The sequence below is a fragment of the Rhizorhabdus antheiae genome, from assembly GCF_049889055.1.
GTDB lineage: Bacteria > Pseudomonadota > Alphaproteobacteria > Sphingomonadales > Sphingomonadaceae > Rhizorhabdus.
Map to the genome: position 1 here is coordinate 1 of NZ_JBLTWO010000001.1, position 57,671 is coordinate 57,671.

The window sequence follows — 57,671 nt, forward strand, 5'->3', positions numbered from 1 at the left end:
CCCTTTTTAGCCAAACGGCCCATTGGGGCGCTTTACCCTTTCCCCCCCCCCCCCCCCCCCGTCAGGCGCTCTCTTCCAGCCCCTTGGCGTTGCGGTGCAGCGCCGCGAGCACCGTCGCGACGATCGAATCCGCGTCCAGCCCCGCCTCGGCATATTGCCGCTCCGGCTTGTCATGGTCCTGGAAGAGGTCGGGCAGGCGCATCGTGCGCAGTTTCAGCCCGGAATCGATCAGCCCCATGTCGGACGCCAGCGTCAGGACATGCGCGCCGAAGCCGCCGACGGCGCCTTCCTCGATCGTGATCGCCACCTCATGGGTGGTCAGCAGCCGCTGGACGAGCGCTTCGTCGAGCGGTTTCGCGAAGCGCAGGTCGGCGACCGTCGTCGACAGGCCCAGCGCTTCGAGCTGGTCGGCGGCGGTGATCGCATCCGCCAGACGCGTGCCGAGCGACAGGATCGCGACCTTCTTGCCCTCGCGGACGATCCGGCCCTTGCCGATCTCCAGCCGCTCGGGAACGGCGGGCATATCGACGCCGGTACCATTGCCGCGCGGATAGCGCAGAGCGATCGGACCGCTGTCGTGCAGCGCCGCCGTGTGGACCATGTGGACCAGTTCGGCTTCGTCGGCCGCCGCCATCACCACCATGTTCGGCAGGGTGGCCAGATAGGTGATGTCGAAGCTGCCCGCATGGGTCGCGCCATCGGCACCGACGAGGCCCGCCCGGTCGATCGCGAAGCGCACCGGCAGATTCTGGATCGCCACGTCGTGGACGATCTGATCATAGGCGCGCTGCAGGAAGGTCGAATAGATGGCGCAGAAGGGACGGAAGCCCTGCGCGGCGAGACCGGCTGCGAAGGTAACGGCATGCTGTTCGGCGATGCCTACGTCGAAGAGACGCTCGGGGAAGGCCTTGGCGAATTTGTCGAGGCCGGTGCCCGACGGCATCGCCGCCGTGATCGCGCAGATCTTGTCGTCGCGCTCGGCCGCAGCGACCAGCGCGTCGGCAAAGACGCCGGTATAGCTGGGCGGCCCCGGAGGCGCCTTGTCCTGCACGCCCGACACCACGTCGAACTTCTGCACGCCATGATATTTGTCGGCAGCCGCCTCGGCCGGGCCATAGCCCTTGCCCTTCTTGGTCACGACATGGATCAGGATCGGGCCGTGATCGCTGTCGCGGACATTCTCCAGGATCGGCAGCAGATGGTCGAGATTATGGCCGTCGACCGGCCCCACATAATAAAAGCCCAGTTCCTCGAACAGCGTGCCGCCGGTCGCCATGCCGCGGGCATATTCCTCGGACCGTTTCGCCAGCTCATGGATCGGGCGCGGCAGGCGCTGCGCCAGCCGCTTGGCGAACTCGCGCATCGACAGGAAGGGACGCGACGAGACGATCTTGGCGAGATAGGCCGACAGCGCGCCGACGGGGGGCGCGATCGACATGTCATTGTCGTTGAGGATGACGATCAGGCGGTTACCGGCCTGCCGCGCATTGTTCATCGCCTCATAGGCCATGCCGGCCGACATGGCGCCGTCGCCGATCACCGCGATCGCGCGGCCCGGCTTGCCCGCCAGCTTGTTCGCGACGGCGAAGCCCAGCGCGGCGGAGATCGAGGTCGAACTGTGCGCCGCCCCGAACGGATCATATTCGCTTTCGCTGCGCTTGGTGAAGCCGGACAGGCCCCCGCCCTGGCGCAGGGTGCGAATCCGGTCGCGACGACCGGTCAGGATCTTGTGCGGATAGGCCTGGTGGCCAACGTCCCAGATCAGGACATCCCTGGGCGTCTCGAACACATAATGGAGCGCCACGGTGAGTTCGACCACGCCGAGCCCGGCGCCGAGATGGCCGCCGGTCACCGAAACGGTGGAGATCATTTCCTCGCGCAGTTCGTCGGCCACTTGCCGCAGATCGGCATGTTTGAGCCGGCGAAGGTCGGAAGGCGACGAGACGGTGTCGAGAAGCGGTGTTACGGGCCGATCGTTCATCCGCTTTGCTTTAGACCGAATATCCGGAGGTGCCTAGCCATAGTGTCCAAAGGAACGGACAGTTGGGAAGCAACGTCTCAGGCGACGTCACCCTCGGAACAGGCCGCGCAGCTGCCTCGCACCTCGATGACCGGACGAAGCCGCGTGAAACCCGCCTTCTCGGCCGCCTGCCGCACTGCGCCGGTCAAGCCGTCGTCGTCGACATGGCTGGCCTGCCCGCAACTGTCGCAGACGAGGAAGATGCAGTCATGCGCGCAGTCGGGATGGGTGTTGGCGATATAGGCGTTGGCGCTCTCGACTCGCCGGGCGAGGTTGGCGGCTACGAAGACGTCGAGGATGCGATAGACGCTGTTGGCCGCGACGCGGCGGCCCGTCACCTTGGAGACGGATTCGGCGAGGTCATAGGCAGATGCCGGCTTGGCCGAACCGCTCAGCGCCGCGAATATCTGCGCACGCATCGGCGTCCACTGTTCGCCAGCCCGCTCGAACGCCCGCTGGGCAGCTTCCGCCAGCGATTCGCCTTCGTGATGCTCATGATGATGCGCTGCGCTCATGGGCGAGCATGTAAGCCGCCCCGCCCGCCGCTACAAGCCTCGGGCAGCGGCCCTGCGGTTGAGGAGGTGAGCGATGGCGACGCAACTGACGCCGGCCATGGTGAAACCCGCTTCCCAGAGTCCGTGCGGGACGCTCAGGGCCGCCGCCATCTGCGCGATGCCGAGCGTGCCGAGCAACATGGGTCCCCGACGACGATGCTGGAGGAAACCCCGGCCAAGGCCGATGATCGCGAGGACCAGAGCAATGACGAGGCCAGCTTCGTGGATGGCGGGATGAAGCAGCGCGCCGCCGGCTGCAGCAAGCATCGTCACGAAGATCACGCTGGCCGCGCAATGGACGAAACAGATAGCCGACAGGCCGATGGCCAGGCGGTCGAACAGGTCACGTCGGGGATTGGCGCGATTCAACAACATGTCTCCGTGGAGGCCATGCCATGTATGACCGCTCGTTACAACATATCATGTCCCAAAGGGCGGCTTTCAATCCCCCGCATCGAGCTTTCCTTCGGCGAACAGGCGCCGCAGCGCGACCTTGTCGAGCTTGCCCGTCGCGGTGTGGGGCAGCGATTCGACGAAGATGATCCGTTCGGGGAGCCACCACTTCGCGACGCGGCTCTCCAGAAAGGCGCGCAGCCCTGCCGCGTCCACCGTGCTGCCGGGCTTCCGCACCGCCACCACCAAAGGCCGTTCACCCCATTTTGCGTCGGCGACGCCGATCGCCGCAGCCTCGACGACATCCTCATGGCCGGACGCCTGATTTTCGAGTTCGACCGACGAGATCCACTCGCCGCCGGACTTGATCACGTCCTTGGTGCGGTCGGTGATCTGCATATAGCCATAGCCGTCGATCGTCGCGAGATCGCCCGTATCGAACCACCCCTCGGCGTCGAGCACATCGCCGCCCGCCCGCTTGAAATAATCGCGGACGACCGCGCAGCCACGCACCATCAGCCGGCCGGCGGTCCTGCCGTCGCGGGGAAGCTCGCGGCCATCCTCGTCGATGGTGCGCATCGCAACACCATAGAAGCCGGCGCCCTGCTTGAGCTTCATCGCCCGCCGTTCCTCGACGCTCAGCCCCTCCATGCCGGGCTTGGTCGTGCCGAAGGACCCGATCGGACTCATCTCGGTCATGCCCCAGGCATGGAACACCTCGATTCCCAACTCCGCCTCGAACGCCTCGATCATCCAGGCCGGGCAGGCCGCGCCGCCGACCACGACCCGCTCCAGCGCGGACGGCTTCCTTCCCCGACGACGCAATTCGTCGATCAGCCCGATCCACACCGTCGGCACGCCTGCGGTGCAGGTCACCCCCTCCTCCTCCAGCAAGTCGCACAGGCTGGCCCCATCGAGCCTCGGGCCCGGCATGACCAGCTTGGCGCCCGTCATCGGCGCGGAGAAGGCGATCGACCAGGCATTGGCGTGGAACATCGGCACGACCGGAAGCACGCAACTGGTCGCGCGGAAGCCGAGCACATCGGCGCCATGCGCCGTCAGCGAATGGAGGACGTTCGACCGATGGGTGTAGATCACCCCCTTGGGCGCGCCCGTCGTGCCCGACGTGTAGCAGAGACCGACCGGCGCCGTTTCCGGCACGTCGACCCAGCGAAAACCGGCATCCCCATCGGCAACAAGATCCTCGTAGCACAGCGCGTCGAGGCTGGTTTCAGGCATGTGTGTGCGATCTGTCATGAGGATCAACGTGCGGCCGCGCAGGCATCGGTCACGCAACCGTTCGAGCTGCGGCACGAAGCTCAGGTCGGCGAACAGCAGCCGGTCGTCGGCATCCTCGACGATCCAGGCGATCTGGTCGTCGGACAGGCGCGGGTTGATCGTGTGATAGATCGCCCCCACCCCGGCAATTCCATACCAGAGTTCGAGATGGCGATGCGTGTTCCAGGCCAGCGTCGCCACGCGGTCGCCGGTGCCGACACCAAGACGCTGGAGCGCGGACGCCACCTGCCGTGCGCGCCCGGCGATCGACGCATAATCGGTGCGATGGATCGATCCTTCGACCAGCCGGCTGACGACTTCGCGACTGCCATGCTCGCGCTCGGCATGATCGATGATCGACGAAACCAGCAGGGGCCAATCCTGCATGCCACCTTCCACCAAGGCTTCACATCCTCTGTCTGCCTGCGGTCTGTGCCGCTCGTCGCAGGGTTCGACAATTGCGCCGCGCCCGCAAGTAACAAAAGATGGACGGGTTCAGTCCTCGCCCGGCCGGAGCGCATCCAGATCGGACGGCCGGTTGATGTTGGCGATGCCGTCCCAGGAGATACGCTGGGCGCCGACCCGATCCGCCCAGGCCCGCACCGCATGTTTGCGATCTTCGCCGAGGAATGCGTCGAGGTCTGGCGCGAGGCGTGTCGGCCAGACGCCGATGACGGGCAGTGTCGCCAGATAGGCAGGCCCGTCCGATTGCAGCAACCGCGCGAACAGCCCGGCCGGCAGGCGCGGCGTGTCGCAACCCACGCTGATCACTCCATCGAATCCTTGGGTCCGGCCGTGATGGAGCGCGGCGCACAGGCCACCGAGCGGACCCATGTCGGCGGCGGGACGGTCCGGAATGAACAGGCTCCCCTGCCCCGCCCGGCCACAGATCGCCACCTGCTCGACCCAGGGTTGCAGCGCCTCGATCGCATGATCGATCAGCGCCACCCCGTGCAGGGGGGCGATCGCTTTGTCCGATCCGAATCGCGTCGACCGTCCTCCGGCGAGCACCGCCCCCAGCAAGCGTCTGGTCATGCGAGCAGCATCGCGTCCCCTCGCGCCAGGACGACGAGGCGCAGCCCCGCTTCCCGTGCACGGTCGACCGCAAGGGCGGTCGGAGCGGAGATCGCCACCAAAGTGGGGCAGCCTGCCAGCGCAGCCTTCTCGACCAATTCGAACGAGCAGCGCGAGGTGACGAGGGCAAAGCCGCCATCCCACCCCTGCCCTGCCCGCGCCATGGCGCCGATCAGCTTGTCGAGCGCATTGTGCCGGCCGACATCCTCGCGCACCAGACGGATCTCCCCGTCCGGTCCGCACGAGGCCGCCGCATGCATCGCCCCCGTCGCGCGGTTGAGCGGCTGCTTGTCGGCCAGCGCAGCCACCGCGCGGAACAGGGCCGCATCGGCCGGGGGCGGGCCTGCTTCGACGAGCGGCAGCGGGCGCAGCGCCTGTTCGAGATTTTCGATCCCGCACAGCCCGCAGGAGGATTCGGACAGGCGGTGGCGCACACGATCGGCCACGCGCGGCCGGCATTCGGGGGCGAGCGATGCGCGCAGGATGATGCCCCGGTCGACATCATGCGCTGAAATTTCGGCGATCTGCTCGGGCTGGTCGATCAACCGCTCGGCGAGACTGAAGCCCAGCACGAGGTCATCGAGATCGGCGGGCGTCGCCATCAGCACCGCATAGCCGAGCCCGTCATATTCAATCGCGACCGGCGTCTCTTCCGCGACGCACCGCGAAATCGGCTCGCCCGGTGCCGAGGCCGTGATCCGCGTGAAGGCGCGCTCGCCCAAGGGCGGAATGCTGGTCATGACCGGACGCCGTCTCCGCCATCGTCACTGCCAATCGGGCAGCGAAATCGTCCTGACAGGCGAAGGAAGGCTTGGGAAGAGGCGAGGGTCAGCCTCGCAGCGTCGGCCTTAGCGGCTATGGAAAGCCGTCAGCGCCACCGGCCGCACGCCGATCACCCGGTCGAGCTTGACGACCGAATAGTCGACATCCTCGTCGTCGCGCTGGCTGCCGTCGGACCAGGGCGCGTGGATATGCCGGATGCGCGCTGCGACGCGCACGCTGCCATCGGGATTGTCGAGCTGGAACAGGCAGTTCGCCGGATCGAGGCCCGCTTCTCCGGCCAGCGCGACGCTGCCCTCGGTGACCACGGTGTCCGACCCGCCGACCACCCAGCCGATGGTTTCGACCAGCACCTCGCGCGATCCGGCCGACAGGCAGACGAGGCGTCCGACGCCGGTCGCTTCGCTGTCCATCGGCCGGATCGGCTGTTCGACGCTGATCACCGGGCGATAGGCCGGGACCATGGCGTGAGCGCCACCCGAGGTCAGGCCTGCCGCAACGGTGGCGGCGGCCAGCAGACCGGTAACCGTATGAGCCAGCGGAGACGTTCGAGACATGGCGTTCGCGTCCTCGTCGTGGCGGTTGCGTCGGGGGGACGAAAGCGCCGGTGATGATGGTGACGAGCTATAGGGCAGCACCTTGGACGAGTTGCTAAAGAACATGGTTTCCCAAGGGTTAACGTCGCTTTTCCGGTTTCGGAGAGGCGATTTTGCGGCATAGACCCGATCTGGCTGTGCCGAAGATCACCGTCCGCTGCGGGAAGCCGGTCCATGGACAGGGGATCGAAAATAATCCCGCCAAACTTTTCTGGACAAGGAGCGTGCCAGAGCGGCAAACCGCAGGGGAAAGCAGGAGTGCACAGGCGAGCGGTGGGGAGGCGGACGAGCGAATGACAAACGTCGTGACCGCAGCTTTTCCGTGACCGAGATGAAGCCCGTCGAAACTGCCCGGGGTGCGGCGGCGGGACAGCCTTCTGCGCGGACGCTGTTCTGGCGGCTGGTCTGGCTCTACCAGGGCGGCTGCGCGGCAGCGATCGTGATCACGCTGGCGCTGGTGCTGTTCGGCCTCGAATTCAGCCTCGATCAATGGCTGATCATGATCGCGATGATGCCGATCGTCGTCGCCATCTACAATCTGTCGGACGTCTATCTGATCGTCCGCCATTACCGACCGATCGGGGCAGCGCTCGAATATCTCGATCAGGGCCGGGCGCCGCCACGCGACGTGGCGTCGGCAGCGGTCGTGCGCGCGCTCAACCTCCCCTTCTATTCCTTCATGCGGGTTACCTTCCTCCACGGCCCACTTGTCACGGTCATGGTCTGCATCGTCCTGCCCGCCGCCAATCTGATCGTCGATGCCGGCTATGAGATATGGCAGGTCACCGTATTCGCGGCGACCACCCTGTTTTTCGCTTCGCCGACCCACGCCATTTTCGAATATTTCGGCGTCAGCCGGGCGGTCGTACCGACCATCGTGCGCCTGTCCGAGGTGCTGGAAGGCGGCCTGCCCCCGGAATATCAGGCCCGCCTGATCTCGATCCGCCTGAAGAGCAAGCTGCTCTACCTGACGATCTTCGTCGCTGCCTTGCCGCTGGTCTTCTTCGCCGCATCGATCATCTTCAAGGTCCAGCGGATGTTCGTGCTGGAGGGCATCGACCCGACCGCCGAAATGATGATGCCGCTCTACATCTGGATCGTCGGCGTGGTGTGCATCTGCATGCTCGGCGGCGTGATGATGGCGCTGCTCACCGCCCGCGAAGTCTCCCGATCGGCCAGCCGGCTGATCGACGAAATGCGCATGGTCGAGCGCGGCGATCTGGAGCGGGTCCGGCTGCAGGTGGTTTCGACCGACGAATATGCCGACATCTTCCGCGGCTTCCAGCACATGGTAGAGGCGCTGCGCGAGGAGCAGCTGATCCTGGAGGTCAGCAACGACCTCGCGGGCGAACTGAAGCTCGAAATATTGATCGCGCGGATCATGCGGACAACCGCCGAACTGCTCAACGCCGAGCGCTCCACCCTGTTCGTCTATGACAAGAAGACCGACGAGCTCTTCTCGCTGTTCGCCGAGGGCGACCATATCCGCGAGATCCGCATACCCGCGAACCGGGGGATCGCGGGCGCGGTGTTCAGCAGCGGCATCGCCGAGAACATCGCCGATCCCTATGCCGATTCGCGCTTCAACCCCGATGTCGACAAGGCGACCGGTTTCGTTACCCGCTCGATCCTGTGCCAGCCGATCTTCGACAAACATGGTGGGCGGATCGGCGTCACGCAGATATTGAACAAGCGCGATGCGGCCGCTTTCACCGCGAAAGACGAGGCGCGGCTGCGCGCCTTCTCCGCCCAGATCGCGGTCTGTCTGGAGAATGCCCGGCTGTTCGACGACGTGCTCTACATGAAAAATTACAATGAGAGCATTCTCAAGAGCACCTCGAACGCGGTGATAACCTTCGACGACGAGGGTCGGATCGTCACCAGCAACGAAGCGGCGCAGCAGTTGATGGACGCCCCCGACGGACTGATCGGCGTTCCCGCCCGCACCGCCTTCTCCGGCGCCAATGAATGGATCGCCGAGCGACTGGAGCGTACCGATCGCGACCGCGAAACCTATCTGGCGGTCGATGCCGAATTGGTCGGCGCCGATGGGCGCGCCTCGTCGATCAACCTTACCGCTGCCCCGCTGGTCGACGCCAATGATGCGGTGATCGGATCGATGCTGGTGATGGAGGACATCACCACCGAGAAGCGCGTCCGCTCGACCATGGCGCGCTACATGTCGAAGGAGGTCGCCGACCAGCTGCTCGAGGCCGGCGAGAGCGAATTGTCGGGTAAGGACCAGACGGTCTCGATCCTCTTCTCCGACGTGCGCGGCTTTACGACAATCGCCGAGCGGATAGGCGCGCGCGACACGGTGACGATGCTCAACAGCTATTTCACCGAGATGGTAGACGTCATCTTCGCCAATAAGGGCATTCTCGACAAATATATCGGCGACGCGATCATGGCGCTGTTCGGAGCCCCCTTCGCCGGTGCCAATGATGCCGACAACGCTCTGGCCACGGCCAACCAGATGCTGGTGGCGCTCGCCGCGCTCAACCGGAAGCGCGTCAATGCTGGCGAACCGCCGATCGACATCGGCCTGGGCATCAGCACCGGCGACGTGATCGTCGGCAATATCGGTTCGATCAAGCGGATGGAATATACCGTCATAGGCGACAGCGTGAACCTCGCCTCGCGGCTGGAGGGCGCGAACAAGGCCTATGGCTCGAAGATCCTCTTCTCCGAATTCACCCATGCGCGGCTCGCCGATCCGCAGCTGGTCCGCGAGATCGATCTGATCCGGGTCAAGGGCAAGGACTTCCCCGTGGGCGTGTATGAATCGCTGGGCTATCGCGCCGGTGAGATCGATCGCGGTCTGGGCCGGATGCTCGAATATTATGCACAGGGGCTCGCAGCCTATCGCGCGATGGAATGGGCGGACGCCGAGCAGGCTTTCCTGAAAGCGCTGGTGGCGATGCCTGAGGACGGCCCCTCCACCATGTATGTCGAGCGCTGCCGTGCTTTTCTCAAGACGCCGCCCCAGCCTGACTGGGACGGGATCTGGACGCTGACCTCGAAATAGCAGGCGTGCCGCATATGGTTGCGAGCCGGTCGATATAGCCCCGCACTTCCCCCGCCGGCTGTCCTCGCTTAACAGAGCGTCATGCTGATCTACCGCTTCCTCACCGGCGTCGACGACTCCGCCTTTTGCCACAAGGTCACGAAAGCGCTGTCCGAGGGCTGGGCCCTGCACGGATCACCCAGCTATGCCTATGACGCGGGGCAACAGCGCATGATGTGCGGGCAGGCGGTCGTGCGCGAGGCGCCCGACCAGCCTTATGACCCGGACAAGAAGCTGGTCGATTACTGATCGCCGCGCTCAGTCGATCTGGGCGCGCGCGATCCTCGCCAGTTCGGGGAACATGCGGGCCCGATCGGCCGCCTTGGCCGATGCCGCCGTGCCCCGGATCACCCGTCCCTTGATGCCGTGAAAGATTGCGGCGAGGCGGAAGAAGTTGAACGCGGTATAGAAGCGATAGTCTTCAATCCCGTCGCGCCCGGTGCGGGCGCAATAGGCGGCCACATAATCCTCCTCGCTGGGAATGTTGAGCGCCGCGAGGTCGGCGCCCGCCAGCCCGGCCACGATATGCGGCGGCATGTGGTACATCATCGCATGGTAGGAGAAATCCGCCAGCGGATGCCCCAGCGTCGACAATTCCCAGTCGAGCACCGCCAGGACGCGCGGCTCGGTGGGGTGGAAGATCATATTGTCGATGCGGAAGTCGCCATGGACGATCGCGGTGTCGTCGCCCGCCGGGATGTGCGCCGGCAGCCATTCGATCAGCCGATCCATGTCGGGATCGCGGCCCGCGTCGACATCCTCGACATATTGCTTCGACCAGCGCCCGATCTGCCGCTCGAAATAATTGCCGGGCTTGCCGTAATCGGCCAGCCCGACCGCCGCATAATCGACATTGTGGAGCGCGGCCATGGTCGCGTTCATCGCGTCGAAATAGGCAGGCCGCTCCTCGCGCGAAACCTCGGGGATCGTGGCGTCCCAGAAGATGCGGCCCTCGACCAGGTCCATGATGTAGAACCAGGTGCCGATGACGCTGTCGTCGGTGCAGAGCGCGTGGACATGCGCGACGGGGAAGCCGGCCTTCTCCAGCCCTGTCAGCACCTTGGCCTCGCGCTCGACGGCATGCGCGCCCTTGAGCAGCTGCCCCGGCGGCTTGCGACGGAGCACATAGGACTTGCCCGGCGTCGCCAGCTTGTAGGTCGGGTTGGACTGCCCGCCCTTGAACTGCTCGACCGTCAGCGGCCCGGCAAAGCCGGGCACATGCTCCGCCATCCAGCGCGCCAGCGCCGCCTCGTCGAAGCGGAAGCCCTCGCGGACCGGCGTGGTGCCGCTGTTCTCGTCCTGCCCCGTCGCGCCCGTCATGCCTGGTTCGCCTTCGCATGGTCGCGCTTCAGCTTCTTCGCGAGCGACCATTTGTGGACTTCGGTCGGGCCGTCATAGATGCGGAAGGCGCGAAGCTCGCGGAAGATCTGTTCGACCACCGTGTCGCCCGAAACCCCGGTGCCGCCCATCACCTGAACGCAGCGGTCGGCGATACGGTAAAGCGCCTCGGACACGGCAACCTTCGCCATTGAGCTTTCGGCCGTGCCGAGCGAGCCACTATCGAGCACGCCGGCGCACCAGTCGATGATCAGCTCGCACTGGCGCAGCTCGATCATGTTCTCGGCCAGCATGAAACCGACGCCCTCATGGTCGATCAGTTTCTTGCCGAAGGCCTCGCGGCGACAGGCATAGTCGACCGCGATTTCCTGCGCACGGATCGTACCGCCCAGCCAGCGCATGCAGTGCGACAGCCGCGCGGGGCTCAGGCGGATCTGGGCATATTTGAAGCCCTCGCCGCTCGCCCCCAGCATCTGGTCGGCGGGCACGCGCAGATTGTCGATCGTCACGACGGCGTGGCCGCCCGGCATCGAATTGTCGATCGTGTCGAGGATGCGATCGAGCTTGATCGCCGGGTCGGGCAGATCGACGAGGAACATGCAGGCGCCATCCTCGGACTTCGCCATGACGATGCCGACCTTGGCGCCCTCGGCGCCGGTGATGAACGCCTTTCGGCCATTGATCACCCAATGATTGCCGTCGAGGTGGCAGGTCGTCCGCATCATCGACGGGTCCGATCCGGCGCCGCCCTCGGAAGCCGGCTCGGTCATGAAGAAGGCCGAGCGCCCTTCACCGGCAACGAGTTGTTCGAGGAAGCGCTTCTTGAGCTCCGGCGACCCGATCTTGCCGATCAGATACATATTGCCCTCGTCGGGGGCCATCGTATTGACCGCGACGGGGCCGAGCGGAGACAGGCCCGACTTGATCAGCACGATGGCCGTCTCGCGCTGCGTCAGATGCGAACCGTCGGGCAGGATGTGCGGCGTCATCAGCCCGGCCGCGCGCGCCTTTTCGCGCATTTCGAGGACGAGGTCCTCGGTGGGCCCATGGGCGGTCGAGCGCGGATCCTTCTCATAGGGAATGATCTGCTCCCGAACGAAGGTCTCGACCTTCGCCGCTATTGCCTGCGCGCGTTCCGTCATTTCCTGATCTCCTTCAAAGGCCGCTGACGGTGTGACCGCCATCGGCGACGATGACCGAACCGGTCATGTAAGATGAGGCGTCCGATGCGAGCAGCAGCAGCGGCCCGTCGAGATCGGAGGCAAGCCCCAGCCGGCGCTGGGGAATCCGCCGGAGCATCGCCTGCCCGGCTTCGGTCGACCAGAGCGACCGGTTGATGTCGGTTTCGATATAGCCGGGGCAGATGCAGTTCACCCGGATGCCGAAGCGGGCAAGTTCGAGCGCGGCGGATTTGGTCATCTGGACCACCGCTGCCTTCGAGGCCGCATAGGCCGACAGGTGCATGCCCTGGCGCAGCCCGAGAATCGAGGCGATGTTGATGATCGACCCGCCGCTGCCGCGGGCACGCATCGCGCGCGCCGCTGCCTGAGTTAGCAGGAACATGCCCTTGCTGTTGGTGTCGAGCGTGCGGTCCCAATCTTCCTCGCTCTGGTCGAGAAAGGGCTTGTCGATCGCGATGCCGGCGTTGTTCACAAAAATGTCGACCTGAGCCAGCAGCGGATCGATGGCCGCGATGCTCGCGGCGTCGGCGACATCCAGTGCCACCGTGTCGCATTCGCCGCCCGCACCTCGAATCCGCGCGGCGACGTCGGCCAGAGCGGCTTCACGCCGCGCACCGACGATCACCCTGGCGCCGGCCTCGGCCAGCGTCTGGGCGAAATGCGCGCCCAGGCCGCCAGACGCGCCGGTGACGAAGGCCGTCTTGCCGTTCAGCTGCAACAACTCGCTCGCGCCCATCGCCCGAATCCTCTCGATTTCGATCGACTATGGAACAGGATTGTGGAACAATCAATGGCGATGGCTGATCTCTCATCCAAATCGCCGGCGCGGCACTGGTCCGGACCCGAGCCCTCGGGTGCCGCCCGCAAGGTCTATCTCGGCATCATGCAGGAGCTGGAGCGTGGGCGGATGGTGCCGGGCCAGCGCCTCGTCGAAACCGAGCTGGCGCAGCGCTATGAGGTCGGCCGCAACGCGGTGCGCGAAGCGATGCAGCATCTCGCGGTGCGCGGTATCGTCGATCTCAGCCCGAACCGCTCCCCCGCGATCCGCCTGCTCGATCTCACCGAATGCCTGGAGGTGCTCGAAGTCGCGTCGGCGATGACGCGTCTCGCGGCGCGTTCGGCCGCCCAGGCCTATGACGCCGATGCCGCCGCCGCACTGGAAGCAGCGGTCGAGGACGTCGCCGAAGCCGCTGCGTCGGGCGAAGCCGCCGCATTCAGCCGCGCACGGCGCGGCTTCTACCGCTGTCTCCTCGCGATCGGCGGCAACCGAGAACTGCAGCGGCTGTTTCCCGCCATCGCGATGCACATCATCCACGCCCAATATCCGTCGCCCCGGCTCCAGGGCATCCGCCTTGCCGACTATCGCGCGATCGCGGCGGCGGTGGCAGGCGGCGATATGGAAGCGGCCGACCGCGCAGCGCTCGACCATGTCGAGACGGTGCGCGCGATCATCCTGGAACTCGCCCGTCAGGGTTGAGTGGCTCGGGCGCGCTGGGCTCGGCCGTTCCGTTGAAGTCGTAGCGCGTCGTGGCGCCCCAATAGCCGAACTCGATCCAGTCGACGGCGACCGGCAGCCGATAGGCATCGGGCTCTCCGAAGGCGCCGATCCACGCCGGACGACCATAGCCCGGCGGCGCGTCGGCGTCGCTATGACCCGCCGCCAGCCCGTCGACCGCCAGGTCGATTCCCGCCGCGCCCGCACTCAGCCGCGCGACATGCCATTGCCCGTCGGCCACCTTGCGCGATGTGGCGAGCGCCGGGAGTTCACCGCCGCTGCGCAGCCTGCCATCCGCCTCGACATAAAGATAGCCGCGCCCTGGGGCCCCCACCAGCACGCCCCGTTCCGCTACAGCCCCCTTCCTGATCAGGAAGCGCGCGCTCCAAGACCATTCCCCGCCCGGCGGCTGGACGTCCGGCGAGACGAAGGCGGGACCACCTGCAAGAGCCCGGGCACCGGCCACATCTGCGAAAGTTGCCCCTGCCCCCAGCCCCACGGCGGCCTCGCCCGCCGCGCTGCCGGCCATGCCGAGGCGCGCGGCATCCGCACTCTCGTCCACTCCGGCAAAGGCGCGCGAGAAATGCAGCGCCAATGTCCGCGCGCCGGCGTTGGATGGGTGGACGCCGTCGACCAGTTCCAGGTCATAGGGCTGGACATAGCGCGCGCCCATCGCCCGCGCCGCTTCGAAGCCGGCATGGCGTATCCTCTGCCAGTCGTCGGGCTTGCCCCAGATCATCGCCGTGACGTTCGGAATGGTGGCGATAGCCAGCTCGAACCGGTCGCCTAACGCCGGGTTGTGGCGCGCCATGATCGATCGTGCCGCGCGTAGCGAGAGAGCGAAGCGCGCGCCCGACATATGCGTCGCGGCGTCGGTATGGCCGATGATGCCGACCGCCCCCTCGAAGCCGCCCGCCTGGTCGAGCGCCGCGATCCAGCGAGAATATTCGCTCGCGTCCGGCGCGAGGAAGGCGGCGATCGATGTTGCCCCGGTCGCATGGCCGACGAGCGCCGTCGACACGCCAAGGCGCTTCGCCTGCTCTTCGAGAAAGACGGCGGCAAAGGCCGACCCATAGGGGCCATCGTCCGACGGGCGTGCCCAGCGCCCCGGCTGCGGCGCGAGCGCCCGGTCGTTGCTCGTCGCCCAGACGAAGAGATCGGGCGCGGGACGGATACCGAGATCGGCCAACGTCCTGTCACCCGGCGCGCGCCGCGTCATGAGCACGCCCAGCGACTGGGACGGCGCCTGGACGAAGACCGCGCCCATGTAGAGGGGGGTCTTGCCCTCGACCCACGGTCCCTCCGGCGCGCTCGCCAGATCGAGATAGAAACCGCCGCGCCGCGCCGCGACCCCGGTAATGCGGACCGTCGAGTGCCCGGCATCGACAACGGGCACTGCCTGCCAGCCGGGTTGCGAGATCGAACGGCCATCCAGCGCCCGCGTCCGGGCATAGAGCGGTCCGGCCGTGGACAGGTCAACCTCGACCGGGATCGCGCCCTCCCCCTTGCCGAACGCCCCACCAGCCATCGAAAGGCGCTGGAAGACGCGACTTTCGGCCAGCGGCGTCACCGCCAGCGAAGCACCGGCCGCTTGCGCACAGAGAGACGGGACGGCCGATGCCACCAGGAGCGCAAGTCCATGTCTCCAGCGCATCGTTGCCATTCCTCGCATCGATCCCATACACCGCCTAGTTGACCGCTCCCGATGCCCGGTGCAAGTCCGGGGCATGGGGCGATTGCAGACGATCGACGCGCTTCGTGGGGTCGCCGCGCTGTTCGTCCTGCTCGGCCATGCGGCCACCTTCTTCGACCTCCAGCACTTCCCGCGCTTCTGGCTCGCGGTCGACCTGTTCTTCCTGATCAGCGGCTATGTCCTGGCGGCCGTCTATGAACCGCGTTTTCGCGAGGGACTGACGGCGACGGCCTTCCTGAAGGCTCGCCTCCTGCGGCTCTACCCGCTCTACCTTGTCGGGCTGGTTGTGGGCATTATCAGCGCGATAGCGGCGCTGGCACTGAAGCGCGGCGATCTGTCGGCGGGGCAGTTCGTCGTCGCGGTGCTGTCCGGGCTGCTGATGCTCCCCTCGCCGACCTGGGCCGGCGACGACAGTCTCTTTCCACTGAACTTCCCCGCCTGGTCGCTCTTTTTCGAACTGGTCGCCAATCTGGCGCTGGCGCTGCTCTGGCGTCGCCTCACCACGCCCATGTTGCTTCTGATCGTCGCGACAAGCGCGGCGGGGATGCTCGCATATGGCGATCCTGGTGCCGGCGAGTCCTGGTCGAGCATCCTCGGCGGCATTCCCCGCGTCGGCTTTTCCTTCTTCCTGGGAGTCCTGATCCAGCGCTATCGACGCCCAAGCCGCAGCCCCGGATGGTCACCCTGGTTCGCGGTAGCAGGTCTGGCGACGGTGCTCTGGCTGAGAAACCTGCCAGGCGGCGCGCTGGCCGATTTCGCGACCGTCGTCCTGGTGTTCCCGGCAATCCTGTGGCTGGTGGCGGAGCGGGAGCCGAAGCTGAGCGACATGGCGCAAGCCCTGGGTGCGATGTCCTACCCGCTCTACGTTATTCACGCACCGCTGATCTCGATCATCACGCGCGGGATCGTGTTCTTTGGGCACAAGCCCGAGCCCATGGCCCCATGGCTGGGTATCGCAACCGTCCTGTCGCTCTGCGGGCTCGCGCTGCTTCTGGACCGCTTTTACGATCGATGGGCGCGGATGAAGATAGGGCGATGGATCACGCGGCGCTGAGTATCGCGCTCAGCTGCGCACGCGCAGTGCGTCCTCGATCGCCAGCGCCTCGCGCTCAAGCATCGACGCTATGTCGAGCAGCCGCGCAGCCTCGTCCCGCTCGTCCGCATTATGGGCTAGCAAGCGGGCCTTCGCAGCCTCGCGCCGCAACCGTGCAGCCGATCCCTTGTCCTTCTCGGCCATTCCCTCAGGCCACTCCGCAATCTGTCGATGAGTCCAGCGCGGGACGTCGTCGAAGCATCTGTGGGGAGGCACCGCGCGCAAAGCGCCGGGCGCAAGCGCGCGAGCGGATGACATCCTCTCTTGTGCGCTCGCCGTTCGGTCCCCTCTTGCGCATGCGTCTCCCCTGATCGCACATCCCCTGACACATCTGTTAAGCATGTCCATCGTCCGACACAATCGGTGCTTTGGCCCGTTCTGGACCAAGCTGGCTCAAATAATGACAATTGTTGTAACTTGACGCCGCCCTGCGGCTGGAGCCTGTTCACGATGGGCGAAGACGCTGCTTGTCGTTCGATGCCGCATTTTCCGAGCCGTTGACCGGATCCGGTCAACTTGAAGATGCTTCGGAATGGCTAGCGGCGCATGAAGCCCATCATGCGCAGTGCGACATAGGTCGCCCCCGCCGCACCGAAGGCGGTTACGGTGGCGAGAAGGGTACCGTGGCCCGATCCGGACCAGGGCAAGCCACCGGTGTTCATCCCGAACAATCCGGTCACGAAGGTTGCCGGCAGCAACAGAGCGGTCATGATCGACAGGATGTAAAGATTCTGGTTGGTGCGCTGATCGACCTGGGTGTCGATCTCCTCGCGCAATTGGCGCAGCTGGCGCTGGACGCCCAATGCGTCGGCGTCGAGCGATTGCAGCCGCTGCGACAGCTTCTCGACCGTCGGGCCCATAGCATCGGGCAATTCTTCGTCTTCCTCCAACCGGCGGAACACCCGGCCCATGCCTTCGACCGTGCGCTGAAGCCGCGCGAGCCGGCGGCGGATCGCGATCAGGCCGCGCGTATTGGGCGAGTTCAGATCGTCGAGAAAGGCGTCCTCGGCGCGCTGCACGTCATGGCTGAGGTCGCGCATCTCGGCGGCGACGCCTTCCATCACGGTGGCCGTCAGCAGATCGAGCGCGTCGGCCGGCTGGTCGATCCGCCGCCCCTGCGCCAGCCGGTTACGGACGATATCGGCCGAACGCATCGGATGCAGCCGCGCGGTGACGATCATCCGTCCGGTCAGCGCGAAGCGGATCGCGCCCACCTGCCCGCTGTCGCGGCCGTCAAAGTCTCGCTCCACATCATGGATGACGCAGCCGACCACGCCCTCGTCGATCAAGGCCCGCTGGTGATTGTCGCTGCCGAGCAGCAATTCCTTCACCTCGTCGGGCAGCTCGGCCTGCCGCTCGATCCACTTGGCACTGCCCTGATGTGCGAGGCTCAGATGGAACCAGCGAAACGCCTCGCTCGCCTCGTCACAGCTTTCGATCGCGCGGGCGCGGCCGGTGGTCCCGTCGAACGCATAGCCCCAGATCAATCCAGGGGTCGCGCCGAGCGGCAGCGGGGTCGGGCCTTTCGCCATGTCCGAAGTCATCCTGATTCCCGCGCTGATCTCGCACCCTTCATAATATGATTTGTTACGATTTCGACCGCTGGCTTCGGTCGATGGTTGCGATAGAAGCAGGCATGTCGCGCCCGCTTCCGCAGCTTGTTCCCAACTCCCCGCTGCCGTTCATCCTGCTGTTTCTCACCCTGTTGGGGCTGGGCGTCCGCATCGCGGCGGCGGCCGGGGATTATTGGCTGGACGAAGCCTGGTCGGCGATCTTCGCGCGCGATGCGGCGACCATCGGAGACGTGCTGTTCGCGATCAACCATGACAATAACCATCATCTGAACACGATGTGGCTGCGGACGGTCGGCTGGACCGCCTCGCCGATGCTCGGCCGCGCGCTTTCGATCCTGTGCGGGACGCTGGCGATCCCGGTCGCCGGCCTGATCGCGGCACAACGCGGGGTGGCGGCGGCGGGCTGCGCAGCGGCGCTGTTCGCCCTGTCGCCGATCCTTGTCACCTATGGGTCGGAGGCGCGCGGCTATGCACCGATGCTGCTCGCCCTGCTCGTCTCGATCCTGATCGTCGATCGCCAGATCGGCGGACGCCCCGTCCGCTATGGCGCCGAATGGTTCGGCCTGGCGGCGTTCATCGGCATGCTCGCGCATGTGTCGATGCTGTTCGGCGTCGCCGCGCTGGTCGGCTGGATGGTGATCGTCGAGGCCCGGAACATGCCACGGCGCGCGGCGCTGCGCATCACCCTGCTCTTCTCGGCCCGAGCGCTCGCGGCGGTCGCGGTCGTGCTGCTGATGATCTTCGCCGGGGCCGCCGCGAGTCCCGACGGGCTGCGCATGGGCAGCGTCACGCCCTTCTCGCTCGTCGCCTTCGTCGACGCGGTCGCACACATGCTCGCCTATACGGTCGGCTGGCCCTGGCTCGCCGGATCCTTGATGCTCGGGGTGCTGTTGCTGCCGCGCCTGGTGCGGCGCGAGCCGAGTCTGGCCGATCGCATGCCCTTCTTCCTGCTGGCGATCCTCGGCCTGCCGCTGCTGGTGCTGCTGTTCCAGCCCGACAACAGCGCCTATCCCCGCTATTATCTGCTGAGCGCGGTCGGGCTCCTGCTCCTCCTGCCCGAAATCCTCGTTCTGCGCCCGCGCTTCGGCACGATGCTGATCACGGTGGTGCTGGTCGGGTCGATCAGCGCCGACATCGTCATCGTAGAGAACCGCCGCGCCGATCCGGGCGCCGCGGTCGAGGCTATGATGCGCGAACAGCCGGGCGGCGGCTTCGTGCTGCTCGAACATGGCCGCGATGCGGCAGTGCTGCAGACTGCCGCCGGGCGCCGGGGTTACCCGCTGATCCTGAGCGAATCCTGCGTCCATGCCGACTTCTACTTCGTGCAGGAGGCTCCGCGCGGCGCGGGCTTCCCGCTTGCCGCCCTGCGCTGCGGACGCGCCTTCCAGCCGCTGGCCAGCGCGACGACCAAGGGCCTGTCGGGCATGGACTGGCAGTTATTCGCGCGGGCCCGATGACCGTGCGGGGCGACGACCGGCCATGGTGGATGCGCGGGGGACCGATGTTCGCGCTGGTCCTCCTGTCGCTCGTCCCCTTGCTTCAGCCGGGTCTGCCGCCGCTGACCGACCTGCCCGGCCATGTCGCCCGCTGGCACATCGCCACCGCCCCCGATGCGTCGCCGCTGCATCGCTATTTCTCGGTCGACTGGGTGTGGGTCGGCAATCTGGGCACCGACCTGCTGGCCTTGCCGCTGATCGGGCTTATCGGCCCGGTCGGTACCGGTCATGCCATCGCGATCCTGATCGTCGCGCTGAACGTCGGCGGGATGATCTGTCTCGCCCGCGCGGTGCACGGCCGGATGAACGAAGCATGCCTGTTCGCCCTGCCCCTCGCCTTCGCCTGGCCCTTCCAGATGGGCTTCGTCAATTTCGAGCTGGCACAGGGCCTCGCGCTGCTCTCACTCTCGGCATGGATCATCCTCGGTGAGCGGGGCCATCGCCGGATGCGGACCGCCCTGTCCGTCCCGCTCTCGCTCATCCTGTGGACCTGCCACAGTGCGGGCTGGGGTCTGTTCGGGCTGATGGCGTTCGGCACCGAGATCGCCGCCCGCCGCGAGCAGGGCCACCGCCTGTCGACTGCCCTGCAGGGGGCGATCATCGCCTGCCTGCCTCTCGCCGCGCCCCTGCTGCCGATGCTGTTGGCAGCGCCGGCCGGAACCGTCCCCAGCCCATCCGCCGACTGGTTCAACCTGCCCAACAAGCTGTTGTGGATCGCCTCGACCTTCCGTGACCGCTGGCAGTGGATCGATCTCGCCTCGCTCGGTGTCATCCTCTTCCTGCTCTATGTCGCGTGTCGCGATCCGCGCCTGCGCTTCTCGGCGCGCCTGCTGCTGCCCGCCGCGCTCGTCGCCGTTGCCTTCCTGATCCTGCCGCGCCTGATGATGGGCGGTGCCTATGTCGACATGCGGCTCGTGCCCGCGATCTGGACATTGCTGCTGCTGTCGGTTCGGCCGGCCGGCGATCCCCGCCTCGGCCGGGCGATCGCACTCGCAGGACTCGCCTTCCTCGCGGCGCGGACGCTGGCGGTGACATGGTCCTATGCCGAGCAGCTTGCCGAGCGCCGCACCGACCTCACCCTGCTCTCGCACATTCCGCGCGGATCGGCGGTGCTCGCGCTCAATTACCGCGCTTGCCTGCGCGAGTGGGCGGACGGGCGTGAGGACCACCTCCCCGCCTTCGCGATCATCGAGCGCGACGCCTTCGTCAACGAACAATGGGCGATAGCGGGGCAGCATATCCTGAAGGTGACCTATCCCGCAGCGGGGCCCTTTCAGGCGGACCCGAGCCAGCATGTCTATCCGTCCGCCTGCGCCGAGGAAGGCCGAAGCCTGACGCGCGCGCTCACGCTCTTCCCGCGCGGCGCCTTCGATCATGTCTGGCTGAGCGGAATCCGACTCAAGCAGCCAAGGCGTTTCGGCCTCGTAACCGTCTGGGGACAGGGAGGGTCGACGCTCTACGAAGTCGTTGGCAGCATGACGCTGCCGCGTGTAGAGCGCGGTCTCCCGGATACGGGGCTGAGTGGCGAGCGAGCGGGGACATGAGCGATACCGGCCTTGAGGCCGTCTTCCTGTCGAACCGGGAAAGGCTGCTCGGCTTCCTGCGCGCCCATGGCGCGGGGGATGCAGCCGAGGATCTTCTGCAGGAATTGTGGATCAAGATCACCGCAGCGCCGACCGGCCCGATCGCACAGCCCTTGTCCTATCTGTACCGCGCCGCCAACAACCTCATGCTCGACCGCTACCGCTCGCAACAGCAGGCGACCAAGCGCGACCATGACTGGACCGAAGCCGCAACCACCCTGCCCGGCATGTCCGATGAGCCGTCGACCGAGCGCAGACTGATCGCGCGTGAGCAGTTGTCGATCATGCAGCGGACGATCGACTCGCTCGGCGAACGGGCAGCGGCAATCTTCAGAAGGCACCGGATCGATGGCGTCGGGCAGCGCGACATCGCCCAGGAATTCGGCGTCAGCATCAGCACGGTCGAGAGCGACTTGCGCCGCGCCTATCGCACGGTGATCGAAACACGGAGGCGCTTCGATGAGGAATGACGGAAACGACTCCGTCCTGTCAGTCGGAGGGCCGCGAGTTCATGGCTGAGGACAGGCACGATATGGAAGATGCGGCGCTCGACTGGGTGATCCGCCTGCGCGATCCCGGCTTCGAGGACTGGGACGCGTTCGAGGCGTGGCTGTCGTCGGATCCGGCCCATGCCGAGTTGTACCAGCGGTTTGCCGTCGCCGACCAGGATCTCGATGGCGTCCTGCTGCCCGTCGAAACGCCGCTCGGCGAACAGCCGGCCGCGGGCAATGTCGTGGCTTTTCCTGCGGAGCGGTCGCGCGGCATCGGCCGTCGCACATGGATCGGCGGGGCGATCGCAGCCTCGCTGGCGGTGCTCGTCGGCGTGGGCATGGTCGATCGCCAGCCGGCTCTCTATCCGGTCGAAACAGCACCGGGCACGCGCCGGGTGGTCACGCTCGACGATGGCAGCAAAATCATTCTCAACGGCGGAACGCGCGTGATGCTCGACCGCAAGGACCAGCGCTATGCTACGCTCGAACGCGGCGAGGCGCTGTTCGACGTCGTCCACGACGACGATGCCCCCTTCAAGGTCAAGGTCGGCGATGCGACGCTGGTCGATGTCGGCACGCGCTTCAACGTGCTGCGCGAAGGCGGCACCACCGCTGTCCAGGTCGCCGAGGGCGCGGTCGTGTACAATCCCGAGACGGAAGCCGTGCGCTTGGACGCGGGTCGCGCGCTCCGCGCGGTCGATGGCGAAACGCAACTCGCGCTCACCGCCGTGACGCCCGATGCCGTCGCCGGATGGCGCGAGGGGCGGTTGATCTACGACGGGCAGACCATGGCCGAGGTCGCGGCCGATCTCGCCCGCTGGTCGGGCCAGACCGTCCGTGCCGATCCGCGCGTCGCCGAGCGGCGCTTCCGCGGCGTGCTCAGCCTGGCTGACGGGGAGGACATCGTCCGGCTGGCGCCGCTGCTCGACGTCGAGGTTCGCCGCAGCGGACAGATATGGATATTGGCACCGCGCACCCCGTGATCCGATCATTCCCCCTCGCGCTTATCGCCCTTATGATCCCGGCCCAGATCGTGGCTGCGGAGGCGAAGCCGCTCGACCTGCCTGCGGGACAGCTGGGAGAGGTCATCGCGGTTCTGGCGAAGCAGACGGGCGCGTCGGTCAGCGTCTCGGACCGCACGATCTGGACGATGCGCGTAGCGGCGCTGCGCGGCCGGATGGACGCCGAAAAGGCGCTGCGGACGCTGCTGCGCGGCAGCCGGGCGCGCCTCGTCGCAATCGGCGGCAACGCGTTTCGCATCGTCCCGGCAGAGACGGGGCGCAGCGAGAGCCGCCCTGGCGCCGCAACGCCCCCGATCATCACCGAAGACGACCGGTCGATCGTCGTCACCGCGTCGAAGCGCGACACCCGTCTGCGCGACTTTGCGGGCTCGGTCAGCCTGCTCGACGGAGCCGACCTGGCCTTCGGCGGCGAACAAGGCATGGAATCGGTCCTCGCCCGCGTCGCCAGCCTGTCCTCGACCCATCTCGGCGCCGGCCGCAACAAGCTGTTCATCCGGGGCATTGCCGATTCGAGCTTCACCGGCCCGACCCAGGCGACCGTCGGCCAATATCTGGGCGACATGCGGCTGACCTACAATGCGCCCGATCCCGACCTGCGCCTCTACGACATCCAGTCGGTCGAGATTTTGGAGGGGCCGCAGGGTACGCTCTATGGCGCAGGGTCGCTCGGCGGCGTGATCCGTGTGATCCGCAACGCGCCGCGCATGGGCGAGACGAGCGCTGCGCTTTCAGCCGGCTTCGCCGCCACCCAGCATGGCGACCCGTCGGGCGACATCGGCGGGATGGTCAACATCCCCCTCGCGGGTGACCGCATCGCGCTCCGCGCGGTCGGCTATGGGCTGACCGAGGGTGGCTATATCGACGATGTCTGGCGGCGGAAGCGCGATATCAACCGCACCCGCGTCGCTGGTGGCCGGGCCACGCTCCGCTTCGACATGGGCGATGGATGGACGGTCGATCTGGGCGGGGTCTATCAGGACAATGAAGGGCGCGACGGCCAATATGCCGACCGCGCGCTGGGCGGCCTCAATCGCGCCAGCCGCGTCGCCGGCGGGTTCGACGCCGACTATGGGCTGGGCGAGGTCGTCGTCTCCAAACATTGGGACGGGCTCTCCTTCCTGTCGTCGACCGGTTATGTCCGCCAGAACCTTCGCGAAAATTACGATGCGAGCGTGATCGGGCAGGACCGGCAGTTCCGCCAGACCAACAGCACCCGCATGTTCTCCTCCGAGAACCGGCTGTGGCGGGCGACCCGGGACGGTTTCGGCTGGGTCGTCGGCGCCAGCTATACGCATAACCGCACCGACCTCGATCGTGCGCTGGGGCCGGTCGGGCAACCTCTGCCCGTTACCGGAGTCACCAACCGTATCAGCGAATTCACCGCCTATGCCGAGGCGAGCGTCGAGCCGTTGCGCGGCATGACCGTCACCGGCGGCGCGCGCTACACGCGGTCGCGGCTCGGCGGTGGAGCCGAGCAGGCGAGCCCTGTTTTCCTGCCTTCGCTCGTAGCCCTTCGTGCCGCCATCGTAGCACGGCGCACCGAGGAGCGGATCCTGCCATCCGCCTCGATTTCCGCCGAGTTGCTCCCACGCCTGCTCCTGTTCGCGCGCTATCAGGAAGGCTTCCGCCCAGGCGGCCTCGCGGTCGAGGGCGGCTTCGTAAGGCGCTTCCTCAACGACCGGGTGTCGACGATGGAAACCGGGCTGCGCTACGGCCAGCGCGGACGCGATCCGATCGATCTGTCGCTCAGCCTGAGTTACACCCGCTGGCGCAACATCCAGGCCGATTTCATCGATGCAGGGGGCCTGCCAACCACCGACAATATTGGCGACGGGCGCATCTATTCGCTCAGCGGCGCAATCGGCTGGAGCCCGATCGACGATTTCGTGATCGACGCGGCGGCGACATATAATAACAGCCGCGTCACCGATCCCTCGACCGCGCTGCTGACCCTGCTCGCGCAATTGGCGCAGTCGGCAACCGCGCAGGTCGACACCGGCACCATAGAACTCGCCGAAGGACTGGGTCGTATCCCCAATGTCGCACGTTTCACGATGCGGGTCGGCGCCGACTACAAGGTCGCTCTGGACGATCGGCTCGACCTGCGAATCAATGGGTGGGTTCGCTATATCGGCAAGTCGCGGCTAGGAATCGGGCCAATCCTCGGCGACCTTCAGGGCGACTATGTCGACACCGCGCTGACAGCGCGCATCGGCCGCCCGGACTTCGGGGTCAGCATCGGCCTGACCAACCTGACCGACGCCATCGGCAACCGCTTTGCGCTGGGCACGCCCTTCGCCATGAACGGCGGTCGGCAGATCACCCCGCTGCGCCCGCGCACCATCCGCATCGGGCTCGACCGCAGCTTCTGATCCGTCGCGCACTGGCGTCGCGACGCAAGTTTCCGGCCTCCTTACATTTTTCTCCAAGGCTGCGCGCGCAGGTCCCCGTCTTGGGAGCATGCGGGACGAAGGACGCCGGTCGAGCGCCCCTTCCCCGATAGCCAAGAGGGATCTCACATCTGATGCGCCATTTGCTCGCCTCCACCTGCCTCGCCGCGCTCGTCGCTGTTCCGGCGCACGCCGAAACGACCGTTGCCGACAAGCGCACCGCGCCGATCCGGACCTCCACGATCAAGGCCGGTGCGCGCGACGATATCCGCATCACCTCCGCCGGATCGGTCGTTCCGACCACCGGCGGCGCAGCCGTCTTCCTCGACAGCGCGAACAAGGTCGTCAACGAGGGCACGATCCAGATCACCAATGTCGACAACACGATCGGCATTCGCGCCGAAGCAGGCCTGACGGGTTCGATCACCAACGCCGCCAACGCCAAGATCATCATCGACGAGACCTATGTCCCCGCCGATGACGACAAGGATGGCGATGTCGATGGCCCGGTCGCGGCCGGCACCGGCCGCTATGGCATCCGCACCATGGGCGCCTTCACTGGCGACATCATCAACAACGGGCAGATTTCGGTGGAGGGCAAGGATTCCGCCGCCGTCCAGACCGGGGGACGGCTCGACGGCAAGTTCGTCACCGATGGCACGATCAGCGTCGTCGGCGATCGTTCGGTCGGCGTCCGCCTGGGCGACGTGACCGGCGGGGTCCAGGCGGCCGTCGTCGGCCAGCCGACCACCGCCGTGCGCCTCGCCGGATCGATCGCGGTCGTCGGCAAGGACGCGGTCGGCGCATCGCTCGAGGGCAACATCAACGGCTCGCTGGTCGTGCAGGGCACGGTTACCGCGACCGGCTATCGCGCCACCACCCCGCCGACCGACACGTCCAAACTAGACGCCGACGATCTGCTGCAAGGCGGCCCCGCCGTCCGCATCGCGGGCGACGTCGCAGGTGGCGTCGTCTTTGCCGTCGCGCCCAAGGACAACAGCACCACCGACAATGACGAGGACAAGGACGGCATCGAGGACGCCAAGGAAGGCAATGCCGCCATCACCTCCTTCGGCTCCGCCGCCGCAGTACAGATCGGCGCGGCGAACCGCTCGGTCACGATCGGCGCGCTGCCCGGCAATGGCGACGGCCATGGCCTGGTGATCGAAGGCACCATCTCCGGCCAGGGCACTTATGCGGGCGTCGACGGCAACGGCCTGGTCATCGGGGGGCAAGGCGCTCCGGTGACGATCGCAGGCGGCGCAACGATCAGAGGTACGGTCAATGCGAGCGGCGCCAGCGCGACCGCGATGCGCATCGGCTCCGGCGCGCAGGTTCCGACCGTCAAGGTCTCGGGCATCGTCCAGGCCGCCGGTACCAATGCAGCGAACGCCCGCAGCGTCGCACTGCAGATCGACCAGGGCGGCAAGACCTTCACGATCAGCAACAGCGGCACCATCCGCGCCGCCGCCAGCGGGACCGCGTCGAACAATGGCGCGACCGCCATCGCCATCCTCGACATGTCTGGCGAGGTCGACAAGATCGACAACAGCGGCACGATCAGCGCCACCGGCGCATCCGCCGGACGCAATGTCGCGATCGACCTGTCGGCCAACAACCGCGGCGCGCGCATCGGCCAGACCGTCGTCGCGAGCGGCGTCGCGGCCCCCGCCATTACCGGCGACGTCCGCTTCGGCGCGGGCAACGACGTCTTCGACATCGCCGACGGCACGATGACGGGCAACAGCAGCTTCGGCGCGGGCGCCAACCAGCTGCTGCTGTCGGGCGACGCTGCCTATGCAGGCAAGGCGAGCTTCGGCGCGGGCAACGACATCGTCTCGCTGTCGGGCACCTCGACCTATTCCGGCGACATCGACTTCGGTGGCGGCAGCGACCGGATGACCGTCAACAGCGGCGCAAAGTTTACCGGCGGCCTGCTCAATGGCCAAGGACTCGCCCTGAACGTCAACGGTGGGTCGGTCGACATCGGCCGCACCACCGCTTCGCTGCGCACCCTGTCGGTCGGCGGGTCGGGCACGCTAGGCGTGTCGATCGACGTCGCCAGCCGGTCGAGCACACTCTACCAGGTCGCGGGCGACGCCAGCTTCGCCTCGGGGTCGAAGGTACTCGTCAAGCTGTCGGGCGTGACCGGCGCCGAAGGCCGCTACACCTTCCTCAAGGCGGGCTCGGTGACGGGCGCGGGCAATCTCTCGGCCAATGGCACGCTCCTGCCCTTCATGTTCAAGGGCAATGTCGCCGCTGTCTCGACCACCGAACTGGCGATCGACATCAAGCGCAAGACGACGACCGAGCTGGGTCTCAATCGGTCGCAGGCGACAGCCTACAACGCAATCTTCGCCGCGCTTGCCAAGGACGACAAGATCGCCGGCTCCTACCTCGCCACCACCGATGGCGACAGCTTCCGCCGCAAGGTCAAGCAGATGCTGCCGGATCATGCCGGCGGCGCGTTCGAGACGGTGACGATGGGATCGCGCGCGACGGCCAGCTTCCTCGCCGATCCGAACGCACCCTTCGCCGATATGGGCAATTGGGGCTTCTGGCTGCAGCAGGTCGGCTGGGGCACGTCGAAGAGCCTGGGCGACACCGCATCCTACGACATCAGCGGTTGGGGCGCCTCGGGCGGCGCGGAGATCAAGACCGATCTCGGCAGCTTCGGCATCGGCCTCGCCTATCTTTACGGCAAGGACGCGGACGGCGGGACCGACAACAAGGTAGATGCCGGTCAATATGAGGTCTCGGGCTATTGGCGCGGCTATTGGGGTCCGTTCCAGGGCTGGACCCGCGCTTCCTATGCCCATGTCGACTTCAAGGGCACCCGCCGTTTCCAGGCGTCGACCGGCACCGACGCGGTCGAACGCGTCGCCAAGGGCGCGTGGAACGGCCGCTTGCTTTCGGCCGCAGCCGGCGCCGCCTACACGCTGCACATGGGCTCGTTCAGCCTCCGCCCGAAAGCCGCGCTCGATTATTACAAGCTCAAGGAAAAGGCCTATTCCGAGACCGGCGGCGGCGACGGCTTCAACCTGATCGTCGACGGCCGCAGCTCGGACGAACTGGCGGCGACCGCCAGCCTCGCGGCGGGCTTCGACTTCGGCGGCCAGAATGAGGATGCCGGCTGGTTCCGGATCGAGGCCGAGGGCGGCCGCCGCGAGCTGGTCGGCGGGTCGCTTGGCAGCACCACCGCGCGCTTCAAGGGCGGCACCGCCTTCACGATGGTGCCCGAGGACCGCACCAGCGGCTGGATCGGCAAGATCCGCGCCGTCGGCGGCGGTAACGGCTTCCAGATCGGTGGCGAAGCCGGCGCCGAGGAACAGCAGGGCCGCGCCGCCCTCTCGATCCGCGCGAGCCTCGTCGTCGGTCTCTGACCCACCCCATCCCTCCTTGCAGGAGGGTATCTCCGGGACGGGTGCTTTCCCAAGGAAGCCGGTCATCGAGCCCCCTGACCGCCAGCCCGTCCCACCCTGTACCCGCGTACCCACGCCCTCTCCCGCCAGCCGGGAGGGGGCGTGATGCTGGATGACTTGCTTGAGGCCAGCGTGCCCTGCCGACTAGCCTGACGAGCTATTCTGCTCCTGACGGACCGGATCAGCGAGGTATCGTATCAACCTATGCGTTCAGGACTGCGCCGCTTGAGCCTAGCCGAAGGTCTGTATTCGTGCTCATAGCAGCCGACCTTATCCGACGAGTGGGACGACGACATCGAGCCATTCGGCAATCATCGGCGGCGCAGCCCCGTTCTGGCGAATATCGAATACCACCTGCGTGCCGATCTGCACCCGCGACACGGTGAAGGCTTCCTTTGTAGTGCGACTATTGTCGGCCAGCACTGCGGCATCTGCTACTGTAACCGCTTCGCGAATTGCATTCTGCGTCTTGGGGAACCGGCGGAGCAGGCGGTCATGCGGAACATCATGACCGTGTTCCGCAACCCGGGTCTGGACGCGCAGAATCGAGAGTTCCACATTGGAAAGTCCAACAAACAAGATCAGCACGAAGTAGCCAGCGTCCTGCATCTCGCGGATCATGTCGATCTTGGAGCTAACGGTGCCATCGGCGCTGACGTCCCAATAAGAGAACACAGTCTCCATCGCGAACGGCACGTTTTGCGCCATGGCGTGGCCGACGAAAGCGTGTACACCCTGCTGCGACACTCTCATCCAGCCCTCATTGCTATCGCGCAATCCTTGTGCCCAGTCTGGCAAGGCGCCATCCGAGTTGGGCTCGGGAAGGATAGACAACATCAGCCGATCGGCATTGATCAGGGGAATCTGTAGACGGTCGGCGAGGACCTTTCGCCACATAGTCGACTTGCCAGAGCCGTTATGGCCAGCCAGCACAATGGCAAGCGGCTTTTCAGTTTGGCGTTGCGCGACTAGGATCTGGTCGATCGCTTCGGAAAGAGCGGTCAATCGACTACCTCAAAACGGCCCTCCACAACACGCCCCCGTTCGATCCGACCGTTGAGATGACGAACAAACTGCTTGGGATTGGCCGGATCGACCGAATAACGCGGAACATCCTTGCGAGCGCGCATTGAGATACCAGGCTTGATCAACTTCTTGGCTACCCGCTCTAACGCCTCACTGCTGCGCTCGACATTGGCCGCGATGACAGCCTTTGCGGGCTTCGGTGTTTTGATGACGACGCTACCGAACTTGACCTTGCCCAATCTTCCGCCCGATCCAAGTTTCGTCGATTCGGTCGTGATGGCGCGTTTGCCACGGGAGGACGTAGGGTTAGACATGACTTTGAAGATAGTCCCAGCGAGGCGTTCGCGCCAGTCCGAAACACTCGCGGGTGGTGGGCGGCTGAACGGTTCGCAGGAACTTCAAGCACTGGTCGTTTTAAGGCAGGCCCCCTGACGCGTAGCGGCCTGGCACTACGAGGCCATGCCTCGTCAAAACCGCAACGCGAAAACTGTCTCCAAAAAATCCGCACCACATTATTTCATCCACAGATTCTTTTGTTGCGCCTTCGTTCCGCCGGCACGGGCAAATGGCTGATCCGACTCAGTATTCCATCGCGTCAAGGGGGCGGAGGTTCGGTTCGTCGAAGCGACGAAACGAGTCTCGTTAATGTCATTTTGACTCTTGCGTCCGGACTCAGATGAGGCACTATAGGTTGTGTAAGACAACAGGGGCAGCGCTAGTGGTGGTGGACGCGTCCGGGGACCATGTTCCCGGCGGGGAGAATCGCGCAGCGCTGTGAAAAGCGGGGATAAGGGGGGCGATTGCGCTGGTAACGGCGCGGGGATCCACTATCTTGAGCAGACAGCCTGAGTCGAACGCAAACGGAACAGGACTGGTACGAACCAGTCCATGGATAGTGTGGCGGAGACGGGCCGATGGACCTTTCTGGCAGCAGCGAAGCGAGCACGAACGACGTGGCGACCCTGATGGATTCGATGTTTAAGGACGCAAAGACCGGACCGGCGGAGAGCGAGGCGAAAGCCCCGGCCGCAGAGGTGAAGGCTGCGTCGAAACCGTCGAGCGGCAGCATGGAGATTCGCCCGCAGCTCTATCCGATCGAGGTCGATCACAGCCGCGACGCGCTGCTGACCGACTTCGGCAAGGAAACGCTGACCGATCGCTATCTCCTCCCCGGCGAGAGCTATCAGGACCTGTTCGTCCGCGTCGCCTCGGCCTATGCCGACGACCAGCCGCACGCCCAGCGTCTCTACGATTATATCTCCAAGCTGTGGTTCATGCCGGCGACCCCGGTCCTGTCGAACGGCGGCACCGGACGCGGCCTGCCGATCAGCTGCTATCTCAACTCGGTCGACGACAGCCTGGAGGGCATCGTCAACACCTGGAACGAGAATGTCTGGCTGGCGGCGCGCGGCGGCGGCATCGGCACCTATTGGGGCTCGGTGCGCGGCATCGGTGAGCCGGTCGGCCTCAACGGCAAGACCTCGGGCATCATTCCCTTCGTCCGCGTGATGGACTCGCTGACCCTCGCGATCAGCCAGGGTTCGCTGCGCCGTGGCTCGGCCGCCGTCTATCTCGACGTGTCGCACCCCGAAATCGAGGAGTTCCTCGAGATCCGCAAGCCGTCGGGCGATTTCAACCGCAAGGCGCTCAACCTGCACCATGGCGTACTGCTGACCGACGCCTTCATGGAAGCGGTCCGCGCCGGCGCGGAGTGGGAGCTGGTGAGCCCGAAGGACGGCTCGAAGCGCGCCTCGGTCGATGCCCGCGCGCTGTTCCAGAAACTGGTCGAGACCCGCCTTGCGACGGGCGAGCCCTACATCGTGTTCAGCGACACGGTGAACCGGAACATGCCGAAGCACCATCGCGACCTCGGCCTGAAGGTCTCGACCTCGAACCTCTGCTCGGAAATCACCCTGCCGACGGGCCGCGACCATCTCGGTCAGGACCGGACCGCAGTGTGCTGCCTCAGCTCGCTCAACCTCGAGACCTGGGACCAGTGGCACGGCGACAAGCGCTTCATCGAGGACGTCATGCGCTTCCTCGACAATGTGCTGCAGGACTATATCGACCGCGCCCCGCCCGAAATGAACCGCGCCCGCTATAGCGCGAGCCGCGAGCGGTCGGTCGGCCTCGGCGTCATGGGCTTCCACAGCTTCCTCCAGGCGCGGGGCATCCCGTTCGAAGGCGCCATGGCCAAGAGCTGGAACCTCAAGGTGTTCCGCCATATCGCCGCAGCAGCCCAGGAAGCGTCGATGCTGCTCGCCAGCGAGCGGGGCCCCTGCCCCGATGCTGCCGACCAGGGCGTGATGGAGCGGTTCAGCTGCAAGATGGCGATCGCGCCTACCGCGTCGATCTCGATCATCTGCGGCGGCACCTCGGCCTGCATCGAGCCGATCCCGGCGAACATCTACACCCACAAGACGCTGTCGGGCAGCTTCTCGATCAAGAACCCCTATCTGCAGAAGCTGCTCGCCGAGAAATCGAAGGACAGCGATGCGGTGTGGAACACGATCCTCGAAAAGGGCGGTTCGGTCCAGCATCTCGACTTCCTGACCCAGGAAGAGAAGGATGTGTACAAGACCAGCTTCGAGATCGACCAGCGCTGGCTGATCGAGCTCGCGGCCGATCGCACCCCCTATATCGACCAGGCGCAGTCGCTGAACCTGTTCATCCCGGCCGATGTCGAGAAGTGGGACCTGCTGATGCTGCACTTCCGGGCATGGGAGCTCGGCATCAAATCGCTCTATTATCTGCGCTCCAAATCGGTCCAGCGCGCCGGCTTCGCCGGTGGCGTCGAAGCCGACAATACACCCGATCTCAAGCAGATCGAGCTGGAGTCGAAGGATTATGACGAGTGCCTCGCCTGCCAGTGAGGCAGGCGGGCCGGTCTGCCTGACCCGGTCATCGACCGACGGGCAAACGGACGCGTTTGAGGAGCGTGTGGGGATGGTTGACGCTGCCGGATGGGTGGCTGGGGTCGAATGATGGCGGAACTGCCCGTGACCCTGATCATCGCCGTGGCAACGGTCCTGGTGGGACTGCTTTGCCTCTGGCTGTTCATCGCAGCGCTCGTGCGGCTGTCGAAGGTGAAGAAGGGCAATGGCGCCTTCACCGACACGCCCGCCGAGCTCAAGAGCTTCGCGATCAGGCAGGGCCTGAGCGCGGTCGTGATGTTCGCGCTCGCCGCGATCATCTTTCTGTTTAGTTGAGAAAGGTCCGCCCGATGTCGCTTCTTCAGGCCAGCCGCACCTACAAGCCGTTCGAATATCCCTGGGCCTTCGAATATTGGAAGCGCCAGCAGCAGCTCCACTGGCTTCCCGAGGAAGTGCCGCTGGGCGAGGACTGCCGCGACTGGGCGCAGAAGCTCACCGATCATGAGCGCAACCTGCTGACCCAGATCTTCCGCTTCTTCACCCAGGCGGACGTCGAGGTGCAGGATTGCTACCACGACAAATATGGCCGGGTGTTCAAGCCGACCGAGGTCAAGATGATGCTGACCGCCTTCTCCAATATGGAGACGGTCCACATCGCGGCCTACAGCCACCTGCTCGACACGATCGGCATGCCCGAGACCGAATATAGTGCCTTCCTCCAATATAAGGAGATGAAGGACAAGCACGACTATCTGTCGACCTTCGGCGTCGACAGCGACGAGGATATCGCCCGCACGCTGGCGATGTTCGGCGGCTTCACCGAGGGCCTGCAGCTGTTCGCCAGCTTCGCGATGCTGATGAACTTTCCGCGCTTCAACAAGATGAAGGGCATGGGGCAGATCGTCACCTGGTCGATCCGTGACGAAACGCTCCACTGCGAGGGCATCGTTCGTCTGTTCCACGCCTTCGTGAAGGAGCGCGACTGCCTGACCGCGTCGGTCAAGGAAGACATTCTCGACATGTGTCAGAAGACGGTGCGGATCGAAGACGCGTTCATCGATCTCGTCTTCGAGATGGGCCCGGTCAACGGCATGACGCCGAAGGACATCAAGAAATATGTCCGCTACATCGCCGACTGGCGCCTGGGCCAGCTGGGGCTGAAGCCGATCTACATGATCGACGACCATCCCCTGCCCTGGCTGGCGCCGATGCTCAACGGCGTCGAGCACGCCAATTTCTTCGAGACGCGCGCTACCGAATATTCGAAAGCGGCAACCCGGGGTCAGTGGAGCGACGTGTGGGACGCGTTCGACCGCCGGCGCGAGGCGAAGACCAGCACGGCCGCGAACGAGGACAGCAGCGAAGGCAATTTGTTTGGCCTGGCGGGCGTCGCTGCCGAATAAGATGCAGCGACTGCGCCGTCGCGCTGCGAAGTAAAAAGGCCCGCCCTGCGTCGTGCAGGGCGGGCCTCTTCATGTCAGGCTGAGATCGATCAACCGATACGATCGTCCCGATCCTCGCGGTCGGCGCGGATCTGACGGTTGAGCTGGTCCAGCCGCTGCTGGATCAGCGATTCCTCATTGGCGGTAAAGCGACCACCCGACGCCCGCAGGCGATCTTCCTCGCGGCGGATCGAGCTCAGCTGCGTCCGTGCCGCATCGGCCTCGCGCTTGCTGATCACGCCGCGGTCCCGCTGGCGATCAATCCGCTCCTCGATGCGGGCTGCACGCTCGCGCGTGTCGAAACGGCGGTCGACGCCATTGTTGCCGGGGCCGCCGGCAGGGCCGCCCAGCGAAACCCAGCGACCGCGTGCGTCATAATAGCCGCGGACATTGCCGCGAACCCAACGACCATTGGCGTCGTAGTAGCCGGGGGCCGTCGCAGGCTCCCAATAGCCGCCTGCGGTCGAGGACGGGCGACTGCCCGGCACCCACACGCCATTGGCGTCGTAGCGACCATAGGTTTCGCCTTCGATCCAGCGGCCGCGGCGATCATAATAGCCGGGCATGCTGGCGGCGACCCACTGACCATCGGCGGCATAATAGCCCTGAACGCCGATCGGGACCCAGCGGCCATCGCGATCCCAATAGCCCGAACTGCGCGCATCGCCGTCGAACGACACCCAGCGGTTGTTGCGGTCATAATAGCCGTTCGGCGGACCTTCGACCCAGCGATTGTCGCGGTCATAATAGCCGCGCGCATCGCGGTTGCTCAGTCGGTTCGCGTGCCAGCGGCCATTCTCGTCATAATAGCCATAGGCTTCGGCGCATTTGTTGTCGCTCTTGGCCAGCTGGTTGCCAGCCACGCCGCCCGCAACGCCGCCGACGATCGTGCCGACCTCCTTGTGGCGGCCGCCGTCGATCACGCGACCCAGGATCGCACCGATGCCGGCGCCCGCGATGGTGGCGATCGTCCGGCCGCTCTTGTCCTGTTTGCAAACCGTTTCGGCCTGGGCGACCGACGTCTGCCCGATGGCCAGTGCGGCGACACCCGCCGCGATCATCAACTTGCGCATAATTTCCTCCGGGAACGGGATAGATCGTTCCGCTGCTGACAAAGCGCTCCTGCCACCACTTGGTTCCCGGACACGAACCGCTGGCGAACGACAGAAGAGTTCAGGATCGGGTCGATTGACGACAAGCGACGCGCGCGCGAAGATTGGGTGCGGAGCCATTCGACCAGAACCGGAGGAAAGCCCATGCGTGCCCGTCTGTTGGCGTCGATGACCATCCTCGCCTGCCTCTGCGCTCCCGCCGCCGCAATCGAGATCGCCCCGGCTGCGGAAAAGCCGCTGACCAATCTGCCCGACGATTGGCTCGACAAGGATCTGGACGGCCAGAAAGCCGAACCCGGCCCCGCTGCGGCCACTGAGGCAAAAGCCGAAATCGCCGAAGCATCGGGATCGAGCGCCGGCGCAGCGACGGCCCCGGACTGCAAGAAACCGAGCGGCACGACGGGACTGATTCTGGGCGCCGTCGCGGGTGGCCTGCTCGGCAATGTCATCGATGGCGGCGATCGGCGCACGCTCGGCACGCTGATAGGCGCCGGAGGTGGTGCCTTGCTGGGCCGTGAGGTCGAGCAACGTTCCGCCAGATGCCCCTGAACGGGAGGCCCCTCTTCCCTGTCGCGGCGATGAACGCGATGTAGTTTTCGGTTCACGCAACCAGGCTCGTTACGGGCCGTTATGCATCCGACTCCCCAACATGGAGACGGATAATGCGCAAGTTCATTCTCGCGGCCGCGCTGACGGCCATGATCGCCCCGACCGCCGCCATGGCGGATCCGCCGCATCGTGGGTACGACCGCGATGATCGCGGCCGCCACGAACGGGATGATCGCGGTCGTCATGACCGCGACTGGCGCGAGGGCCGTCGTTACGACTGGAACCGTCCCGATCCGCGCTATGGCAATCGCTATGACGCGGCCCGCTATTATCGCGACGGGCGCGACTATCGCGAGCGTCGTCTGACCCGCAACGACCGCATCTATCGCGGCAATGACGGGCGCTATTATTGCCGCCGCTCGGACGGCACGACCGGTCTGATCATCGGCGGCGTCGCTGGCGGCCTGCTGGGCAACGCGCTCGACAATGGCCGTTCGTCGACGCTCGGCACGCTCATTGGCGCAGGTGCAGGCGCGCTGCTCGGCCGCTCGGTGGAGCGCGGCAATGTGAAGTGCCGCTGATCCCGTTAACCCCTGTTTAGTGGCTGTTGCGTAGGGTTGCTTAGCGCTTGACCAAGCCCCTCTCGCGCGCCAATCGGGCCGCGAGAGGGGAAGTCCATGCTCGATCCCGCCTATAAGCCGTCCGCCCGCCGCATATTGTTCGCGAGCCTCGTCGGCACGTCGGTCGAGTTCTACGACTTCTACATCTATGCGACCGCCGCCTCGCTGGTGTTCGGTCCGCTCTTCTTCCCGGCGGAATCCCCGTCCGCCCAGCTTCTTTCGGCCTATGCCAGCCTCGGCCTCGCCTTCCTCGCTCGCCCGCTCGGCGCGTGGCTGTTCGGCCATTATGGTGACCGGATCGGTCGCAAGTCGACGCTCGTGGCCTCGCTGCTGCTGATGGGCGGTTCGACCACGCTGATCGCCTTTCTTCCCACCTATCAGATGATCGGGTGGGTCGCCCCCTTCCTGCTCTGCATCCTGCGCTTCGGGCAGGGGATCGGCCTGGGCGGCGAATGGGGCGGTGCGGCGTTGCTCGCAGTAGAAAATGCGCCGCCGCACATGCGCGGGCGATATGGCATGTTCCCCCAGCTCGGCGCACCCGTAGGCTTCATTGCCGCGAATGGCCTTTTCCTGATCCTCGGCCTGCTACTGACCCAGGACCAGTTCATGGACTGGGGCTGGCGCCTGCCCTTCCTCGGATCGGCGGTGCTCGTGCTCATGGGCCTCTGGGTGCGCCTCAAGCTCACCGAGACTCCCGCTTTCCGTCAGGCGATGGAACAGGCCGAACCGCCCAAGGTGCCGATCGCCGAACTGTTTCGCGACCATCTCAGCCCGACCTTCGCCGGCACCTTCGCCGCCGTCGCCTGCTTCGCGACCTATTATCTCGCGACCGCCTTCGCCCTCGGTTATGCGACCAAGACACTGGGCGTGCCGAAGGAAACTTTCCTGTCGATCCAGATCGGCGCGATCCTGTTCATGGCGCTGGGCATCGCGCTGGCGGGCTGGTGGTCGGATCTGCGCACACCGCGCTTTGTCCTGATCGCGGGCTGCTTCGGCACGATCGCCACAGGCCTGCTGCTCGGCCCGATGTTCACCGGCGGCGCGCTCACCCTGATCGCTGGCTGGCTGGCCCTGTCGCTGTTCATGATGGGCTTCGTCTATGGCCCGCTGGGCGCGTTCCTGCCGTCGCTCTTCCCCCCACGCGTCCGCTACACCGGGGCGTCGATGACGTTCAACATCGCCGGCATCCTCGGCGCGGCACCGGTTCCGCTCGTCGCGCAGTGGCTGGCCGACCGGGGCGGGCTCGCCTTCGTCGGCTATTATCTGGCGCTGTCGGCAGCGGTCAGCCTGATCGCATTGTGGTGGTCGCGCCACCATGACAAGCGCGCTATGATCGCCTGATGTTCCTGAACTTCCTCGACGAGCTGCGCGCCGCCGGCATCCCCGCCAGCCTCAAGGAGCATCTGACGCTGCTCGAGGCGATGGACCGCGACGTCATCGGCTGGAGCCCCGAGGAATTCTATTATCTCGCCCGCACCACCTATGTGAAGGACGAGGGGCTGCTCGACCGGTTCGACCGGGTTTTCGGCCGGGTGTTCCGGGGCCTTCTCGACAGCGCCGGCGAGGGGCAGGAGATTCCCGAGGACTGGCTGCGCGCCGTTGCCGAGAAATTCCTGACCCCCGAACAGATGGCGGAGATCGAGGCGCTGGGCTCCTGGGACGAGATCATGGAGACGCTCAAGAAGCGGCTCGAGGAGCAGAAGGGCGAACATCACGGCGGGAACAAGTGGATCGGCACCGGGGGCACCTCCCCCTATGGCAATTCGGGCTATAATCCCGAAGGCATCCGCATCGGCGGGCAGAGCCTCCACAAACGCGCGATCAAGGTCTGGGACAAGCGCGAGTTCAAGAATCTCGACAATGACGTCGAGCTGGGCACGCGCAACATCAAGGTCGCGTTGCGCCGCCTGCGCCGCTTCGCCCGCGAGGGGGCTGCGGACGAGCTCGATCTCGACGGGACGATCGACGGCACCGCCCGGCGCGGCTTCCTCGACATCCAGATGCGCCCCGAGCGCCGCAATGCGGTCAAGCTGCTGCTGTTTCTCGACATCGGCGGCTCGATGGATCCGCACATCAAGATCTGCGAGGAGCTGTTCTCCGCCGCGACGGCGGAGTTCAAGCATCTCGAATTCTTCTACTTCCACAACTGCATCTACGAAGGCGTGTGGAAGGACAATCGCCGCCGCTTCCAGGAGCGGACGCCGACCTGGGACGTGCTCCACAAATATGGGCACGACTATAAGCTGGTGCTGGTCGGCGATGCGTCGATGAGCCCCTATGAGATTAGCCAGCCGGGCGGCTCGGTAGAGCATTTCAACGAGGAGGCCGGCGCCGTCTGGATGCAGCGGATGCTCAACGTCTATTCGTCCGCGGTGTGGCTGAATCCGGTTCCCGAGGCCTATTGGATGCACAGCCAGTCGACCCGGATGATGCGCGAGCTGATGGACAATCGCATGTTCCCGCTGACCCTGACGGGACTGGAAGACGCGATGCGGAGCCTCGCGCGGAAGAAATAGGCAGGGCTATCCCTTGGGAGCGTCGCCGCCCTCGGGCCGGGTATGCAAATGCACCTCGCGCTGGGGCAGCGGAATGCTGATCCCCTGCTCCTGCAACAGCTTCCAAAGTCGCCGGAGGATGTCCGACTGGACATTGCCGACACCCTGTTCGGGGTCGCGGATCCAAACGAGGATGTCATAGTCAAAGCCGCGCTCGCCGAAGTTGCGCAGCCAGACATTCGGTCTGGGGACGGCAAGTACGCGCGGGGATTCGGTCGCCGCCTGGATCATCAGCCGCTCGGCGAGATCGAGGTCGGTGGCATAAGGCAGCGTCAGCGCGATACGGATGCGGACGTCGCGGCTTGAGAAGGACCAGTTCTCCACCCGCTCGGTCATCAGCAGCTCATTGGGGATCAGATGCTCCTTGCCGTCGCGGGTGATGACCGAAACCGCGCGGACGCCGATCTTGTTGACCCAGCCGAAGCTGTCGCCGACGACGATCACGTCGCCCGGCTTGATCGAGCGGTCCATCAGCAGGATCAGCCCCGACAGCATATTGCCGAAGGTCTTCTGCAGGCCGAAGCCGACCGCCAGACCGAAGGCGCCCGAGAAAACCGCCAGCGCGGTGAGATCGATCCCGAGCAGGTCGATGCCCATCAGGATGGCGACGATGACGAAGGCGGCCGCAACCAGCTTCTGGATCAGCACGCGCTGATAGCGGTCGAGCCCACCCGCCTGGTCGATCGAGCGGCCGATCAGCCGGATCGCCAGCCGCGTCCCGATGAACAGCAGTGCGACGACCAGCAGGCCGTTGAGTACGCCGAGCAGGGTTACGCGCCGCGAGCCGACGCTGAAACCGGCCGCGTTCAGTCCCTCGATCAATGGCGCAAAACCACGAAGCACCCCTGCAATCGCGGCAATGAAGGCAACCAGCCCCAGCGCCGTGGCAAAGGCGCGGCCGGTCCCGGCGCTGCGCGCGAGGCGGTGGACGAGAAGGCCTAGGGCCACGCCGGTTGCGACCGCCAGGATGATCTGCGCGGAAAGCTCCTCGAAGCCGATCGCCGTCGCGATCATCAGGATGAACAGCGCGACCGAGAGCCGCAGAACGGTACAGATCGGCTTGACCGGCAATTCGCCTTTGCCCGGCCCATGGGCTTTCCACCAGCGCACCAACGCCGGCCCCAGCCTGCGCGATACCATCTGGCCGAGGCCGAAGGCGGCGACCGATACCAGCATCGCCAGCAGGGCTTGCTGGATCGCGGCGTCGGCCAGACTCGATAAGAGGAAGAAATCCATCGCTCTCCAGCGCCACGCGCGCCCTTTGGTTGCAAAGCCACCGCGTGGCTTCCAAATTTTCTCTCCGCCCCGGGACGTTTCGCGCCACCAACGAGCGCATCGCGCGTTGGATCCCCAGACAGTCGAACAGGGGCAGACAATAGGATGACATTCGCGATACCGGACATCGCCGCCTCTGCGGGCGGACCGACTGCGAGGCGCACCACATGACGATGCCGCAATGGCTGTCGATCGGCACGCTCGCCGGCATGATGATCCTCTTCATCTGGGGGCGCTTTCGCTACGACGTCACCGCAATCCTCGCCCTGCTCGCCGCGCTCGCTGTCGGCATCGTCAAACCCGAGGATGCGTTCAGCGGCTTTTCCGATGACATCGTCATCATCGTAGGTTCGGCGCTGGTGCTGTCGGCGGCGATGCAGCGATCGGGACTGATCGAGCGGGCACTCGGCTTCGTCTCGCGCTATGTGAAACGGGTCCGCTCGCAGCTGGTCGTCCTTACCGCAACGGTCGGGGTGGCCTCGGCTCTGGTCAAGAATGTCGGCGCACTTGCCATGCTGATGCCCGCCGCCTTCCAGATGGCGAAGAAGAGCGACACCAGCCCGTCGGTCTTCCTGATGCCGATGGCTTTTGCGTCGCTGCTCGGCGGGCTTATGACGCTGGTCGGCACGTCGCCCAACATCATCGTCAGCCGGGTGCGCGAAGAGTTGACCGGCAAGCCCTTCGGCATGTTCGACTATCTGCCGACAGGGCTGGGCCTGCTCGTCGTCGGGCTGATCTTTCTCCGCTTCGGCTATGGCCTCCTGCCCCGCGAGCGCCGCGCCACCGCTACGCTCGGCGAGGCGCTCGACATCTCCAACTATGTTACCGAGGTGACCGTGGCGGATGGCTCTCCCGCGATCGGCGAGACGGTGCGCGAGTTCGTCACGCGCCACGATCGCGAAGTCAGCGTGACCGGCCTGCTGCGCGCGGGCGTGCGGACCGTGCCGTCGCTCGACCTGACGCTCTACGAAGACGATACGCTGATCCTCGCGGGCGAACCCGACGCGCTCGAACGCGTCATCGCGCGCGACGAGCTGGCTCTGGAGGGCGAGCAGCGCCAGCTTCCGAAAGGCAGCGAAGGCGACGAGATCGGCGTCATCGAAGGCGTGATCGGGGCGAGTTCGGTCCTCGAAGGACAGACCGCTGGCCGGCTTCGCCTCCAGCAACGCTATGGGATCAACCTGATCGCGCTTTCGAGATCGGGCGAAAGGCTCACTCGCGAATTGGGGCAGACGCGGCTCAACCCCGGCGATGTCGTGGTGCTTCAGGGCCCTCTCAACCTGCTTCCCGAGCGGCTTCGCGACCTCGGCGTGCTCCCCCTGGCCGAACGGGCGCTCCGCCTCGGCAGCGGCGGGCGCAGCTGGCTGCCGCTCATCGTACTGGCGGTCGCCATGGCCGCGACGGCGGCGGGGCTGGTTCCGGTGGCCGTCGCCTTCTTCGCCGCCGCCGGCATCGTCATGGCGACCGGCGCGCTGCCGCCGCGCGAAGCCTATCAGGCGGTCGAGTGGCCGATCCTGGTGATGCTTGGCGCGCTCATCCCCGTAAGCGACTCGCTGCGGACCACCGGCGCATCCGACGTCATCGCCACCGGCCTTGCACAGTTCGGCGCCGCCCTCCCCGCCTGGGGCGCGGTCGCGCTGATCCTGGTCGTCGCGATGGCGGTTACGCCCTTCCTGAACAACGCGGCGACCGTCCTCGTGATGGCACCGATCGCGGCAGTATTCGCGCATGACCTCGGCTATCGACCCGAGGCCTTCCTGATCGCGACCGCAGTCGGTGCGGGCTGCGACTTCCTCACCCCGATCGGGCACCAGTGCAACACGCTGGTGCTGGGCCCCGGCGGGTACAAGTTCGGTGACTATGCGCGGCTGGGTGCGCCGCTATCGCTGTTGGTGGTGCTGGTGGGCACCCCGCTGATCATCTGGACCTGGCCCCTGTAATCGATCAGGGCTGATGGACCACCCCACCGGTCATCGGCTGCGGAACGCCGGTCGTTCCCGGAAAGCTGATCGGTTCTCCGCGTAGCGCCCGCACCGCCATATAGGCAAAGCCCTCCGCCTCGGTCGCATCGCCATTCCACCCGAGCGCCTCGATCGGCTCGGGGACGATACCGGTTGCAGCGCCGATCATCGCCATCAGCGTCGGATTATGGCGCCCGCCGCCAGCCACGATCAGCCGCAACGGTCGGCCGGGCAGATGGCGTAGCGACAGGGCGACCGTCTCGGCGGTAAACGCTGTCAGCGTCGCGGCGCCATCGGCGGCGGACAGGCCGCGCGCCGGCTGAATAGTGAAATCGGCGCGGTCGAGCGACTTGGGCGGCGGTGCGTCGAACCAGCCATTGTCGAGCATCGTGTCGAGCACCGTGCGGTCGACCGAGCCGCGCGCCGCAAAGGCGCCGTGCGCGTCGAAGGGCGACCCCGTTTCCGCGAGCATCCAGTCGTCGATCAGCCCGTTCGCCGGGCCGGTATCGAACGCGATCAGATCTTCGGCCCCTGCGCCGAGCCAGGTGATGTTGCCGACCCCGCCGAGGTTGAGCACCGCCACCGGGCCGCTGAGGCCGCTCGTCAGCGCGCGGTGATAGACCGGCAGCAGCGGCGCGCCCTGCCCGCCCGCCGCGACGTCGGCGGAGCGCAGGTCGTTGACGACGCGAATGCCGAGCGCCTCTGCCATCGCGGCGCCGTCGCCGATCTGCCAGGTCCAGCCGCGATCGGGGCGGTGCGCGATCGTCTGGCCGTGAAAGCCGACCACCTCCACCGCCTCCGACGAGACGCCGGCCTTGTCCAGCAGCTGGCGGACGACGTCGATATGACGCCGCGTCAGCATCTCTGCCGCCGCCTCGATCGCGGCATTGCCGCGCGGCGCATCGAAGCTCATCGCCAGCGCCGCAGCCTCACGAAGTTGCTCGCGGATATGGGCGGGATAGGGCAACGCATGAAAGGCGACCGGGCGGATATGGCCCGCGCCGTCGGTCTCGATCAGCGCAGCGTCGATTCCGTCGAGCGAAGTGCCCGACATCAGCCCTATGGCCAGCGTGGTCGTCATAGCGTCTCTTTCGCCGCTATCCCCAAACCGCGCAAGCCCGCGCCGTACGCCCGCACGAAGCACATGACGCTCGCCCGCCGCCATGCTAACGGCGCGGACATCATGACCGAATATCGTTCCGACCTTCTGCGCCTGCTCGACGAGCGGGGATATATCCACCAGATCACCGACGCGCAGGGGCTCGACAGCCTCGCCGCCGGGGGGATCGTGCCCGGCTATATCGGCTTCGATCCGACCGCCCCGTCGCTCCACGTCGGCAGCCTCGTCCAGATCATGCTGCTCCGCCGGATGCAGCAGAGCGGCCACAAGCCGATCGTCCTGATGGGCGGCGGCACCGGCAAGATCGGCGATCCGAGCTTCAAGGACGAGGCGCGCAAGCTGCTGACGACCGACCTGATCGCCCAGAATGTTGCGTCGATCAAACGCATCTTCGAGCGGTTCCTGACCTTCGGCGACGGGCCGACCGACGCGGTGATGGTCGACAATGCCGACTGGCTCGACAAGCTGGAGTACATCCCCTTCCTGCGCGAGGTGGGCCAGCACTTCTCGATCAACCGGATGCTGAGCTTCGACTCGGTGAAGCTGCGCCTCGACCGCGAGCAGTCGCTGAGCTTCCTCGAGTTCAACTACATGATCCTGCAGGCCTATGACTTCATGGAGCTGGCGCGGCGTCGCAGCTGCCGGCTGCAGATGGGCGGATCGGACCAGTGGGGCAATATCGTCAACGGCATCGAGCTGTCGCGCCGCATGCTGGGCCAGGAAGTCTATGGCGTGACCACGCCGCTGATCACGACCGCCGATGGCGGGAAGATGGGCAAAACCATGTCGGGCGCGGTGTGGCTCAACGAGGATGCGCTGCCCGCTTATGACTATTGGCAGTTCTGGCGGAACACCCACGACAAGGACGTCGGCCGGTTCCTGCGGCTGTTCACCGATCTTCCGCTCGACGAGATCGCCCGGCTCGAAGCGCTGGAAGGCCAGGAGATCAACCAGGCCAAGATCGTCCTCGCCAATGAAGCGACGACGATGTGTCGGGGTGCGGAGGCCGCCGCCGCCGCCGCCGAGACCGCGCGCCGGACCTTCGAAGAGGGACAGGCCGGTGGCGACCTGCCGACCCTCGCGGTTCCGGAGGGAAGCATCGCACTGGTCGACGCGCTCGTCGGCTTGGGGCTCGTCGCGTCGAAGGGCGAGGCACGGCGCCTGATCAAGGGCGGCGGCGCGCGCATCGACGGCGAAAAGATATCCGACGAAGCCGCCATGGTAACGGTCGGCGACGCGGGCGTGAAATTGTCGGCGGGCAAGAAAGCCCATGGCGTGCTGACGCGCTGAGCGCCCACCCGACGACGATCAAGGCCGGGCCGGCACCTGGCGAGAGGAGAGAAGGAGATGCGGATGTTGTTGCTCGCAGCTGCCATGATGCTGGCCGTTGGCGCCAAGCGCCCGCCCTCCCCGCTCGACGACATCGCCGAGGCCTATGTCCATCTGTCGCTGGAGGCGGGCGAGCGTGAGCCCGGCTATGTCGACGCCTATTATGGCCCCGACGACTGGGCCGCCCAGGCCAAGGCCAGGCCGCGCGCTGTCGCCGAGCTCCGCGCCGAGGCTTCGCGCCTCTCCAAGGATCTGAATGCAGTCGCCCCCGATCGCCTGTCGCCGGAGGACCGCCAGCGTCGCGACTTCCTGCTCGCGCAGCTCAAGGCCGCCGAAACCCGGCTCGCGATGATGGCCGGGGTGAAGCTGGCTTTTGCGGACGAAGCCGAGGGCCTGTTCGGCATCCGACCCACGCTGAAGCCTTTGACGGCCTATGACCCGATCGTCGCGAAGGTCGCCGCGATGGTGCCGGGCGACGGTCCGCTGTGGCAGCGCGTCGACGCCTGGCAGAACCGCTTTGTCATCCCCGCCGACCGGCTGGAGCCCGTGATGCGCGCATCGATCGCCGAATGCCGGGCCCGCAGCGCCGCGCATATCGCGATGCCGCAGCAGGAGCGGTTCGAGCTCGAGCTGGTCAAGGGCAAGAGCTGGTCGGGCTATAACTGGTACAAGGGCGATGCCCACAGCCTGATCCAGATCAACACCGACCTGCCCGTACGCATCGACCGCGCCGTCGATCTTGGTTGCCACGAAGGCTATCCCGGTCACCATCTGCTCAACATGCTGCTCGAACGCAATCTGGCGCGGGCGCGCGGCTGGGTCGAGTTCACCGTCTATCCGCTGTTCAGCCCGCAGAGTTTCATCGCCGAAGGGTCGGCCAATGCCGGGATCGACCTCGCCTTCCCGGGCGCCGAGCGCGCTGCGTTCGAGGCGAACACGCTCTACCCGATCGCCGGTCTCGATCCCGCCACCGCGCGCGATTATGATCGGCTGCTCGCCCTGCTGCACCAGCTGGCCGGCGCGCGGATGACGATCGCAGCCGACTATCTCGACGGCCGGATCGATCGCAACCGCGCGCTCGACCTGATCCAGGCCTATCAGCTGGTCAGCCGCGAGCGGGCGGAGCAGTCACTGCGCTTCACCGAACATTATCGCAGCTATGTGATCAACTATGGCCTCGGTCAGGACATGGTGACGGCCGATCTGGCGCGGAGCGGGCGCGACCCCGCGGCAAGGTGGAAGCGGATGGAGCAGATCATCTCCCAGCCCTTCCTCCCGTCCGAACTGCGCGATTGAGGTGACGCTGCGGCAAGCGGCGCTTTAAGACTTTCGGCTTAGAAAAGCCCGCTCCTATTCGCGCTTAACCAACGGCTAACCGCAAAGTTTAAGGTCCTGGCAAAGGCGCAGGCCGATCCTCATGACACCAGAAAAGGGCATGAGAGCATGAACCAGAACGCGCAGAAGCTTCCGACCGGCGTCGGCGAAGACGACGACGCCAAATATGCCGAGCTCCGCCGTGCGCCGCGTGACGAGGTGGCGCTGCCGACGCGCATGTTCACCCAGGACAATCGGGCGAGCGACGTGCTGCTGGTCAACATCTCGACGCACGGCTTCATGGTCCGCGAATATGGACAGACCCCCAAGGACTCGATCGTGCGGCTGGCACTGCCCCGATTGGGTCAGGTGGCGGCACGGGTGGTCTGGTCGCTGGGAGGGCGGGTCGGTGCGGAGTTCATCCGCCCGATCGACGACTATGCCTATATGGCCATGCTCAATGCCGCGAGGGCGAAGCGGCAACGCTGGCCGATGGGCTGACCCGGCCGGGGCGGCGCGTCCTCCAGCGCGTCGCCCCTCATTTCCTTGCTCATCCGGCCCGGAGCAGACCGACGGCGGCATCCCGTTCGAACAGATAGAGTGCGGTGCGCGCCGCCTGCCCCCGCTCCCCATCGAGCCCACCGTCGCGATCGACAAGCAGCCGCGCATCCTGCGTCGCCGTCTCGATCAGCGCCGCCGTCCGCTCCGGCCCCGCCAGACGGAAGGCCGCCTCGCCCGACTGGCGCGTCCCCAATATCTCGCCCGCCCCGCGCAGCCGCAGATCCTCCTCGGCGATCCGGAAACCGTCATTGGTCTCGCGCATCAGCGCCAGCCGCGCCCGTGCTGTCTCCGACAAGCTGTTTCCTCGGAGCAGCAGGCAGACCGAATGCTGGTCGCCGCGCCCGACCCGCCCGCGCAGCTGGTGCAGCTGGGCAAGGCCGAAGCGATCGGCCCCCTCGATGATCATCAGCGTCGCATTGGGCACGTCGACGCCGACCTCGATGACCGTGGTCGCGACGAGCACTCCCAGCCGCGCCGCCGAAAAATCGGCCATGACGGCGTCCTTCTCGGGTCCCTTCATCCGGCCATGGACCACGCCGACCCGATCGCCGAACAACTGGCGCAGGCTTTCGGCACGGCTTTCGGCGGCGGCGAGGTCGGACTGTTCGCTCTCCTCGACCAGCGGACACACCCAATAGGCCTGCCCACCCTTGGCCATGTGCCGACCCAGCGCCTGGACGATCTCGTCGAGGCGCTCGCCCGAGATGACCCGCGTCTCGATCGGCTGGCGACCGGGCGGCATCTCGTCGAGCCGGCTCACGTCCATCTCGCCATAATGGCTGAGCGTCAGCGTGCGCGGGATCGGCGTTGCGGTCATCACCAGCAGATGCGGCGGCCGCTCGGCCTTCGCCTGGAGCATCATCCGCTGGGCGACGCCGAAGCGGTGCTGCTCGTCGACCACCGCGAGGCCGAGATTGCGATAGCCGACCTTCTCCTGGAAGATCGCATGGGTGCCGACGAGGATATCGATCGACCCGTCGGCCAGCCCCATCAGCGTCGCCTCGCGCGCCTTGCCTTTCTCCCGCCCGGTCAGGATCGCGACGTTCACCGGCAGGCCGGCGAGCGTGCGGCTGAGCGTCTCATAATGCTGCCGCGCGAGGATTTCGGTCGGGGCGAGCATAGCGCCTTGCGCGCCCGCCTCCACCGCGACCAGCAGTGCCATCGTCGCAACCAGCGTCTTGCCCGCGCCGACATCGCCCTGCAGCAGCCGCGTCATCGGCGTCGCCTGGACCAGATCGCCCTCGATCTCCGCGATCGACCGGCTCTGCGCGCCTGTCGGCGTGTAGGGCAGCTTGAGCCTATCGCGCAGCCGCCCGTCGCCGTGCAGTGGCATACCGCGCCGCCGCCGTGACGAGGCGCGCACGAGCATCAGCGCCAGCTGGTTGGCGAACAGCTCGTCATAGGCCAGCCGCTGCCGCGCCATTTCGTCCTGCGGATCGGCATGAACCCGCAGCAGCGCCTCGCGCCAGGCGGGCCAGCCGCGCGCGGCGAGCAGCCCCGGCTCGATCCATTCGGGCAGCGACGGCGCGCGCGCCAGCGCCTGCTCGACCAGTTGCCCCAGCCGGCGCGAGGTCAGCCCCTCGGACAGCGGATAGACCGGTTCGCGCACGGGCAGGTCGGCCGCCTCCTCGGGCGGCAGCACATGATCGGGATGGATCATCTGCATGTCCTGCCCGTAGAGTTCGAGCTTGCCCGAGACGGTCCGCTTCTCGCCGATCGGCAACAGCTTCTTCGCCCAACCGGGATTGCCGCCGAAATAGACGAGGTTGAGGATGTTGCCCGCCGCGTCGGTCGCGCCGACACGAAACGGCCCGCGCCCCGCCGACGCCCGGTAGCTGGTCGGCACGAGGTCGATGGTGATCACCCGGCCGGCATCCTGGTAATCGAGCTCGTCGACCCGCTTCCGGTCGATCGCGCCGGTCGGCAGGTGGAACAGCAGATCGACGGCGCGGTCCAGCGCCAGCTTGCGCAGCGGCTTGGCAAGCGCCGGGCCCACGCCCTTGAGCGTTTCGACTTCCGCGAAGAGAGGGTTGAGGATTTCGGGCCGCATCGATTCCGTCGCTGTGGCAGTTTCCGCCGCCCGGGTCGATTGCACGCGGGCGGAAAATGCTTATGTCCCTCCTATCCTTTCGCCGACGGGCTTGCCAATGGCCCGGAGGCGCTCTGCATGCCGCACTTTGTCCATCGCCACGGGATGACCATGAATCAGGAAGACCGTCTGAAGCGCATCCGTTTCCGTGCCTGGCACCGCGGCACGCGCGAGGCCGACTACATGATCGGCTGCTTCTTCGATCGCTTCCACGACCAATGGTCGGCGGCCGAACTCGATTGGTATGAAGCGCTGCTGGGCCAGGAAGACGCCGATATCCTGGGCTGGATCATGCGCACCATCGAGGTTCCGGCCGAATGGCAGGGCCCGATGATCGAGCGGATGCAGCGCGTCGACTATGTCGAAGTGCCACAGTGACGATATCGCCCATCAGTCGTTAAGGCCCGACGAACGGTCGCCTCCAGGCTCCGTCCGCTATCCCCGATTCCGATGAAAGCCGCATGACCGATCTCCTCCGCATCGTGAAGGCCACCGAGCCGCTGACCCTCTCGCGCGCTCCGGCGGGCTTCCAGCCCTGGCTGGTCGCCGACCTGGCGCGCGCGGCGGCAACGCATGGAGGTCGTGCGGTCCTCGTGACTTCCGACGACCAGGCGATGCAGTCGCTGGCCGATGCCGCACGCTATTTCGCGCCGGAGTTGACCGTACTCACCTTCCCCGGCTGGGACTGCCTTCCCTATGACCGTGCGAGCCCCACCCTGCGCGGGACGGCCGAACGGCTTGCCACGCTGCACGCGCTTCAGGCGAAATCCAAGGGACCGGTGCTGCTCGTCACCACGGTGCAGGCTGCGACGCAGCGCGTCCTCACGCCTTTCCGGATCCGCCAGCTGGTCGCCCGGCTCGCCCCCGGCGAAAGGATCGACCTCGACCGACTGACGGCGCTGCTCCAGACCAACGGCTATGTCCGCACCGACACGGTGACCGACCCCGGCGAGTTCGCGGTGCGCGGCGGTATCGTCGACCTATTCCCGTCGGGAGAGCCGCACCCGCTACGCCTCGACTTCTTCGGCGACGAGATCGAAAGCGTCCGCCAGTTCGACACGGGCGACCAGCGCACGATCGGCCCGATCGAAGGCTTCACCCTGCTGCCCGCAGCAGAGGCACTGCTCGACGAGGAGACGATCAAGCGCTTCCGGGGTCGCTATCGCGAGCGCTTCGGCGCGAACGCCACCGGTGACCCGCTCTACCAGGCAGTGTCCGACGGTCGGCGTCTGGCCGGCATGGACCACTGGCTGCCGCTGTTCGAGGAGCGGCTGGCGACGCTGGCCGACCATCTGTCGGACGACGATCTCCTGCTACGTGAAGCCGGCACCGACAAGGCCGCCGAGGCGCGCTTCGAGGCGATCACCGACTATCATGCCAACCGCGTCCGCGCGCGCAGCGCCGACCCGGGCAGCTACCGCCCACTCGAGCCGAACGAGCTCTACCTGACCGCAGACGAATGGCAGCGCTTCGTCGAGGATCGGCCCGTCCACCTCGTCACGCCCTTCGCAGAACCCGAATCCGCTCGAGTCATCGATCTGGCGGTCGAAACCGCACGCGATTTCGCGCCCGAACGGACGCAGGGCGTCAACATCTACGACGCTGTCGTCGAGCATGTCGAAGCCCTCGTCAAAGGCGGCAAGCGGGTCATCCTCGCCAGCTATTCCAATGGCTCACGCGAACGGCTCGCGGGACTGTTGAAGGAGCACGGTCTCGACGCGACCGAAATGGCCGGCGACTGGCAGGCCGCTCTCGGCGCTGCGGCAGGGGGCAAGTCACTCGGCGGCGGCCGCCGCAAGGTCGCGCTGGCGGTCCTCCCGCTCGACCATGGCTTCACCAGCGGCGACGTCGCCCTGCTGACCGAGCAGGACATGCTGGGAGACCGGCTCGTCCGGCGGCAGAAGCGCAAGAAATCCGCCGACGCCTTCCTCGCCGAGCTGGCGACGCTCAGCCCCGGCGATCTGGTCGTTCACAGCGATCACGGCATCGGCCGCTATGAGGGGCTGACCTCGATCCCGGTCGCCAAGGCCCCGCATGACTGCGTCGCGCTGAGCTATGCGGGCGGCGACAAGCTCTACGTCCCGGTCGAGAATATCGACGTGCTGAGCCGCTACGGCGCGGAGAGCGAGGGCGTCACGCTCGACAAACTCGGCGGGGTCGCCTGGCAGGCGCGCAAGGCGCGGATGAAGGAGCGGATTCGCGAGATTGCGGGCGAGCTCATCAAGACCGCTGCCGAACGCGCGCTCCGCCCGGCCGAGACGGTCGAGCCCGAAAGCGGCTACAACGAGTTCGTCGACCGCTTCCCCTACCAGGAGACCGAGGACCAGGAACGCGCGATCGCCGACGTGATCGAGGATCTGGCGGCGGGCAAGCCGATGGACCGCCTCGTTTGCGGCGACGTTGGTTTCGGCAAGACCGAGGTCGCGCTGCGCGCCGCCTTCGTCGCCGCACTGGGCGGGATGCAGGTCGCGCTGGTCTGCCCGACGACGCTCCTCGCACGCCAGCATTACCGCAACTTCGTCGAACGCTTCCACGGCATGCCGGTCAATGTCGGCCATCTGTCGCGGCTGGTCACGGCATCCGAGGCGAAACGGACCAAGGACGGGCTGGCGAGCGGGTCGATCGACATCGTCATCGGCACCCATGCGCTGCTCGCCAAGGGGATCGAGTTCAAGCGGCTCGGCCTCGTCATCGTCGACGAGGAGCAGCGCTTCGGCGTCACCCACAAGGAGCGGCTGAAGGCGCTCAAGACCGACGTCCACATGCTGACGCTGACCGCGACGCCGATTCCGCGCACGCTGCAGATGGCGATGTCGGGTCTGCGCGAGCTGAGCGTGATCCAGACGCCGCCGGTCGACCGCCTCGCGGTGCGCACCTATGTCGCGCCCTGGGACGAGGTCGTCATCCGCGAGGCGCTGCTGCGCGAACATTATCGCGGCGGGCAAAGCTTCCTCGTCACCCCGCGCATCAAGGACCTGCCCGACATCGAGGAGTATCTGCGCAAGCAGGTCCCCGAAATCAGCTATGTCGTCGCCCATGGCCAGATGGCGCCGAGCGAGGTCGAGGAGCGGATGTCGGCCTTCTACGACAAGAAGTTCGACGTGCTGGTGTCGACCACCATCGTCGAAAGCGGCCTCGACATTCCCAGCGCCAACACGCTGATCGTCAACCGCGCCGACAAATTCGGCCTGGCGCAGCTCTACCAGCTGCGCGGTCGCGTCGGTCGCTCGAAGACGCGCGCTTATGCCTATCTGACGACCGGCGACGGCCGGATGACCGACACAGCAGAGAAGCGGCTGCACATCCTCCAGAATCTCGACACGCTCGGCGCCGGCTTCCAGATTGCGAGCCACGACCTCGACATTCGTGGCGCGGGCAATCTGCTGGGCGACGAGCAGTCGGGGCATATCAAGGAGGTCGGCTTCGAGCTCTACCAGTCGATGCTCGAGGAAGCGATCCTGGAGGCGAAGGCCGGCGGCCTCGCAAGCGCACGCCCGAAGGATTTCTCGCCGCAGATCAACGTCGACGCGGCGATCCTCCTCCCCGACGATTATGTCCCCGACCTCGACCTGCGCATGGGCCTCTATCGCCGAATCAACGAGCTGGAGAGCAAGGCCGAGATCGAATCCTTCGCCGCCGAACTGATCGACCGCTTCGGCAAGCTGCCGGCGCCGACGGAGAATCTGCTCACGGTGATGGAAATCAAGCTGAACTGCCGCAAGGCCTGCGTCGCCAAGATCGATACGGGCCCGCGCGGGGCGCTGGTGGCGTTCCACGAGGACCAGTTCCCGGACCTCCCCGGCCTGCTCGCTTATGTCGATCGGCTGAAGGACAGCGCCCGGCTACGCCCCGACCATCGCCTGGTCATCACGCGCAACTGGCCGGAGCCGTCGATGCGGCTCAACGGGGCATTGCAGCTGTCGCGGGGTCTGGCGAAGATCCTCGCCTGATCGGTCAGGCGGCGTTGACGGGGTCGCGCCGCTCGACGATCAGCGCCTCGAGCGAGCGGCTGTCCACCGGGGGCGAGCAGAGATAGCCCTGATAGAGGTTGCACCCCTCACGCGCGAGCAGCGCCAGCTGCGCGGTGGTCTCGACCCCTTCGGTGATCACCTGCAGCCCCAGCGACCGCGCCATGTCGATCACCCCGCGTACGACGATGCGGTCGCGGGTGGATCCGGTGATGTCGGCGGCCAAGGTCTTGTCGATCTTGAGATAGTCGAGCGGCAGCGCCTTCAGATAGGCAAGACTCGAATAGCCGGTGCCGAAATCGTCGATCGCGACGCGCAGCCCCGCCTTGCGCAGCCGGGCCAGAAGTTCGGCCGCCCCGCCGAGATCGGAGATCAGGCCGCTCTCGGTCACTTCGACGGTCAGCCGGTCACGCGGGAAGCCGGCATCGTCGACCCGGGCGAGGAAATCCTCGACGAAATTGGTACGCGCAATGTCGGCCGCCGTGACGTTCACCGACACCCGCAGGTCGCGCATATGCGCAGGCCAGGCCGCTGCGACGGCCAGCGCGCGCTGCTGGACATAGGTCGACAGCTGGACGACGAAATCGGATCGCGCAGCGGTGGCGAAGAGCGGAACCGCGCCCAATTCGCCCAGCAAGGGATGCTTCCACCGCGCGAGCGCCTCCGCGCCGATGATCTGCCCCGATCCGATATCGACCTGCGGCTGGAACAATATGTCGATCTGGTTCTGGTCGAGCGCGCGGCGAAGGTCGATCTCGAGCTGGTTGCGCCGGTGGGTCTCCGCCTCGGCATCGGCGTCGAGCGCGCGCACCATGCCGGTATCGCCATGTTTGGCGGCGGCGAGTGCGGCGGATGCACGCTGGAACAACGTGCCGACGTCACGGCGTCCCTCCCCTTCGGTCGAGGCGATGCCGACCCGGCAGGACAACGGAATGAGCGAGTCACCCGACACGAACGGCCAGGCGACGCTTTCGACAAGCCGGTTCGCGATCAGTTCGGCGCTGTCGGCGCTGACCGGCGGGCCGAGGGCGATGGTGAACTCCGACCCGGCCGTGCGCGCGATCATCGCGTTGTTGATGCCGATCCGGTCGATGACCCTTTCGATGCGCCGGGCGACGCCCTGCAGTACAGCATCGCCGGTCGGACGACCGAAGGCGGCATTGACGAGACCGAAGCGCATGATGCCGAGCATCAGCAGCGCACAGCGGGGGCCGGCGGCCTCCTCATCCCCCAGCCGCTCCTCGACCCAGTCGCGCACCCTCTCGACAGTTGGCAGGCCGGTCAGCGGATCGACCTCGTCGCTCATCGGCTCGACTTCGGGCTTGGTAATTTCGACCCAGGCGACCACAGCGCCGCGCGCCTCGTCGAAGGAAATATGATGCGCCAACCGATCGCCATGCAGACGGCTGTCATGCGCAAAGGCGGTGGACTGACGGGTGGCGAGCAGCCGGTCGATCGCCTGGCGCGCCGTGCGCCGGCTGGCGCGATCCATGATGCGGAACAGCATCGCCATCGGCACCGTCTCGCTGCTCGCGCCGATCCGGTTGGCGAGCGCGCTGCTGAGCGTGAGGCTCCGGTCGCCGGGCTTCCATATCCAGGCTTCGGATTCTGAGAGCCGGAGCGAGGCGCGCGCCAACGCGGCGCGCCCACCGCCTGCCAGACGCTCGACAAAGCGATCGGCGAAATCGAGCGCCGTCCGCAGGCTGTCGCCGTCCACGTCTCCGATCAGATAATGGGTGGCGCCGGCCTCGAGCATTGCATCGAGCTCAGCCATCTCGTCCACGATCACGAGCAACGCCGCCCCCGTCGAACTCGTGCCGCTGGCCAACGCCCGACACAGGGCATAGCCTTCGGCCCGGGCGCCGCGCGCATCGACCAGAGCGACCGAAGACCCCGAAGCGATGAAGCGCCGTTCCGCCGAGTCGGCGCGCCGTGCGGCGATCACCGATCGACCGGCCCCTTCCGCCAGCGCCGCCAGTTCATCACGGTTTCGAAACGACAACAGGAATAGCGGCAGCCGCGCCTGCGCGGCGCTGCGTTCGGCCGCTGCTGCTCCGCCTACATTCCTGTTCATTGCTCGACTGTTATCGTATCGAACCGCCTAGGCCAATCGCAAAGCAGGGGAAAAACAACCCTGTAGCGGATTAATTCACGCCTTCCTTTGCTACCAAGGTCTAGGCTGTTACCATAAGAGCATGATGCCGATCGAAAAACGGAGCCCCCGGGCAGAGGGGACGCTGCTGGACGCGTTCGGCCGACGCATTTCCTATCTGCGGCTGTCGGTGACGGACCGTTGCGATTTCCGCTGCCGCTACTGCATGTCGGAGAAGATGCAGTTCCTGCCGAAGCGGGAAATATTGACGCTGGAGGAGCTGGCGGCACTCGCCGACGCCTTCATCGCGCGCGGCATCAGGAAGATCCGCCTGACCGGGGGCGAGCCGCTGGTGCGCCGCGACGTGGTCGATCTGGTGGGGATGATCGGGCGGCGCATCGGCGACGGGCTCGACGAGCTGACGATCACCACCAATGGCAGCCAGCTTCGCCGCCATGCGGCCGCTCTCGCGGCGGCCGGCGTGCGGCGGATCAATGTCAGCATCGACACGCTCGACCCAGAGCGCTTCGCCTTCATCACGCGCGGGGGTGCGCTGGCCGAGGTACTGGACGGGATAGAGGCCGCCCGCGACGAGGGCATCGCGATCAAGATCAACATGGTCGCGCTCAAGGACTTCAACGAGCAGCAGATCGAGCCGATGCTGCGCTGGTGCGCGGCCGGTGGACATGACCTGACCCTGATCGAGACCATGCCGCTGGGCGAGATCGACGAGGATCGCACCGATCGCTATCTGCCGCTCGACGGCGTCCGCCGGGCGCTGGAAAGCCGCTATACGCTCAGCCCGCTCGACTATCGCACCGGCGGCCCCGCGCGCTATTTTCGCGTCGAGGAACTGGATGCCCGGCTGGGCCTGATCACGCCGCTCACCAACAATTTCTGCGATGGCTGCAACCGCGTCCGGGTGACCGCGACCGGGCAGATCTATATGTGCCTTGGCCATGACAGCCGGCTCGACCTGCGCAGCGCCTTGCGCGCGGGGGATGCGGGGGAGCTCGACCGGCTGCTCGACCTCGCCATGCATCGCAAGCCGGAGCGTCACAATTTCGCGATAGACCGGCGGGGAGCGACACCCGCCGTCGACAGACATATGAGCGTTACCGGGGGATGACCGAAAAGAAGATGGCCCTGGTGGCCTCGCCGACCCCTGCCGCGCAGGAGGCCGCGACCGAATTGCGCCGGATGTACGAATGGCATCCGGTCGAGCGCGCCGACCTGATCGTCGCGCTGGGGGGCGACGGTTTCATGCTGCGCACCCTGCACGCGATGCTCGACCGGCACCGCATCTTGCCGGTGTTCGGAATGAACCTCGGCACGGTCGGCTTCCTGATGAACGACTGGAAGTCCGAACTGCTCGAGCTCCGGCTGATGCAGGCCAAGGCGATGACCGTCCTGCCGCTGCGCATGGACGTCGAGACGGTCGAAGGGCAGCGCCTGTCGATCCCGGCGATCAACGAGGTGTCGCTGCTGCGCGAAACCCGCGAGACGGCGAAGATCGAAGTGCTGGTCGAGGGCCGCGTGGTCCTGCCCGAACTGGTCTGCGACGGCGTGCTGGTGTCCACGCCCGCCGGCTCCACCGCCTATAATCTGTCGGCCCAGGGCCCGATCCTGCCGCTGGAATCCTCGCTGCTCGCCCTGACCCCGATCAGCCCCTTCCGCCCGCGGCGCTGGCGCGGGGCGATCCTGCCCGACAAGAATGCGATCTCCTTCCGCGTGCTCGACGCGGTCAAGCGCCCGGTCAGCGCCGTCGCCGACCAGCGCGAGGTGCGCGACGTATCGCTCGTCCGTGTCGGCATCGACAAGACCAGCCCGCTGACGCTGCTGTTCGATCCCGAACATGCGCTGGACGACCGCATCACCATGGAGCAGTTCGCGGTTTGAGCTGCGGGGGCCGCATAACCTGTCCTGTTCGCCGTGACCGGGGAATGCGTGATGGTGAAGCTAATTGGTGGAGTGTCACCGTAATGGCGCGCGGCAATGCCAACGCTGGATGTCCGCGATGACTCGCAGCCTTTTCCTCGCAGTTGCCCTTACGGTTATGATGCTCGGTTTAACATCGTGCAGTGAGAGGAGAACGACGGTATCCAAATCACCTGACGGTCGGATACTTGTCTACGAGGGCCGAATGCCTGGGGCCGGCCTAGCGCCAGATTCCGTGAGGGCCTATCTTCTGGTCACGGGTGCAATTCCCGTAGCCAGTACGCAGCCGGTTTTCGAGGGACAGGATGTTGGTCGCGTCTGTTATGATTGGCTAACTCCAACTGAATTACACGTGCGGATTAGCGGCGGCTACGTCGATCGGGTGGCCTCGCAATGGCAAAGCCCAGAAGGGCGCTGGATAACGATCCGCTACGTCGGCACTTCCGGCTGTGTATGGCAGAAAGCGAGTTCGGCCGAGAACCCATAAAGCCAATTGCAATTAAATTACGTAAATTACGGTGATGGGAATTACGGTGACACTCCACTTAATTGACGCTCAGCCCTTATTCATGCGATGAAGGGAGATGGCCCGCCTCGCTCGCTTCATTCTTCCCGGCACCCCGCACCATGTCACCCAGCGGGGCAATGGGCGCCAGCAGACCTTCTTCGGCGATGACGATTACGCCGCCTATCGCGATCTGCTGGCCACGCACTGTGCTGCGTATGGCGTGGCGGTGTGGAGTTGGGTGCTGATGCCCAACCATGTTCACCTGATCCTTGTCCCCGAGCACCCAGACTCGCTGCGCGGTGCGCTGTCGAAGGTTCACCGCGCTTATGCCGGGCGGATTCATGCGCGCGAGAAGCGGACGGGGCATTTCTGGCAGGGGCGCTTCGGCTGCGTGGCGATGGACGAGGCTCATCTGCTGGCAGCACTCCGCTATCTCGCGCTCAATCCGGTGCGGGCGCGGCTGGCCGCGCGGGCGCAGGGCTGGCGCTGGTCGAGCGTGCATGCGCTGCTCGATCCGGCAACCGGCGACGGGCTGACCGACACCGCCCCGGCACTCGAGCGCGTCCCCGACTTTGCGGCGATGCTGCAGTCCGGTGAGGACGAGGCGCTTTCTGCTCTGTTGCGCCGGTCGGAAAGTACCGGCCGGCTCCTTGGCGACGCGGCATTCCTCGATCATATCGAGGCGGCGCTGGGGCGAGATCCGAAGCCGGGCAAGCGCGGGCCGAAGACGAGAGATAGATAATTAAGTGGAGTGTCACCTTAATGTCACCGTAATGTCGTTGCTGATTTTTCCAGACAT

The 57,671-nt window shown here is 66.1% G+C and carries 46 protein-coding genes; 26 read left to right on the forward strand and 20 right to left on the reverse strand.

Annotated features, from left to right (window positions below; all coding sequences use genetic code 11):
* Positions 1 to 61 precede the first annotated feature (61 nt).
* From dxs to ACNI3R_RS00035, 7 genes are all read right to left on the reverse strand, one after another.
* Positions 62 to 1,981, reverse strand: a complete 1,920-nt coding sequence (gene dxs / locus ACNI3R_RS00005) for a 1-deoxy-D-xylulose-5-phosphate synthase (RefSeq protein WP_426178851.1) — start codon at positions 1,979 to 1,981, stop codon at positions 62 to 64.
* Positions 1,982 to 2,058: 77 nt separating this feature from the next.
* Positions 2,059 to 2,535, reverse strand: coding sequence for a Fur family transcriptional regulator (locus ACNI3R_RS00010; protein WP_426178853.1), 477 nt, complete (start codon positions 2,533 to 2,535; stop codon positions 2,059 to 2,061).
* Between the two features lie 30 nt (positions 2,536 to 2,565).
* The gene (locus ACNI3R_RS00015) at positions 2,566 to 2,949 is read right to left on the reverse strand and encodes a MerC domain-containing protein (RefSeq protein WP_426178854.1); all 384 of its coding nucleotides are present in this window, start codon (positions 2,947 to 2,949) and stop codon (positions 2,566 to 2,568) included.
* 66 nt (positions 2,950 to 3,015) lie between these two features.
* Positions 3,016 to 4,632 (reverse strand): long-chain fatty acid--CoA ligase, encoded by a 1,617-nt coding sequence (locus ACNI3R_RS00020; RefSeq protein WP_426178856.1) that lies wholly within the window; start codon positions 4,630 to 4,632, stop codon positions 3,016 to 3,018.
* A 108-nt stretch (positions 4,633 to 4,740) separates the two neighbouring features.
* The gene (gene mobA, locus ACNI3R_RS00025) at positions 4,741 to 5,280 is read right to left on the reverse strand and encodes a molybdenum cofactor guanylyltransferase (RefSeq protein WP_426178858.1); all 540 of its coding nucleotides are present in this window, start codon (positions 5,278 to 5,280) and stop codon (positions 4,741 to 4,743) included.
* The gene (gene fdhD, locus ACNI3R_RS00030) at positions 5,277 to 6,059 is read right to left on the reverse strand and encodes a formate dehydrogenase accessory sulfurtransferase FdhD (protein WP_426178860.1); all 783 of its coding nucleotides are present in this window, start codon (positions 6,057 to 6,059) and stop codon (positions 5,277 to 5,279) included. Before fdhD ends, mobA begins: the two co-directional genes overlap by 4 nt.
* A 108-nt stretch (positions 6,060 to 6,167) precedes the next feature.
* Positions 6,168 to 6,656 carry a hypothetical protein gene (locus tag ACNI3R_RS00035; RefSeq protein ID WP_426178861.1) on the reverse strand — a complete coding sequence of 163 codons (489 nt, stop codon included), beginning with the start codon at positions 6,654 to 6,656 and terminating at the stop codon, positions 6,168 to 6,170.
* A 370-nt stretch (positions 6,657 to 7,026) separates the two neighbouring features.
* Between ACNI3R_RS00035 and ACNI3R_RS00040 the strand changes: the two genes are divergently transcribed.
* Both ACNI3R_RS00040 and ACNI3R_RS00045 read left to right on the forward strand, forming a co-directional pair.
* Positions 7,027 to 9,723, forward strand: coding sequence for an adenylate/guanylate cyclase domain-containing protein (locus tag ACNI3R_RS00040; protein ID WP_426180217.1), 2,697 nt, complete (start codon positions 7,027 to 7,029; stop codon positions 9,721 to 9,723).
* A gap of 81 nt (positions 9,724 to 9,804) precedes the next feature.
* On the forward strand, positions 9,805 to 10,011 hold the full coding sequence (locus ACNI3R_RS00045; RefSeq protein WP_426178863.1) for a DUF1737 domain-containing protein: 207 nt from the start codon (positions 9,805 to 9,807) through the stop codon (positions 10,009 to 10,011).
* 9 nt (positions 10,012 to 10,020) lie between these two features.
* On the opposite strand, the gene ACNI3R_RS00050 is transcribed toward ACNI3R_RS00045, so the two are convergent.
* The 3 genes from ACNI3R_RS00050 to ACNI3R_RS00060 are packed head-to-tail and all read right to left on the reverse strand — an operon-like array spanning position 10,021 to position 13,017.
* On the reverse strand, positions 10,021 to 11,082 hold the full coding sequence (locus ACNI3R_RS00050) for a phosphotransferase (RefSeq protein WP_426178864.1): 1,062 nt from the start codon (positions 11,080 to 11,082) through the stop codon (positions 10,021 to 10,023).
* Complete coding sequence (locus ACNI3R_RS00055; protein WP_426178866.1) at positions 11,079 to 12,242, reverse strand: acyl-CoA dehydrogenase family protein; 1,164 nt, start codon at positions 12,240 to 12,242, stop codon at positions 11,079 to 11,081. The genes ACNI3R_RS00050 and ACNI3R_RS00055 overlap by 4 nt, the downstream gene beginning before the upstream one ends.
* Positions 12,243 to 12,255: 13 nt before the next feature.
* Positions 12,256 to 13,017: an SDR family NAD(P)-dependent oxidoreductase gene (locus tag ACNI3R_RS00060; RefSeq protein ID WP_426178868.1), complete on the reverse strand. Its 762-nt coding sequence runs from the start codon at positions 13,015 to 13,017 to the stop codon at positions 12,256 to 12,258.
* 60 nt (positions 13,018 to 13,077) lie between these two features.
* On the opposite strand from ACNI3R_RS00060, the gene ACNI3R_RS00065 reads away from it, so the two are divergent.
* Positions 13,078 to 13,758, forward strand: a complete 681-nt coding sequence (locus ACNI3R_RS00065) for a GntR family transcriptional regulator (protein ID WP_426178870.1) — start codon at positions 13,078 to 13,080, stop codon at positions 13,756 to 13,758.
* Here the strand turns inward: ACNI3R_RS00065 and ACNI3R_RS00070 are convergent.
* Positions 13,730 to 15,400, reverse strand: coding sequence for a hypothetical protein (locus tag ACNI3R_RS00070; RefSeq protein ID WP_426178871.1), 1,671 nt, complete (start codon positions 15,398 to 15,400; stop codon positions 13,730 to 13,732). The genes ACNI3R_RS00065 and ACNI3R_RS00070 overlap by 29 nt on opposite strands.
* Positions 15,401 to 15,503: 103 nt before the next feature.
* Between ACNI3R_RS00070 and ACNI3R_RS00075 the strand changes: the two genes are divergently transcribed.
* Entirely contained in the window at positions 15,504 to 16,523 is a 1,020-nt protein-coding gene (locus ACNI3R_RS00075) for an acyltransferase family protein (RefSeq protein WP_426178873.1), read from the forward strand.
* 9 nt (positions 16,524 to 16,532) lie between these two features.
* Here ACNI3R_RS00075 and ACNI3R_RS00080 read toward each other — a convergent pair whose 3' ends face one another.
* Both ACNI3R_RS00080 and ACNI3R_RS00085 read right to left on the reverse strand, forming a co-directional pair.
* The gene (locus tag ACNI3R_RS00080; RefSeq protein ID WP_426178875.1) at positions 16,533 to 16,706 is read right to left on the reverse strand and encodes a hypothetical protein; all 174 of its coding nucleotides are present in this window, start codon (positions 16,704 to 16,706) and stop codon (positions 16,533 to 16,535) included.
* 392 nt (positions 16,707 to 17,098) lie between these two features.
* Complete coding sequence (locus ACNI3R_RS00085) at positions 17,099 to 18,094, reverse strand: transporter (protein ID WP_426178876.1); 996 nt, start codon at positions 18,092 to 18,094, stop codon at positions 17,099 to 17,101.
* A gap of 104 nt (positions 18,095 to 18,198) precedes the next feature.
* On the opposite strand from ACNI3R_RS00085, the gene ACNI3R_RS00090 reads away from it, so the two are divergent.
* From ACNI3R_RS00090 to ACNI3R_RS00115, 6 genes are all read left to right on the forward strand, one after another.
* Complete coding sequence (locus tag ACNI3R_RS00090) at positions 18,199 to 19,593, forward strand: hypothetical protein (RefSeq protein WP_426178878.1); 1,395 nt, start codon at positions 18,199 to 18,201, stop codon at positions 19,591 to 19,593.
* Positions 19,590 to 21,176, forward strand: a complete 1,587-nt coding sequence (locus ACNI3R_RS00095) for a hypothetical protein (RefSeq protein ID WP_426178880.1) — start codon at positions 19,590 to 19,592, stop codon at positions 21,174 to 21,176. The genes ACNI3R_RS00090 and ACNI3R_RS00095 overlap by 4 nt, the downstream gene beginning before the upstream one ends.
* The gene (locus ACNI3R_RS00100; protein ID WP_426178882.1) at positions 21,173 to 21,685 is read left to right on the forward strand and encodes an RNA polymerase sigma factor; all 513 of its coding nucleotides are present in this window, start codon (positions 21,173 to 21,175) and stop codon (positions 21,683 to 21,685) included. The genes ACNI3R_RS00095 and ACNI3R_RS00100 overlap by 4 nt, the downstream gene beginning before the upstream one ends.
* 41 nt (positions 21,686 to 21,726) lie before the next feature.
* Positions 21,727 to 22,689 (forward strand): FecR family protein, encoded by a 963-nt coding sequence (locus ACNI3R_RS00105; RefSeq protein ID WP_426178884.1) that lies wholly within the window; start codon positions 21,727 to 21,729, stop codon positions 22,687 to 22,689.
* Entirely contained in the window at positions 22,662 to 25,100 is a 2,439-nt protein-coding gene (locus ACNI3R_RS00110) for a TonB-dependent receptor (protein ID WP_426178885.1), read from the forward strand. Before ACNI3R_RS00105 ends, ACNI3R_RS00110 begins: the two co-directional genes overlap by 28 nt.
* 152 nt (positions 25,101 to 25,252) lie before the next feature.
* Entirely contained in the window at positions 25,253 to 28,501 is a 3,249-nt protein-coding gene (locus tag ACNI3R_RS00115; protein WP_426178887.1) for an autotransporter outer membrane beta-barrel domain-containing protein, read from the forward strand.
* Positions 28,502 to 28,810: 309 nt separating this feature from the next.
* Here ACNI3R_RS00115 and ACNI3R_RS00120 read toward each other — a convergent pair whose 3' ends face one another.
* On the reverse strand, positions 28,811 to 29,545 hold the full coding sequence (locus ACNI3R_RS00120) for a zeta toxin family protein (protein ID WP_426178889.1): 735 nt from the start codon (positions 29,543 to 29,545) through the stop codon (positions 28,811 to 28,813).
* Positions 29,542 to 29,805 (reverse strand): hypothetical protein, encoded by a 264-nt coding sequence (locus ACNI3R_RS00125; protein ID WP_426178891.1) that lies wholly within the window; start codon positions 29,803 to 29,805, stop codon positions 29,542 to 29,544. The genes ACNI3R_RS00120 and ACNI3R_RS00125 overlap by 4 nt, the downstream gene beginning before the upstream one ends.
* A gap of 828 nt (positions 29,806 to 30,633) precedes the next feature.
* On the opposite strand from ACNI3R_RS00125, the gene ACNI3R_RS00130 reads away from it, so the two are divergent.
* The 3 genes from ACNI3R_RS00130 (at position 30,634) to ACNI3R_RS00140 (ending at position 33,842) form a co-directional block, all read left to right on the forward strand.
* The gene (locus tag ACNI3R_RS00130; RefSeq protein ID WP_426180219.1) at positions 30,634 to 32,439 is read left to right on the forward strand and encodes a ribonucleoside-diphosphate reductase subunit alpha; all 1,806 of its coding nucleotides are present in this window, start codon (positions 30,634 to 30,636) and stop codon (positions 32,437 to 32,439) included.
* A gap of 111 nt (positions 32,440 to 32,550) precedes the next feature.
* Entirely contained in the window at positions 32,551 to 32,775 is a 225-nt protein-coding gene (locus tag ACNI3R_RS00135) for a hypothetical protein (protein WP_426178893.1), read from the forward strand.
* 14 nt (positions 32,776 to 32,789) lie between these two features.
* On the forward strand, positions 32,790 to 33,842 hold the full coding sequence (locus tag ACNI3R_RS00140; protein WP_296624205.1) for a ribonucleotide-diphosphate reductase subunit beta: 1,053 nt from the start codon (positions 32,790 to 32,792) through the stop codon (positions 33,840 to 33,842).
* Between the two features lie 89 nt (positions 33,843 to 33,931).
* Here the strand turns inward: ACNI3R_RS00140 and ACNI3R_RS00145 are convergent, their stop codons facing one another.
* Positions 33,932 to 34,954, reverse strand: a complete 1,023-nt coding sequence (locus ACNI3R_RS00145) for a glycine zipper 2TM domain-containing protein (protein ID WP_426178895.1) — start codon at positions 34,952 to 34,954, stop codon at positions 33,932 to 33,934.
* A gap of 183 nt (positions 34,955 to 35,137) precedes the next feature.
* Between ACNI3R_RS00145 and ACNI3R_RS00150 the strand changes: the two genes are divergently transcribed.
* From ACNI3R_RS00150 to ACNI3R_RS00165, 4 genes are all read left to right on the forward strand, one after another.
* Positions 35,138 to 35,542, forward strand: a complete 405-nt coding sequence (locus ACNI3R_RS00150) for a glycine zipper 2TM domain-containing protein (RefSeq protein ID WP_426178896.1) — start codon at positions 35,138 to 35,140, stop codon at positions 35,540 to 35,542.
* Between the two features lie 113 nt (positions 35,543 to 35,655).
* Positions 35,656 to 36,123, forward strand: a complete 468-nt coding sequence (locus ACNI3R_RS00155; RefSeq protein WP_426178898.1) for a glycine zipper 2TM domain-containing protein — start codon at positions 35,656 to 35,658, stop codon at positions 36,121 to 36,123.
* Between the two features lie 96 nt (positions 36,124 to 36,219).
* A complete protein-coding gene (locus tag ACNI3R_RS00160; RefSeq protein ID WP_426178899.1) occupies positions 36,220 to 37,503 on the forward strand; it encodes an MFS transporter in 1,284 nt (427 codons plus the stop codon).
* Positions 37,503 to 38,678 (forward strand): vWA domain-containing protein, encoded by a 1,176-nt coding sequence (locus tag ACNI3R_RS00165; protein WP_426178901.1) that lies wholly within the window; start codon positions 37,503 to 37,505, stop codon positions 38,676 to 38,678. Before ACNI3R_RS00160 ends, ACNI3R_RS00165 begins: the two co-directional genes overlap by 1 nt.
* Positions 38,679 to 38,684: 6 nt before the next feature.
* On the opposite strand, the gene ACNI3R_RS00170 is transcribed toward ACNI3R_RS00165, so the two are convergent.
* A complete protein-coding gene (locus ACNI3R_RS00170; protein ID WP_426178902.1) occupies positions 38,685 to 39,953 on the reverse strand; it encodes a mechanosensitive ion channel family protein in 1,269 nt (422 codons plus the stop codon).
* A 206-nt stretch (positions 39,954 to 40,159) separates the two neighbouring features.
* Here ACNI3R_RS00170 and ACNI3R_RS00175 point away from each other — a divergent pair, with 206 nt between their 5' ends.
* Positions 40,160 to 41,932: an SLC13 family permease gene (locus tag ACNI3R_RS00175; RefSeq protein WP_426178903.1), complete on the forward strand. Its 1,773-nt coding sequence runs from the start codon at positions 40,160 to 40,162 to the stop codon at positions 41,930 to 41,932.
* A gap of 4 nt (positions 41,933 to 41,936) precedes the next feature.
* On the opposite strand, the gene ACNI3R_RS00180 is transcribed toward ACNI3R_RS00175, so the two are convergent.
* Positions 41,937 to 43,034 carry an anhydro-N-acetylmuramic acid kinase gene (locus ACNI3R_RS00180; RefSeq protein ID WP_426178905.1) on the reverse strand — a complete coding sequence of 366 codons (1,098 nt, stop codon included), beginning with the start codon at positions 43,032 to 43,034 and terminating at the stop codon, positions 41,937 to 41,939.
* A 102-nt stretch (positions 43,035 to 43,136) separates the two neighbouring features.
* Between ACNI3R_RS00180 and tyrS the strand changes: the two genes are divergently transcribed.
* From tyrS to ACNI3R_RS00195, 3 genes are all read left to right on the forward strand, one after another.
* A complete protein-coding gene (gene tyrS, locus ACNI3R_RS00185; protein ID WP_426180221.1) occupies positions 43,137 to 44,363 on the forward strand; it encodes a tyrosine--tRNA ligase in 1,227 nt (408 codons plus the stop codon).
* Between the two features lie 63 nt (positions 44,364 to 44,426).
* Positions 44,427 to 45,698, forward strand: a complete 1,272-nt coding sequence (locus ACNI3R_RS00190) for a hypothetical protein (RefSeq protein WP_426178907.1) — start codon at positions 44,427 to 44,429, stop codon at positions 45,696 to 45,698.
* 147 nt (positions 45,699 to 45,845) lie between these two features.
* Complete coding sequence (locus tag ACNI3R_RS00195) at positions 45,846 to 46,217, forward strand: PilZ domain-containing protein (protein WP_426178908.1); 372 nt, start codon at positions 45,846 to 45,848, stop codon at positions 46,215 to 46,217.
* 49 nt (positions 46,218 to 46,266) lie between these two features.
* Here the strand turns inward: ACNI3R_RS00195 and recG are convergent, their stop codons facing one another.
* Entirely contained in the window at positions 46,267 to 48,327 is a 2,061-nt protein-coding gene (gene recG, locus ACNI3R_RS00200) for an ATP-dependent DNA helicase RecG (RefSeq protein WP_426178910.1), read from the reverse strand.
* A 117-nt stretch (positions 48,328 to 48,444) separates the two neighbouring features.
* On the opposite strand from recG, the gene ACNI3R_RS00205 reads away from it, so the two are divergent.
* Both ACNI3R_RS00205 and mfd read left to right on the forward strand, forming a co-directional pair.
* Positions 48,445 to 48,744: an FAD assembly factor SdhE gene (locus tag ACNI3R_RS00205; RefSeq protein ID WP_426178911.1), complete on the forward strand. Its 300-nt coding sequence runs from the start codon at positions 48,445 to 48,447 to the stop codon at positions 48,742 to 48,744.
* An 83-nt stretch (positions 48,745 to 48,827) separates the two neighbouring features.
* Positions 48,828 to 52,316, forward strand: coding sequence for a transcription-repair coupling factor (gene mfd, locus ACNI3R_RS00210; protein ID WP_426178913.1), 3,489 nt, complete (start codon positions 48,828 to 48,830; stop codon positions 52,314 to 52,316).
* A 4-nt stretch (positions 52,317 to 52,320) separates the two neighbouring features.
* Here the strand turns inward: mfd and ACNI3R_RS00215 are convergent, their stop codons facing one another.
* Positions 52,321 to 54,408 carry a putative bifunctional diguanylate cyclase/phosphodiesterase gene (locus ACNI3R_RS00215; protein ID WP_426178915.1) on the reverse strand — a complete coding sequence of 696 codons (2,088 nt, stop codon included), beginning with the start codon at positions 54,406 to 54,408 and terminating at the stop codon, positions 52,321 to 52,323.
* Between the two features lie 121 nt (positions 54,409 to 54,529).
* On the opposite strand from ACNI3R_RS00215, the gene moaA reads away from it, so the two are divergent.
* The 3 genes from moaA to ACNI3R_RS00230 all read left to right on the forward strand — a co-directional run bounded on the left by moaA (position 54,530) and on the right by ACNI3R_RS00230 (position 57,614).
* Positions 54,530 to 55,555 (forward strand): GTP 3',8-cyclase MoaA, encoded by a 1,026-nt coding sequence (moaA, locus tag ACNI3R_RS00220; protein ID WP_426178917.1) that lies wholly within the window; start codon positions 54,530 to 54,532, stop codon positions 55,553 to 55,555.
* Positions 55,552 to 56,325, forward strand: a complete 774-nt coding sequence (locus ACNI3R_RS00225; protein ID WP_426178919.1) for an NAD kinase — start codon at positions 55,552 to 55,554, stop codon at positions 56,323 to 56,325. Before moaA ends, ACNI3R_RS00225 begins: the two co-directional genes overlap by 4 nt.
* 623 nt (positions 56,326 to 56,948) lie before the next feature.
* A complete protein-coding gene (locus ACNI3R_RS00230; protein ID WP_426178920.1) occupies positions 56,949 to 57,614 on the forward strand; it encodes a transposase in 666 nt (221 codons plus the stop codon).
* Positions 57,615 to 57,671: the final 57 nt, after the last annotated feature.

Bases quoted from the DNA above. Each gene is read 5' to 3' on its own strand.
- dxs (WP_426178851.1), bottom strand. From the start codon at position 1,981: ATGAACGATCGGCCCGTAACACCGCTTCTCGACACCGTCTCGTCGCCT.
- ACNI3R_RS00010 (WP_426178853.1), bottom strand. From the start codon at position 2,535: ATGAGCGCAGCGCATCATCATGAGCATCACGAAGGCGAATCGCTGGCG.
- ACNI3R_RS00015 (WP_426178854.1), bottom strand. From the start codon at position 2,949: ATGTTGTTGAATCGCGCCAATCCCCGACGTGACCTGTTCGACCGCCTG.
- ACNI3R_RS00020 (WP_426178856.1), bottom strand. From the start codon at position 4,632: ATGCAGGATTGGCCCCTGCTGGTTTCGTCGATCATCGATCATGCCGAG.
- mobA (WP_426178858.1), bottom strand. From the start codon at position 5,280: ATGACCAGACGCTTGCTGGGGGCGGTGCTCGCCGGAGGACGGTCGACG.
- fdhD (WP_426178860.1), bottom strand. From the start codon at position 6,059: ATGACCAGCATTCCGCCCTTGGGCGAGCGCGCCTTCACGCGGATCACG.
- ACNI3R_RS00035 (WP_426178861.1), bottom strand. From the start codon at position 6,656: ATGTCTCGAACGTCTCCGCTGGCTCATACGGTTACCGGTCTGCTGGCC.
- ACNI3R_RS00040 (WP_426180217.1), top strand. From the start codon at position 7,027: ATGAAGCCCGTCGAAACTGCCCGGGGTGCGGCGGCGGGACAGCCTTCT.
- ACNI3R_RS00045 (WP_426178863.1), top strand. From the start codon at position 9,805: ATGCTGATCTACCGCTTCCTCACCGGCGTCGACGACTCCGCCTTTTGC.
- ACNI3R_RS00050 (WP_426178864.1), bottom strand. From the start codon at position 11,082: ATGACGGGCGCGACGGGGCAGGACGAGAACAGCGGCACCACGCCGGTC.
- ACNI3R_RS00055 (WP_426178866.1), bottom strand. From the start codon at position 12,242: ATGACGGAACGCGCGCAGGCAATAGCGGCGAAGGTCGAGACCTTCGTT.
- ACNI3R_RS00060 (WP_426178868.1), bottom strand. From the start codon at position 13,017: ATGGGCGCGAGCGAGTTGTTGCAGCTGAACGGCAAGACGGCCTTCGTC.
- ACNI3R_RS00065 (WP_426178870.1), top strand. From the start codon at position 13,078: ATGGCTGATCTCTCATCCAAATCGCCGGCGCGGCACTGGTCCGGACCC.
- ACNI3R_RS00075 (WP_426178873.1), top strand. From the start codon at position 15,504: ATGGGGCGATTGCAGACGATCGACGCGCTTCGTGGGGTCGCCGCGCTG.
- ACNI3R_RS00080 (WP_426178875.1), bottom strand. From the start codon at position 16,706: ATGGCCGAGAAGGACAAGGGATCGGCTGCACGGTTGCGGCGCGAGGCT.
- ACNI3R_RS00085 (WP_426178876.1), bottom strand. From the start codon at position 18,094: ATGGCGAAAGGCCCGACCCCGCTGCCGCTCGGCGCGACCCCTGGATTG.
- ACNI3R_RS00090 (WP_426178878.1), top strand. From the start codon at position 18,199: ATGTCGCGCCCGCTTCCGCAGCTTGTTCCCAACTCCCCGCTGCCGTTC.
- ACNI3R_RS00095 (WP_426178880.1), top strand. From the start codon at position 19,590: ATGACCGTGCGGGGCGACGACCGGCCATGGTGGATGCGCGGGGGACCG.
- ACNI3R_RS00100 (WP_426178882.1), top strand. From the start codon at position 21,173: ATGAGCGATACCGGCCTTGAGGCCGTCTTCCTGTCGAACCGGGAAAGG.
- ACNI3R_RS00105 (WP_426178884.1), top strand. From the start codon at position 21,727: ATGGCTGAGGACAGGCACGATATGGAAGATGCGGCGCTCGACTGGGTG.
- ACNI3R_RS00110 (WP_426178885.1), top strand. From the start codon at position 22,662: ATGGATATTGGCACCGCGCACCCCGTGATCCGATCATTCCCCCTCGCG.
- ACNI3R_RS00115 (WP_426178887.1), top strand. From the start codon at position 25,253: ATGCGCCATTTGCTCGCCTCCACCTGCCTCGCCGCGCTCGTCGCTGTT.
- ACNI3R_RS00130 (WP_426180219.1), top strand. From the start codon at position 30,634: ATGGAGATTCGCCCGCAGCTCTATCCGATCGAGGTCGATCACAGCCGC.
- ACNI3R_RS00135 (WP_426178893.1), top strand. From the start codon at position 32,551: ATGGCGGAACTGCCCGTGACCCTGATCATCGCCGTGGCAACGGTCCTG.
- ACNI3R_RS00140 (WP_296624205.1), top strand. From the start codon at position 32,790: ATGTCGCTTCTTCAGGCCAGCCGCACCTACAAGCCGTTCGAATATCCC.
- ACNI3R_RS00145 (WP_426178895.1), bottom strand. From the start codon at position 34,954: ATGCGCAAGTTGATGATCGCGGCGGGTGTCGCCGCACTGGCCATCGGG.
- ACNI3R_RS00150 (WP_426178896.1), top strand. From the start codon at position 35,138: ATGCGTGCCCGTCTGTTGGCGTCGATGACCATCCTCGCCTGCCTCTGC.
- ACNI3R_RS00155 (WP_426178898.1), top strand. From the start codon at position 35,656: ATGCGCAAGTTCATTCTCGCGGCCGCGCTGACGGCCATGATCGCCCCG.
- ACNI3R_RS00160 (WP_426178899.1), top strand. From the start codon at position 36,220: ATGCTCGATCCCGCCTATAAGCCGTCCGCCCGCCGCATATTGTTCGCG.
- ACNI3R_RS00165 (WP_426178901.1), top strand. From the start codon at position 37,503: ATGTTCCTGAACTTCCTCGACGAGCTGCGCGCCGCCGGCATCCCCGCC.
- ACNI3R_RS00170 (WP_426178902.1), bottom strand. From the start codon at position 39,953: ATGGATTTCTTCCTCTTATCGAGTCTGGCCGACGCCGCGATCCAGCAA.
- ACNI3R_RS00175 (WP_426178903.1), top strand. From the start codon at position 40,160: ATGACGATGCCGCAATGGCTGTCGATCGGCACGCTCGCCGGCATGATG.
- ACNI3R_RS00180 (WP_426178905.1), bottom strand. From the start codon at position 43,034: ATGACGACCACGCTGGCCATAGGGCTGATGTCGGGCACTTCGCTCGAC.
- tyrS (WP_426180221.1), top strand. From the start codon at position 43,137: ATGACCGAATATCGTTCCGACCTTCTGCGCCTGCTCGACGAGCGGGGA.
- ACNI3R_RS00190 (WP_426178907.1), top strand. From the start codon at position 44,427: ATGTTGTTGCTCGCAGCTGCCATGATGCTGGCCGTTGGCGCCAAGCGC.
- ACNI3R_RS00195 (WP_426178908.1), top strand. From the start codon at position 45,846: ATGAACCAGAACGCGCAGAAGCTTCCGACCGGCGTCGGCGAAGACGAC.
- recG (WP_426178910.1), bottom strand. From the start codon at position 48,327: ATGCGGCCCGAAATCCTCAACCCTCTCTTCGCGGAAGTCGAAACGCTC.
- ACNI3R_RS00205 (WP_426178911.1), top strand. From the start codon at position 48,445: ATGCCGCACTTTGTCCATCGCCACGGGATGACCATGAATCAGGAAGAC.
- mfd (WP_426178913.1), top strand. From the start codon at position 48,828: ATGACCGATCTCCTCCGCATCGTGAAGGCCACCGAGCCGCTGACCCTC.
- ACNI3R_RS00215 (WP_426178915.1), bottom strand. From the start codon at position 54,408: ATGAACAGGAATGTAGGCGGAGCAGCAGCGGCCGAACGCAGCGCCGCG.
- moaA (WP_426178917.1), top strand. From the start codon at position 54,530: ATGATGCCGATCGAAAAACGGAGCCCCCGGGCAGAGGGGACGCTGCTG.
- ACNI3R_RS00225 (WP_426178919.1), top strand. From the start codon at position 55,552: ATGACCGAAAAGAAGATGGCCCTGGTGGCCTCGCCGACCCCTGCCGCG.
- ACNI3R_RS00230 (WP_426178920.1), top strand. From the start codon at position 56,949: ATGGCCCGCCTCGCTCGCTTCATTCTTCCCGGCACCCCGCACCATGTC.